The following is a 56,283-nucleotide window of genomic DNA, read 5'->3' as shown; positions in this document are numbered from 1 at the left end:
AACTTCTGACTGACCAGGATGTCGAAACGCTAAAACATCTGGTCAACCAGGGCATGGGCGACAACACGCTGCGGGCGCTGACCTCCGATCTCGCCTATATCGAAGCCTGGGGTCTTGCTGCCACCGGGCAGTCCCTGCCCTGGCCGGCGCCAGAGGCGCTACTGCTCAAATTCGTCGCTCACCACCTGTGGGATCCCGAAAGGCGCGCCAGCGACCCCAACCACGGCATGCCTGCTGAGGTTGACGAGAACCTCAGAGGCCAAGGCTTCCTGAAATCCATCGGCCCGCACGCCCCCGATACGGTGCGGCGCCGGCTTGCGAGCTGGTCGAGCATGACCAAATGGCGCGGCTTATCCGGAGCCTTCTCCTCCCCTGCCCTCAAACAGGCGATCCGGCTCGCGGTCCGCGCCGTTCCACGAAAGCGTCGTCGAAAAAGCGCAAAAGCGGTCACGGGGGACATCCTGCAAATGCTGCTCGCCACGTGCGCAAGTGACAGCTTGCGTGACATCAGGGACCGGGCGATTTTGATGGTCGCCTTTGCTTCAGGTGGTCGCCGGCGCAGCGAGATCGCAGGCCTCCGCATGGAACAACTGACCGAGGAAACACCGATCGAGGTGCCCGACAGCCCTCCCCTTCCCTCTTTGGCAATTCATCTTGGCCGGACCAAAACAACGACCGGAGAGGACGACGACGTCGTCTATCTCACAGGCCGGCCCGTCGAGGCATTGAATGCCTGGCTGACGGCCGCCAGGATCGAAAAGGGAAGCGTGTTTCGGGGGATCGGAAGGTGGGGAACGGTCTCGCGCCGGGCGCTCGATCCGCAGTCGATCAACGCGATCCTCAAACAGCGTGCGGAAATGGCTGGACTGGATCCTGGGGAGTTTTCCGCCCATGGGTTGCGCTCGGGCTATCTGACAGAGGCGGCCAATCGCGGCATACCACTTCCCGAAGCCATGGAGCAGTCCCGCCATCGCTCTGTTCAACAAGCCTCCAGCTATTACAACAGTGCTGCGAGGAGGACCGGCCGGGCAGCACGGCTCCTCTAGGACGGCCACCCCGAGGTAGATGAAGGGCAGTCTCGTTCAGTCATACGACAACGCTTCCGATCATCCGCAGTGCCCCTGCTATCAGAAGGAACGATAAAATCTTTCGCAGCGTTTCGGGCTTCAAATAGAACGCTCCCAACCACGAGCCGACATAGCCTCCGGCCCCCACACACAACAGCCACAGTGGAAGCTCCGCAGGCAGGTCGGGCATGGTAACCCATGCGCCAGCCAACGCCGCCCCGGAATTGAGGAGGTTGAATACTGCCGAGATCGCTGCGACCTGCCGCGCCCCTGCCCATCCCAGCGCCAGCACCAAGGGCGCCAGGAAGATGCCACCCCCTACTCCGGTGACCCCTGACATGATGCCCAGCACCCCACCCGCCACGAGCGAAGGCATAAAGGGCGGGCCTTTCCGGTGTGCTTCGCCATCACGGCCGGACACCGGGCGCAGCATCTGCACGCCCGCAACAAGCAACAGGATCCCGACCACCGGCTGGTACATCCCCGCAGGCAGGTGCAACGCGCCGCCGAGCAATGAGAACGGCAGGCCAAGGATTGCGAACGGGTAACACGTGCGCCAGGTCACCAGACCCGCCCGGTAGAAGCGAACGCAGCCGATGGCCGACACGAGAATGTTGAGGGCAAGGGCTGAAGGCTTGATAACGGCGGGTGCGAACCCGGCCAGCCCCATCAGCGCCACATAGCCCGTACCCCCCGCCTGACCGACGGAGGAATAGAGCAGAGCGACGATCGCCAGTAAGAGGGCAAAGAGGATATGCAGCACCCGGTCAGCCTACCATGCCCTGGCGGCGAAAGCTTCCAAGAAGGACGAACAAGCCCAGGGCAAGCAGGCCAAGGCCGACGATGGCTGCCAGGAACCACGAGACCCCAGCCATTCCATAGCCAGCGCCATCACAAGGGGTGCTGAGGCCGAAAGAGGCAAAACGGTTCGGCCTTATCCGCAACGGAGCACGAACATACAGAGGTCCGTCGTTTCGCACGACCTGTTCGGCGGGGAGCGGTTGCCCGCCGTTGCTAGAAGATCACAGGCGAACAATCTGCCCGCCTCCGAATTCTTTCCAAAACTCAACGAATGCCCGGAGCTTGGGCAGCATCTGTTTCCTGCTCGGAAAGTAGATAAACAAGCCGGGGCTTTCAGGCATGAAGCCTTCCAGGCATGGCTCCAGCAACCCCTGCCGGACGAGAGGCTCGACGACCGACGCAATGTTGTAAGTGAGACCGACGCCGGATACAGCGGCCGATATGCATGTCGCCGGCCCGTTGACTGTCAACGGGCCTTTGACATCCATGGAAAAACTTCGCGGATCCCCTTGTCCGGATCGCTCCTTGAACATCCAGCGGTAGACCGCGCCCCCGAACAGCCGGACGTTGATGCAGGCGTGCTCACTGAGCTGTTCCGGACGTAGCGGTCTACCTCTGCGGGCGAAATACGCCGGAGATCCTACAACAGTCAGTGGCGAGGGTTCAGTGAGCCTTACAGCCACCATGTCCTGCGCGATCATTTCGCCGATGCGGATGCCAGCGTCATATCCCTCAGCGACGATATCGACAAAGCGGTCTTCAAAAACCAGCTCCAGCTCGATACCGGGATACGCGGCGGCAAAGCCTTCCAATATCGGCTCGAGCAGCGTCTGGGCAATGTAAGGAACACTCAGGCGCAGCAGACCTGCGGGGTTGGCCCCCATCCGTTGGGCGGCCTCGATCGCCGCTTCAACGTTGGCCACGCTGGCCAGCGCTTGCTCCAAAAACAGCTCGCCGGCTTCGGTCAAACCCACTGATCGCGTCGTGCGGGTCAGAAGCGTGGTGCCAACACGTGCCTCAAGGCGCTTGATGCTCCAGCTAATTGCGGCCGTCGTAACACCGAGTTCGGCAGCTGCGGCCGTGAAACTGCGTTTCTCCGCAACACGCGTGAAAATTACAATCCCATCAAGCAAATCGGCCTGCATTGTCAAATCCTGTTTCATAGGGTGTGAAATTAATAGCCGATTGTTAAGATCAGCGCCATGACCTACCTTGTGGAGGAACTTAACGAGGATGCTCTTATGACCCCTACATCGATCACACGCCGGATGTTTGGCCTCGCTGTCGGGGCAAGTGCCGTCCTCCTCAATACAGGAACCTATGCCATGGCAGAATCATTGACCGAACGGAGCCAGCCCAAGTCGCAGAAGGTGAGCTTCCCGAGCGGCGACGGCGTAGTCGTGGCCAACCTTTACCTTCCTGAAGGGCATGATCCGTCCAAACGCTACCCCGCCGTGGCTGTGGCCGGCTCGCTGAGCTCGGTCAAGGAACAGATGGGAGGCAACTATGCCGGCGAGCTGGCCCGGCGCGGCATCATCGCCTTGGCGATCGACTACCGGAACTACGGCGAAAGCAGCGGCGCCGAGCGCCAGTACGAGGATCAGGCCTCCAAATCAGAGGATTTGTCGGCCGCGCTCCGCTTCCTGAAGGCGCGACCCGACGTGACCGCGACCGGCCTGCTAGGCATCTGCACCAGCGGCGGCACGGTCCTCTATGCAGCGGCCAAGGATGCCAACGTCGGCGCCATAGCGACCGTCGCCGGGTTCTTTTCCGATCCGGAGTTCGCGGTCAAAATGTTCGGCGGCCAAGAAGGCGTAGACCAGCGAATCGCGGCGAGCCGTGCGGCCCGTAAACGCTTTGAGGAAACTGGCGTCATCGAGACCGTTTTGACCTACAATCCCGGTGACAAAACCGCAGTGAGCGCGAGCCCAAGCGAATACTACTTCGACCAAACACGCGGCGGCGGTGTCCGTTCATGGCGCAATGAGTTTGCGGTGATGGGCTGGGAGCCTTGGATTGCCTTTAATCCGGTTGCACAGGCCTTAAAGGTCACGGCGCCCGCCCTGGTGATCCATTCGGACGGGGCCGCATTCCCCGATCAGGCCCGCAAAGTCTACAATCAGCTTGCGGGTCCGAAGGAGCTGCATTGGGCGGTCGGCAAGCATTTCGACTTCTACGACCAGGGCGACACCGTGCGGCAGGCCGCCGACCGGGTTGCGGCTCACTTCCACAGCAAATTAGTCTGACATCCGACGTGGCGTTCGCGCGCACTCGACCTCGATACGTCGTGCCGCTGCGGGTCCCTTAATCCTACGGCGGCCAGTTGGAGACAGTCCGCTTCAGACCGAAGCAACAGTGCCACTCGACGAGGTTTCACCTTCGGTCGTTCGGGTAAGCCCGGTCTGTAAGCGCCACTGCTGCCAAACCGTTCGAACGCGAGTGTTCAGCCAGTCGCTGAGAGGCTCGAAATCGGAAACGCGCTGCCATGCCCGCCGAAGGCAGAGTCGCGTCATTACTCCGCTAAGTATCACACCGAGGCTTTCTCTAAGGCCCAAAACTCTATCCCAGACTTCCGGCGAAACGTTCTGGCCATTTTTCCCGCTGGAAGACTTCCACGACGAAATCAACGAAGACACGAGTCTTGAGCGGCAGAAGCGTCCGGTTGGCGTAGTAGATCGAGATCGGCCCGGCATCGGCATACCAGTTGGGCAACACCCGGATGAGTTCCCCGCTTTCCAGATAGGGCAGTGCATCGGGCTTGGCGATCATTGTCACGCCCATGCCTATCAGCGCCGCCATGCGCATTGCGGCAGGGTCGTTAACCACCACCGTTTCGCTGAGCCGCGCCGGCTCTTCCCTTCCCGCCGCATCACGCATCTGCCACTGCCGGATGCGGCCCGTCCGCAGCGAACGCATGACGATGCCGTCGAGTTCAAACAGCGCCGATGGATCATGCGGCGGCACCTTGCCTACCACATAGGAAGGCGCGGCCACCGCGATGATATGCGCCGGCGCGAGTGTACGGGAAATCACGCCTGCGGTCAGTTCGAAACCCCCGCCGATCGCCACGTCATAACCCTCGGCGATCAGGTCGATCTGCCGGTTCTCGAACATCCATTCGGGACGCACCTTTGGATAGCGCGAAGAAAACTCCGGCAGGAGTGGCAGAATATAACCGATGCCGAAGGTCGGGCTCATACTGACCTTCAGCGTGCCTGCCGGTTCCTCCTGATCGGCCGAGGCTTCGGCGATCGCGCCTTGCAGGTTTTCCAGACTGCCGCGGATCGAAATCAGGAACCGCTCGCCCGGTTCGGTCAGCGTGAGGCTACGCGTCGAGCGCTGAAAGAGGCGCACGCCGAGATTTCCTTCCAGCGCCGCGACGTTGCGGCTGACCGCGGCGGGCGTTAGTCCCAGGCGCCGCGCCGCTGCTGAGAAACCACCAAGCTCGGCGCTTCGCACGAAGGATTCGAGATTGGCCAGTGTTTCCATAACAACCTTCAAGCATCCTTTGAAACCGACAACAATAGATTACGCCTAATCTAAAGGGGAATTGCAAGCGATATTCACTCCATCGAAACCGACCGGAGTGAACGACCGTGATGCTCTCGACCGACAAAGCAGAAGCCATCCAGAACACGGATATCGGCCGCCGCGCCTTGATCGCCGGCCTGATCGGCACAGCGCTTCCCGTTCCCGCAGTGGCTGCCGTGCAGGACGATCCTGCCGCCAACAAGGCCGTCATAGGCCAGTTACTGGAAGGCGTACAGCGGGACGGCGATTTCGATCTGTTCGAGCGGCTATTCGCAACGGACTACATGGATCACACGCCCTTCGCCGGCTTTCCACCGGATCGCAATGGCACGCGGGAGATCTATCGGACGTTCCGCGCTGCTTTTCCCGACTGGAATGCCGAGGTGCATTTCCAGATTGCCGAAGGCGATCTTGTCTGCACCTACAAGACCTATCACGGCACCCATCTGGGCACTTTCTTGGGCATCGCCGCGACCGGACGTGCCACCCGCTTCAACGTCATGGACGTGATGCGGGTCCGAAACGGCCAGATCACCGACCACTGGACCGTTGCCGATGGCGCCGAGCCGATGGCTCAAATCAAACAACAGGACTGAACTTTTCCAACCGACCGCAGGGATTTCCGGCGGTCATCCCCCTACGACAATTGAAAGGATAAACCCATGTCGAACACTCTCTCCCTGACCGGTAAAACTGCCCTCGTCACCGGCGGTTCGCGCTCCATCGGCGCAGCCATCGCAAAGCGTCTTGCCGCCGATGGCGCGGCTGTCGCCATCACCTATAGCGCCTCGCCGGAAAAGGCGGCCGCTGTGGTCGCCGAAATCGAAGCAGCCGGTGGCCGCGCCATTGCCATTCAGGCCGATGCCGGCGATCCGGCCGCTGTCCGCGCCGCAGTCGCAAAAACCGAAGAAACCTTCGGCTCGCTCGACATTCTCGTCAACAATGCCGGGATCGCGCTTGGCGGCCCGATCGAGGAGATCAAGTTCGAGGATTACGAACGGATGATCGCCGTCAACGTCACCGGCGTCTTCGTCGCCACGCAGGAAGCCGCCCGCCGCATGAAGTCCGGCGGCCGCATCGTCCATATCGGTTCCTCGATGACCCGATATGCCGCCTTCCCGACAGCCTCGCTCTATACGCTGACAAAGGGCGCTGTCGCCGGTTTCAACCGCAGCCTGGTACGCGACCTCGGGCCAAAAGGCATCACCGTCAACACCGTCCATCCCGGCCCGACCGACACCGACATGAATCCCGATGGTGGCCCTGTCTCGAAGATCGTCGGCCCCGGCATGGCAATCGGCCGCTACGGCAAGGACTACGAGATCGCCAGCCTTATCGCCTATCTCGCCAGCCCCGAAGCCGCCTTCGTGACCGGCGCTGACATTCTCGCGGACGGTGGCTTCACCGCCTGACCTGCCTCCGGCGCTTCAATACCAAAGCGCCGGTTTCCCCCTCGTTTCAAATCAGGAGACTCTTCATGTCTATCGGTATCATCGGCGCTGGCAATATTGGCCGCGCCTTCGCCACAGCTCTCGCCAACAATAATATCCGGGCCACGCTTTCCAACAGCCGAGGCCCGGACAGCCTGAAAGAGGTGGTCGCTGCTATCGGTCCGACAATCGAGGCAGGCACGCACGAAGAAGCAGCGTCAAAGGACATCGTGCTTGTCGCCGTCAACTGGTCGAAGCTGCCCAAGGCGCTCGCCAGTCTACCAGACTTCGGCGGCCGCATCGTCATCGACGCCAACAATCCCATCGAAGCGCCGCTGTTCATGCCGGCCGAACTGAACGGCCGTCTTTCCACCGAGGTTTTCGCCGATCTCGTTCCCGGCGCACGTGTCGTCAAGGCATTCAACCACCTGCAACCGCATCTGTTATCCGGCGATCCCAAAGCCGAGGGTGGCTCACGCGTCCTGTTTTATTCCGGTGACGACGCACGGGCCAAGGCGGAAGTCGGTGCGCTGATCTCCAGACTCGGCTTCACCGGCATCGATCTCGGCCCGGTCTCGGTTGGCGGCAAACTGGTGCAGTTCCCCGGCGGTCCGCTACCCGCCCTCAACCTCGTCAAGTTCGGTTGAAACATCGCAGGCGAGCCGGAGAGCAACCCTTCTTCTCCGGTCTGCCCTGCTTTTTTCCAAGGAATCCTCCTATGGACATGCCAGTCTCCCGCAGTATTTCGGCAAGCCACGCGGACAGCAAACCGCTCGCCTCATAGGCCGCAGTCACCAGTATCGGCGTCGGCGCTTTCGCTCTTGTTACCACCGCATTCCTGCTTGTGTCGGGTGTCGCACTGCTTGTCGTGGCGGCGCTCCAGTTTTTGTTGCCGGCGATCCGGGCGCGGAAGGGTTCGGGATTGAAACAGGTTCCGGATGTGTTGCGATTGCAACGAGTCCAGATTGGTCTGACGGCAGCCGTGCTCATCTTCGTCGGGCAGTTCGCGGCCTATACCTACATTACTCCCTTCCTCATCGGCGCAACCGGGATTGATACGGGCACACTCAGCATGGTGCTGCTCGGCTATGGCGCGGCGGGGTTCGCCGGAAACCTGTTCGGAGGCTGGGCTGCTGGCCGCAATTTCGTGTCTGCCCTTGCCGGCACCGCTTTTCTGGTCGCATTGTCTGTCGCAGGATTGTTGCTGGCCGGTGGCAACACGCTTGCCGCAGTCGCCTGGGTTTCACCTGGGGCTTTGGTTTCGGCATGCTGCCGATCGCCATGCAGACCTTCCTGTTCACCTCCGCCCCCGACCGGCTGGAAAGCATCGCCGCGCTCTTCGTGTCAATCGCGCAACTCGCAATCGGGCTTGGCGCACTGGTAGGCGGCCTCGCGGTCGACAATTTTGGCGTGCCGAGCGCGCTCTGGCTCGGTGTGGCAGGCGCACTCCTCACCGCCAGCCTCATTGTATTGACCAGCAGAATTCATTGACCCACGAAAGATCGGACGACCGTCGTCACGAGCTTTCGTTCCCGTCGGCATCGAAGAAAGTGATCTCGGGCTTCCTGCAACCCCACGACAGACCGTCTGAAGCGTCGTGGGCCACGAGGCGGCGCAGGAAGCCCTTGATTTATGAGTGGTACGGGACGGATGGTAGGGTGCCGTCGCGGCTTCGCCGTCCGTTACGAGCCTCCAACTTCCTTCGTCGGTTTAGGGAAACCCGAAGCGCACGCATCAAACGCTTGATACCCGTCATTATAGGGCACTAGGCGTATTTGACCAGATTAATCGCACCTCCGTCGATCTCGGGAGGGAAGCCTGGCGGCGGCGATATGCTAAAGACAGCCGGGGCTCGTTTGACAGCCGTGCAAAACGCCATTTTCCGAATTAAAAACAGAATGTTAGGGAGAATATCGAAGCACGTTCGATGACGCCAATCTGCGTTAAGGTTTTGTTAACTAAAAAGAGTTTGCCCTATGGGTAGAATCGCCGGTATAAATAACGCTTATTGAGCATCGTTTGCGCTAAAAGCGTTATTCTGGAATCGGCTGTATGAACATGGCAATCAACATCGAGGCAACTGATTTCGATCAGGAAATTCTCCAGCAGGGAGAGTTGATTTCTGACAATCTGAACATGCTTCGATTGGAGCAATATTCGCCCAACGGGGAAAAAGGTCTACGCTCTTTTTCGTTGGCCGAAGTCGCTGATTATCTTGGCGTCACGCAAAACCACATTAAAAAGCTTCATTTGGAAGGCAAGGGTCCCGTTCCCGCGACGACCTCATCTGGGCGTAGGACCTATACGGCAGAGCAGATGCTCGAACTCCGTCACTTCCTCGACAAGAATGGCCGCAGCGATTTTAAGCGCTACGTGCCCCACCGAAGGGCAGGGGAGCCGCTGCAGATCGTTTCAGTCGTGAATTTCAAGGGCGGCTCCGGCAAAACCACAACGACGGCCCACCTAGCGCAATATCTCGCCCTGACCGGTCACCGTGTCCTTGCCATCGATCTCGATCCACAGGCATCTCTGACGTCACTCCACGGCATCCAGCCTGAGCTCGACAAAAATCCATCTCTTTTCGAAACGCTGCGCTACGACGACCAGCGCAAGTCAATCAAGGAGATCATCCAACCTACGAACTTTCCAGGCCTCGACATTGTCCCGGCAAATCTCGAGCTTCAGGAATTTGAGTATCAGACGCCGCTTGCCGCATCGAACAAATCTTCCCCAGATGGCCGGCTGTTCTTCACGCGCATTTCTAGCGCGCTCAAGGAAGTCGATGACCGGTACGATGTGATCGTGATCGACTGCCCCCCGCAGCTTGGCTATCTCACATTGACAGCGCTGACGGCGTCGTCGTCGGTTCTCATTACGGTTCATCCGCAAATGCTCGACATTATGTCGATGAGCCAGTTCCTGCTCATGCTCGGTGGAATCCTCGAATCGATCAAGGGTGCAGGCGCGCGCGTCAAGCTAAACTGGTTCAGGTATCTCGTGACGCGCTATGAACCGACGGATGGCCCTCAGGCTCAGATGGTTGGTTTCATGCAGGCGATGTTCTCAAAGCGCATGCTGCAAAACCATATGTTGAAATCCACCGCAATCAGCGATGCCGGCATCACCAAGCAGACACTTTATGAAGTGGAGAAAAACCAGTTCACGCGGTCAACCTACGACCGTGCTCTCGAATGCCTGAATGCGGTTAATAGCGAAATCACCAGCCTCATTCATAAGGCATGGGGGCGCAAATGACGAAGTGGTTTGACAGCCGTGCAGAAACACTGATTTCATCAGGAAATCATCGACTTGAACGCGTTTGGGAGACAAGCAATGGCTAGAAACCATTCTTTGGCGAAATTCGTGCAGCCAACAACCGAAGAGCATCAGCGGACCGCCGATGCCCGCGCGGACTATACCCGCCGTGGCGCTTCGCGCTCGATGATGCAGTCACTCGACGAGCTCGCCGAATCTTCGATCCGCATGCTCGAAGGCGAGACGGTGGTTGCACTCGATCCTGAACTGCTCGAAGGATCGTTCGTTGCTGACCGCATTGGCGACGATCAAGAAGACTATCTCCAGCTTCGCGATGCAATTCGCCAGTCGGGCCAGTCAACGCCAATCCTGGTGCGCCCCCATCCGGATGTCGAGGGACGATATATGATCGTCTTCGGACATCGTCGTGCCCGTGCTGCACGCGACCTCCAGATTCCCGTCAGGGCCGTCATCAAGCCCCTCGAAGACATCGCCCATGTCATCGCCCAAGGTCAAGAAAACACCGCTCGCTCCGACCTAACTTTCATCGAGAAAGCGCTCTTTGCCAAGAAACTCGTCGCCAATGGCATGAGCAAGGACGTCGTCAAGGTCGCGTTAACGATCGACGATACCCTTCTTTCAAGAATGCTCGCCGTTACAGAGACAGTTCCCGAGACCGTACTTGACGCTGTCGGAGCAGCAAAAGGGGTGGGGCGCGATCGGTGGGAAGAGCTGAAAAAGCTTGTCCAAGTCCCAGCCAATGCGGAGCGAGCGTGTGCGTTTATTCTAACGGACGATTTCGGTCACACCGCAGAAGCCGAACGATTCAATAGCCTTCTGAGAGAGCTAAAAGCCGCAAAGAAGACGACAAAAAAGCAGCCCGCATCGCCGTCTGTTCGTCAGTTTGATGTGGCCGCCAAGTCTGTCGCCGTGACAACCAAGTCGTCCGGCAAAACATTTACGATAGCGCTTACTTCGAAAGATGCATCGAAATTTGGCGCGTTTCTATCCGATCAGTTGGAGTCGCTCTATCAGACGTTCCAGCGTGAAGTTCAGACGAAATCAGGAGATTAACCGCAAAAGAAAAAGGCCCCCAAACGTTGCCGTCGTGGAAGCCTCCCTCTGTATGTAGCAATCAGAGAATCGCATTTTCACGAATTCCCGTCAAGAGTCTTGGCACCATTTTGGTGGACGAATTTCTTTTGCCTATGTGAAGGTGGAAGAACATGGATGCCGTATGCCTGACGACGCCCTTTGGGCGGCGGGCGATGACCCTTGCCTTGCTGACAAAGCATAGACAAGCCGAAAAGGCCTTGCCAGACATCAAACGTAACAAGTGGAAGCTCTTTCGGGCCGTCTGCGAGGCTCGCAATGACCTTGATGTCAGCGATCGCTCCCTCACGGTCCTGGACGCATTGTTGTCCTTTTATCCCTCGGACGAACTTTCAGCCTCAAACAGTATGATCGTGTTTCCGTCCAACACTCAGCTTTCTGTCCGGGCGCGCGGTATGACCGCTGCAACCCTCAGACGGCATCTTGCCGCGCTTGTCGACGCAGGCCTCATCCTGCGCAAGGACAGCCCAAACGGAAAGCGTTTCGCGCGCAGGAGCAGCACGGGGGATGTCAGCGAGGCTTTCGGCTTCAGCCTCGCACCCCTCTTGTCTCGTGCGCAGGAGATTGAGGCAATCGCCGGCCGCATCGCCGCCGATCGTGAACTTCTCCGCTCAACTCGTGAGAAAATAAGTCTTTGCCGCCGCGAGATCACCAAGCTCATTTCTTTAGCAAAGGAAGAAACTATCGCAGGCGACTGGGATGCGCTTCACGACGGCTTCCGTTCATTATTGTCAGCCCTCCCTCGGCAGCCGTTACTCGATCAGCTGCAGGTATTGCTGATGCAGTTGACACAACTCCGCGAACGCATCATCAACCAGTTGGAAGAACATAACAATTCGCGAAATATGTGCGCCAATGAATCCCAAAATGAGCGCCACATAGAGGATTCAAAAACAAATAGCTGTTTTGAATCTGAAGGCGATTACGAAACCTCGAGCAGAGCGCCGTCATCTCCGAGAAATGAGGTAGATGATCGCGCAGGACACCAGAAGAAAAGTCACCGGGGGACCCAAAGTATCGTACCTCCGAGCTTGTCGCTGGATGCCGTGTTGCGGGCCTGCCCCGAAATCAAGCATTATAGTCCAGGCGGCTCCATTAAAAGCTGGAGAGATCTTGTAGTGGCAGGCTCGATCCTGGGGTCCATGCTGCAGATCAACCAACTGGGGTTCAAGGCGGCATGCAGGTCGATGGGCCCGGAGAATACAGCCATTGTCATTGCCTATATTTACGAGAGGGGAGGGGACATCAAGTCGGCTGGAGCCTATCTCAAAGATCTGAGCCGGCGGGCATGCGCTGGACAGTTTTCTGTGGCTCCGATGCTCTTGTCACTTCTGAGAGCAAGATCAGGAGCCGAAATCGGCCCACGGTCCATCATGCCGAATTAGTTCAAGCGTAAGTCGCTATCAAATCGAGTGGTTCGATAAATTGTGCCTCCGGTGCCGGCCGGCTTGTCGGGCTTTAAAGTTATTCTCAAGTGACGTGAAGTCGTTGGTTTCAAGTCGATCCGTCGATCGTCGCGGAATGTCGAACAACTCGGGACAACACGCTCGCTCATCTGAAGAGCCAGACAGTGTTGACCCTTCGGACAGATGGCCTAGGATTGCAATTCGATTGTCCGAGGTGTCATTTGAAAACACTTGAACTTGTTTGGTTAATTTGCGGTATTTTGGCTTTGGGAACTTGGCTCTATTCGGATGAATATGGAGCGCATGGTGCTTTCGTAGTGATATGCAGTCTTGCGGGCGCCTCAATTTATCTCCTTTTGAGGTCGAAGGAGAAAGTCTATCGGTTGTTTGCCTGTGTTTCGCTCACCGTCATCTCCGCAGCGCTCGGAGTAGCTTTGCTGCGCATGGTGGGGTTAGCGGGGTAAAATTTCTGCCCAATCAGGGCGCCCCTTAGGACGACCTATTTCTACAGCAATCTCCCCTGCGCGCTGTGAGGCACCATGACAATTCGGGAGGCAAGACGAGCACCTTGCAGCCTCGATCCTGGCTGACGCAATCGCGCATGGCCGAGAATACGCTTACGGCGCTTTCAGGATGACATGCGACAGGCGAAGACCGGAGCGGTGCTGGGGGCGGCGATCCTATGATGTCGCGATAGGCATGTTCGATCAGATTCCAATGAGTTCAAGCAGCCCGCTCCAGGGCAGCCCGTCAAACGGATCCCCATGTGCAAACCCGTTGCGAATGCTAGCCAATGTCGTCAGCCCCGGCCAGACGCGGGCTTTTCGCGCCTGTTTCGCGGCGTCGGTTTCAAAGAGAATCGCTTGAACCGAACCATTGTAAAGTCGTGTGAAGGAAAGCTTGTCGTCAGTAAGCCCCCAGCTCAAGACCGTACTGGACGACTCGCTCATGGTTCGGTTCCGGCTCGTGTTGTTGCAAGACCTAAAGCAGTCGTGTGCTTGCAGCGTCGCAGACGTCCGAATCGCCGGCTCCGAAACATCACGAGATTTAGCACCACTCGTCTCCACGGAGACCGCCCGACGATACTGGCCTGAGGTGCGGTGCGCCAAGCGCGGAGTGTTAAAACAGCGCTCAACCGGGACCTCAGTGCTGCCAAACCACGGCTTCATCAGATAGTCCACATTATCTGCTGACTAAAATCAGCGCTTTCCATCTCCGACAACCATGCGCAGGCTCTCGAACACCCCTGGTGCGAACTGGAACTGTCGCGCCGTTCCGCGGCCCATCGAGTTCTTACCCAGCGTCTCTAGCAGGATGCCTCGTTCGACCAGAAGGTCCATCGTTTCAATAACGCCGCCCCGCGTCATGCCGGTAATTTCTATTATATTTGAGAGCGTTATCTTCTCGTGGGCCTGGTGCATCATGTACAGGATGTTCATCATCCCGATCTGTTTGATACGGGACTGCGCCGATTCACCTTCGATCGGCTTTTCCAGAATTTCACGCACTGCGAAGACAGATAGTGCTTGGCTTTGCCATCGGTCGCTCAAATTGCTTGCCATTGGTTTAACTATCTATTATTTGAATAGTAAGAGGATTGAGGCGAGTCGCTTCTCAGTCTCAGCCGACATTGAAGAACGCGGAGGGTTGGGAACATGCGAAGCCTTTTCTTTCAAATGATCGTAGCAGCGTTAGGGTTCGCCTCACTCTATACTATTTCGGAGCGAAGCGCTCGCGCCGACGAATGGGGTTGCCAGGTTATTCTGTGCTTATCCAATCCGGGCGGCCCGACGCAATATGGCGAATGCAGGCCACCGATCGAGAAGCTCTGGAGCTGGCTTTCAAGAGGGCATTCGTTTCCAACTTGCACCGGCGTCGGCTTTCAAAGCTCCCGCCCACGCTACGAGCCATACTACTGCAATGCCGGCTACCGTCTGTCTGCTGGCTATGGGCCTCGGGGAAGTGAGGCGACGTGCATCTCGACGTCGCTACAGGCGGTAAACAACAGCCTTTGCCAGCGGGATCGAGACGGCGGTGGTTCAAACGATGGCTCAGCGATATCGCCACGCTGGCAGAGGGAAAACGGTCGCTATCGGTGCATGGCCTATACCGTGGCTCGTCCCTTGGTGCGTGAGAAACCCCGTTACGTCGATGTCACGATCGACGGGGTTGGTAAGCAGAGGGTCTGGTTCTGAACATGCCCGTTGCTTTCCTGGATCTAGCGCAGACCTGTGCACCCGTCGTTGCATCCGAGACCCTTGCGGGCGTCGTCAGCCTTGAGAGCCGGTTCGCGCCATTCAACATCCGGATCAACAGCGGCGCTCCGCTCAAGCGTCAGCCTGGCACCAAGGCCGAGGCTATCGAAGTCGCCACATCGTTGGCGGCAAAGCGCACGGATATCCAGCTGGGTCTCGGCGGGATCGGACTGGAAGAACTGCAGAGACTGAACCTCTCGATATCCGATGCCTTCGATCCGTGCCTCAATCTCAAGGCCACAGCGACTTTGCTCGATGGCTACTACCGCCTGGCGGCCAAGGCGGGGGCGAATCCCGCCCGGGCCGAGCAGATCATGCTGCAATCCTATTACGGACGTGACGATCCATCCGTTGGGGCCATGGTCAGCTACGACGATCAGGTGCATCGCGAAATCAAGCGGCTCGGGCCGACGATGGCACGCCTGACGATTAGCGACACGGGGGAGGGGAGGGGGACCGGCGTTCCCACTGAGGTTCCCCAGGCAGATGTCGCCGCCGAAGTGGTGGCGGAGAACTCCGCAGAAAAAGCAGCGCCGATCTCTGACACGCCGACATGGGATGTCTTCAAGTCCCGACGCCGTTCGTCCGTCCTGGTGTTCCAGGGCAATCAACTGGAGCAGAGTGAATGACAATACTTTCTCGAATCCGACCCGTTTTCGCTACGTCCGTGATGGCCGCTGCCATCGTGGTTATGCTTGTCGAACCAGCTTTCGCGCAGGCCGCAGGCATCGAAACGGTGCTGCAGAACATCGTCACAATGCTGACTGGCAATATTGCCAAGCTTCTGGCGGTCATCGCGGTCATCGTCATCTGCATCGCCTGGATGTTTGGTTATATGGACCTGAGGCGCGCAGGCTTCTGGATCATCGGCATCGGCGGCATTTTTGGCGCCACCGAACTCGTCAACACCATCGTCGGTGGCTGAAGATGTCGGGCAAGGGAGCGGTTCTCGAAGAAGACACGCTGTTCATCGCATGCACGCGGCCTGCAATGATCGCCGGCGTGACGATGGAAGCGATGGGCTTCAACATCATGCTCACGACGATCCTCTACATCGTCGCCGGGTCGATCGCCTACTTGGCTGTCGGCGTCGTTTTCCACCTCATCTTCCGCGCCCTGGTGAAGCACGATCACAACATGTTCCGCATCCTGCTCGCCTGGGTCGAGACGCGCGGCCGATCGCGTAACAACGCCTATTGGGGCGGAGCAACATTGTCGCCTCTCAGACTAGCCCGCCGCTTTGATGAAAGGGATATTGGACTTGCCTAGTATCGCTACCCTCAGATCCCGCGAGCTCTCCCCCGAGGCTTTCATTCCCTACGTTCGGCACATCGATGAGACGACCATCGCACTCGATTCCCGGTCAATGATGGTCATGATCGCCCTCGAAGGCGTGTCGTTCGAAACCGCTGATGTCCTTGACCTCAACGCGCTCCATCGGGATCTCAACACGCTTTACCGAAACATCGCCGACGAGCGGCTTGCCCTCTGGACGCACATGATCCGCCCCAGGGACCGCGACTATCCGGATGGGACATTCGCAACGCCATTCTCAGCTGCGCTGAATGATAAATACCGCAAGCGCATGGTTGGTGAAGATCTGTTTCGCAACGATCTTTATCTGACCGTCCTTTGGTCACCAGCCCGCGACCCGGCCGATAAGGCGGCTAAACTGCTCTCACGCCTCCGGCGTGCAAAGCACGGTGGCTTCGAGCTTGACGAAGAAGCCCTCAAACAACTTCAGGACAAGGTCCTCGATGTCACCGCTGGCCTGAAGCGTTTCGAACCGCGCGTGCTTTCCATCTACGAACAGGACAGCATGCTGTTCTCCGAGCCGAGCGAGGTCTTGCATCAGATTGTCGGCGGAAGGCGTGAGCGAGTGCCGCTCACCGAAGGTCGCATCGCATCGGCGATTTACTCCGACCGCGTCATCATCGGACGCGAGACCATCGAAATTCGGCATGAGGCGGCAACCCGCTTCGCTGGCATGCTGAGCTTCAAGGAATACCCGGCCCGCACCAGGACCGGCATGCTGGACGGCGTGCTGACCAGTCCGTTTGAACTGATGCTTTCCCAATCTTTCTCCTTCGTGTCGAAGGCGGACGCTCGTGTCATCATGGGGAGAAAGCAGAACCAGATGGTCAGCAGCGGCGACAAGGCGGCGTCGCAGATCGATGAACTCGACGAAGCCATGGACGACCTGGAGTCCAACCGGTTCGCGATCGGCGAGCATCATCTGACACTCACCGTTTTCGCGTCGACAGTGAAAGAACTGACGGACAATCTCGCAAAGGCTCGCGCGAGCCTGACCAATGGTGGCGCCGTCGTGGCGAGAGAGGATCTTGGTCTCGAGGCTGCCTGGTGGGCGCAGCTGCCGGGCAATTTCCGTTACCGGGCGCGATCTGGCGCCATCACTTCGAAGAACTTCGCGGCGTTGTCGCCGTTTCACTCCTATCCGATCGGACAGAAGGACGGCAATGAATGGGGCCCTGCCGTCGCTCTGCTCAAGACGGCCTCGGGGTCACCCTACTACTTCAATCTTCACTACGGTGATCTCGGCAACACCTTCATGTGCGGCCCATCGGGTGCCGGCAAGACCGTGATCGTGAATTTCATGCTGTCACAGCTCGAGAAGCATGATCCGCATGTGGTGTTCTTCGACAAGGATCGCGGCGCGGACCTCTATGTGCGCGCTGCCGGCGGCACCTACCTCCCCCTGAAGAACGGTGTTCCGACCGGCTGCGCTCCCCTCAAAGCCCTCGATCTCACGCCAGAGAATAAAGTCTTTCTGGCGCGTTGGGTCGGAAAACTGGTGGGATCCGGGACGCGAGAACTGACGGTCACAGAACTGCGTGACATTGCCGGCGCGATCGACGGCCTTGCCGACCTGCCCGTGGACCGCCGCACGATCGGGGCATTGAGGACCTTTCTCAACAACACCGACCCGGAAGGGGTCGCCGCCCGGCTCCGCCGGTGGGAGAGGGGAGGGCCGCTTGGCTGGGTCTTCGACAATGTCATCGAGGATATCGGCTTTGGCGATTTCGGCGGCTCGGCCAAGTTCATTGGCTACGATATGACCGATTTCCTCGACAATGAAGAAATCCGCACGCCATTGATGGCTTATCTGTTCCACCGCGTCGAACAGCTGATTGATGGCCGTCGGATCATCATCGTCATCGACGAATTCTGGAAGGCGCTTCAGGACGAAGGGTTCCGTGATCTTGCACAGAACAAGCTGAAGACCATCCGCAAGCAGAACGGCCTGATGCTGTTTGCGACGCAAAGCCCACGCGACGCGCTGATCTCGCCGATCGCCCACACCATCATCGAGCAATGCCCGACACAGATCTTCCTCCCTAACTCGCGCGGCAGCCATGCCGACTACGTCGACGGTTTCAAGCTCACGGAGCGGGAGTACGAATTGATTGCCCGTGAGCTTTCCGTCGAAAGCCGAAGGTTCGTGTTGAAGCAGGGACATAACAGCGTCGTCGCCGAACTCGACCTCAACGGTTTTGACGAGGAACTCGCCATCCTTTCCGGTCGAACCGCCAATGTCGAACTCCTCGACGCGATCCGCGCGGAGGTGGGGAATGACGTCAAGGATTGGCTTCCCATTTTCCAACAGCGAAGGAGTGCAAGCTGATGGCTTCCTATCGACTAAAGGGCGCGATGCTCGCGACAGTGCTTATCCTTTCTGCCCAAGTTGCGGGGGCCCAAGGGATTCCGGTTAACGACCAGGCCGCTATCGCCAAGCAGATCGAAAGCATCGCGCAGCTCAAGTCACAACTTGATGCGCTGAACACGCAGATCGAGAAGGCACAGCAGCTCTATGGTTCGCTCAACAAGCTGACCGACATGGCGGATGTCGCCAGCGTGCTCAACGATCCGGCGATCCGCAAGGCGCTTCCGTCCGATTTCGCTGCCATCGAGGGCCTCTTCAAAGGCAATGGCACCGGCGTATTTGGTGATTCCGCCTCAAAATTCCTGGACAGTAACTCGACCTACCGCACCAGTGCCGACGATTTTTACGCCAAGGAATTGTCGCGTGTTCAGAGCCAGAATGCGGGTCAGATGAGCCTGGGTCAGCAGATCTACGATGCTGCGACCAAGCGCATCGATGGGATCGATCAACTGCGCGAAAAGATATCGTCGGCGAGCGACTCCAAGGACATCGCAGACTTGCAGGCGCGGCTACAGGCCGAACAGGCGTTCCTTCAGACCGACGTGCTGCGGATGGAAGGGTTGCGGATGGTGCAGCAGGCACAGAGCCAGGTCGATGAACAACGGAAATCAGAGGATTGGCGCCAACGCATGGACGCAATGAAGGCGGCACTGCAGTGAGGAGGGCTGCGATTTTCGTCTCGCTGGCGCTGCTGGCTGGCTGCTCGCAAGAGTCTGAGCGAACTTACACCGTAGACGAGTTCGTAGCCGACGCCGAGCTACTGGCCCGTACGATCTCTCAGTGCCGTGACAATCCGGGCGAGTTGCGCAACACGCCCAACTGCCGGAATGCGGAAGCGGCAGACGGCAGGCTTCGCCTTCAGAATATGCGCAAAGCGCTGGGAGGTTGATCCGATGTACCAGGTGTTCGAATTCATCGATGGACAGTTCAAGCAACCGCTGGAGACATTCGTCTCGGACGGGACCTCAAACATCGCCGAATGGGTGACGGGACCGTTGACGGCCGCCGTCACACTTTACGTCGTGCTCTATGGCTACCTGGTTCTCCGTGGGTCCGTGCAGGAGCCCATCCTCGACTTTGCCTATCGCGCGATAAAGCTCGCAATCATCGTCATGCTGGTCAAGAACGCCGGTGAATATCAGACCTATGTCACCAACATCTTCTTCGATGTACTGCCCCGGGAGATTGCGCAGGCCCTGAATTCGGGGGCGGCGCCGAGCGCCAGCACGTTCGACAGCCTGCTGGACAAGGGACAAGCTTCGGCGACCGATATCTGGTCGCGCGCCTCCTGGCCGGTTGACATCGTCACCGGCGTCGGTGGCATGATGGTCATCGGGGTCAGCTTTCTCGTTGCAGGGATCGGTTACGTCGTTTCTCTCTATGCACGGTTGGCCCTAGCAATCGTGTTGGCGATCGGGCCGATCTTCATAGCACTCGCCATGTTTCAGTCGACACGGCGCTTCACCGAGTCCTGGATCGGGCAGCTTGCGAATTTCGTGATCCTGCAGGTTCTCGTCGTCGCGGTCGGCTCGCTGCTGATTTCCTGCATCGACTCGACCTTTACCGCGATCGATAGCTACAGCGACGTTCTCATGAGACCGATCGCGCTCTGCGCCATCGGCATCGCCGCCGTTTATGTTTTCTACCAGCTTCCAAGCATTGCGTCAGCCTTGGCCTCCGGTGGTGCGTCGCTGGCTTACGGCTATGGCGCTGCCCGAGATGCGCACGAAGGCATGCTGGCTCGGGGAACATCATATACCGGCCGGATGATTGGTCGCGGGGCTCGCGTTGCTGGCCGCGCGTTCGGATCAAGAAATGCCGGCGCATGACATCCGCACAAGACAATAAGAAAAGGCCTGCCTGAATGATGAAGCCTGCCCTGTTGCTCGTTCTCGCTGCCACGCTCGGCGGCTGCGCGACACTGACCTATCCGTTACCGAAGTGCGATGGCTATTCACGCCGCCCCCTGAATCGTTCGATGTGGGAATGGCAGGGAGACAGCAAACGGAAAGACCTACAACCGAACACAAGCTCCTCCGCGTCCGTGACACCTTTTGCTGAGGTGGCGAGGGAGCCCGCGGCCTTCGCGCACCTGGACGTCGACGGTTCTTATCGCCATTGTGAGGGATGAGGCATGGTGACGGCAGATAATCTCAAGAGTTATTTTGACAAGGCACGTCGTTTCGATCAGGACCGACTGACCCAAATCGAACGTTCGAACAGGATCGCCTGGTCGATCGCGATCGCCTCCGGCATTATCGCCAGCGTATCCGTCTTTGCCATTGCGGGTCTCACTCCCCTCAAGACGGTTGAACCGTTTGTGGTGCGCGTCGACAATTCGACGGGCATTGTCGATGTCGTTTCGGCTTTGACGGCGACGGCCGGCACCTATGACGAGGCGGTGACGAAATACTTCGCCGCCAAATATGTGCGCGCCCGCGAGGGTTATGTCTGGAGCGAGGCACAAGAAAACTTCCGCACGATCGCCCTTCTTTCGACCCAACCGGAACAGACGCGCTTTGCAGCCCTGTATCGGGGCAGCAACCCGGAATCGCCTCAAAACATCTACGGCCGAACTGCCACGGCGAGGATCGATATCGCGTCGATCTCCCTCATCAATCAGAATGTCGTCTCCGTGCGCTACATGCGGACCACGACGCGCGGAGACGACGTTCGAACGACCCATTGGGTTGCGACGTTGACCTTCTCGTATGTCAACGCCCCGATGTCATCGACAGACCGGCTCGTGAACCCCCTCGGTTTTGCCGTCAGTGAATATCGAGCAGATCCGGAGGAGGTAAGATGATGCGTAACGTGCCAATCGTCGCTTTCGCCCTATCAGTTTCCATGTCGTCAGTATTTGCGCTCGAGATTCCACGAGGCGCCTCGCAGGACAGTCGTGTCCGGTTCGTGAACTATCAGCCGTACAACATCACGAGGGTCGTCGGCACCCTGCGATCATCCGTACAGGTCGAGTTTGCCTCTGACGAGGAAATCGCCCATGTGGCGCTCGGCAACAGCGTCGCCTGGGAAGTTGCGCCGGCTGGCAACATCCTGTTCCTGAAACCGCGCGAGAACCAGCCGGTGACGAATATTTCCGTGGTGACGACGCGCCGGGATGGCTCGACGCGAAGCTATCAGATGGAATTGACAGTGCGAGACGGTTCTGTCGAAGCCGGGCAAAACACTTACTTCTACGTGAAGTTCAGATACCCCGAAGATGAAGCTGCGTTTCGCCGGCAGCAGGCGGCATCTAGGGCCCTCGCGGCTCAGGCGAAGGACGCCGACAATGTGCTGGCCCTTCACGAAGCGTATGGTCCTCGAAACTGGCGCTATTCTGCCCAAGGCTCTCAGGCGCTGGAGCCGCAAAGCGTCTATGACAATGGCAAGATCACAACGTTCGCCTTCGTCGGCAATCAGGAAATGCCCGCAATCTATATGGAAAACTCGGACGGGTCGGAAAGCCTGGTTCCGAAATCCGTCGACGGCAATCTCGTCATGGTGCACGCGATCAGCCGCAAGTTCATCCTGCGTCGTGGCAAGGACGTGCTTTGCGTGTTCAACGAGGCCTACGACCGTGTCGGCATCAATCCCGATACCAACACGACGTCTCCCTCGGTAGAGCGCGTCGTGAAAAGTGACAACGCGCAATAGGGAGCGACATGCATGGCTCAAGAAGATGAAACGCGCATTCCCGGAGAGCGTGCGGAAACAGTCACCGGCCGGCGGATCGACAACAACCCCCTTTTGAAACGCGGCGCGGTCGCGATTGCGATCGTTGCGTTTGTCGGCTTCGCCCTTTGGTCGACAACGGGGAAGAAGGCAAAGGATGACAATATCCAGCCTGAACGCGTGGTTATTCGCCAGACAAATCCGTTTGAGGCCGCCAAGGAAAAGGCTGAGCCGGTTCAGGTCGTCCCGGAAGTGAAGTTACCGACGCCCCTCGTCGAACCGGTCGTGGAAGAACAGGATAAATTGCTCGATTCCGCCCGCCGCGCCCCTGTGATGGCCTTCAGCAGCGGCCAGAGAAACACCAAAGATCGACGGGAGGCCGACAATTCAAATTCGCCTGACAGCAATTTCGTGCCGCTCGACAACGGTATGATGACACAAAACCAGCAGAACAGCGAACAGCAGCGTTTTGACGGTCTCCTGCGGCCAACCCGGCTCGAGGGGTCGCGCGCGGGCACGCTCGGCAATCGGGACTTCATCGTGGCAATGGGGACTTCGATACCTTGCGTGCTCGAAACGGCGCTGGCGTCCGATCAACCCGGTTTTACCAGTTGTGTTGTTAACCGCGATGTTCTTTCCGACAACGGGCGCGTCGTGCTGATGGAAAAGGGCACGCAGGTCGTCGGGGAATATCGGGGCGGGCTCCAGCGCGGACAAAAACGTCTCTTCGTTCTCTGGAACCGGGCAAAAACACCGAACGGCGTCATCGTCACTCTTGCGTCTCCAGCGACCGATGCCGTTGGACGAGCCGGCGTCGATGGCTACGTCGACACCCATTGGTGGGAGCGCTTCGGCAGTGCTCTTTTGCTTTCGATTGTTGGTGACGCGACCAGCTATGCCAGCAGCCAGTTGCAGGATAGCGATGTCGATGCACAGAACACAACGAGCGCCGGCCAACAGGCGGCCGCTATCGCTGTCGAACAATCCATCAACGTCCCGCCGACGCTGAACAAGCATCAGGGCGAACAGGTTTCGATCTTTGTCGCTCGCGATCTCGACTTTTCCGGAATCTATCGTCTGCGGGTAACCGAACCGAGGAACCGCATATTCGACCGCGCCGTGCTGGGCGATTTTTCGCCGCGCTCGACGGTCGTGACGAAGTAGGATAGGCAATGTCTGAGGGACAGGATTCGGCTGTTGTAAGCGAACTCTTGAAGCCGTTTTCGCCATATCTTCAAGACCCGTCCCTTTATGAAGTGATCGTGAATCGGCCCGGGCAGGTACTGACAGAAGGTTCAGGCGGTTGGCGGACCCATGATAAACCGGAACTGACCTTTGAAAAGCTCATGCGCCTCGCCCGGGCCGTCGCCAGTTTTTCTCATCAGTCAATCGATGAGGCCCGCCCAATCCTGTCGGCAACGCTTCCAGGCGACGAGCGGATCCAGATTGTCATCCCCCCGGCCACACTGAAGGACACGGTCAGCATTACAATTCGAAAGCCTTCATCGGTGGCTTTCAGCCTCGACGACCTGGAGGCAAACGGGTTCTTTGAGAGTACCCGCGCAGCGTCTCGTGCTTCATCCTCACAGGATGCGGAACTCACCAAAATCTACCGTGCCGGCCGGTTCAAGGATTTCCTGCGCCAAGCAGTCATCGCCCGCAAGAACATCATCATCTCCGGCGCAACGGGTTCCGCCAAAACCACCCTTTCGAAGGCGCTCATCAAACATATTCCCGAAGCCGAGAGGATCATCTCGATCGAAGACACGCCTGAGCTGGTGATCCCGCAGCCAAATCATGTGCGGCTATTCTACTCAAAAGGCAGACAAGGACTTTCCCGTATGGGGCCGCGTGAGTTGCTGGAGTCATGTCTTCGTATGCGGCCAGACCGCATCTTGCTACAGGAGCTTCGCGACGGAACCGCGTTCTATTACATCCGCAATGTCAATTCCGGCCATCCCGGTTCGATAACGACTGTTCATGCCAATTCAGCGGAACTTGCCTTCGAGCAGTTAGCGCTCCTAGTAAAGGAGTCAGACGGCGGAGCCGGCATTGATCGCGCTGACATTCTCACGATGCTAAAGTCGGGCATTGATGTTGTGGCGCAGTGCAAGCGAGAGAATGGTACATTCCGGTTAGCGGAAGTGCTGTTCACAGGGGCATCGGAAGATTGAGCTCCGCCCGATTTTTCTAAGGCGCGCGCTGGTGTCGAATTCTCCAAAAGAAGCGTCATACCCGACTACTCGACCCCATGCTCCGCCTTCGGGCCAAACTTCTCGATGATCTCACACCGCGCGACCACGCCTCCGGGGCCATGATTTAGCAAAGCCAGGACAGCCGCCCGATCCAAAGGAACCGTCTCCATCCTCTCGAGAACCGTCGTCGCCCATTCCATCTCAGGGTCAGCCACAACGTCCTCGCGCAGAGCGCTCACCGCACTGCGGGCTTCCTCAAGACTGTCAAAAAAGACATCCGCAATGCCCGTCGGCTTCCATCGTTCCTCTGGAGGGATTCCGGCAACCGAGTAGGTGTAGAAAGTGAAAGAGCGCGGGTTTTCCAACGATTTCTCCTTGAGCATTGCTGGCGGTACGCCCCCGCCGTTCAATACTCATTGACCCCCGGCCGCGGGGAGTTCGAAACCGTGTATCCACAGCCCTGTAGCCTTTAGTTCGAGAACCTGGACATACGCCACAGGCTCCCCGACGCTGAAGGTCAAGGAGGGGGTCTTTTGGGTAGACCCAACCATTGGATACAGGGGTTTCGACGCCCCAGAGCAGCGCGTACCGCTCCAAGGTCAGACTACGACATCCCATTGAATTTGTCCTCAATTTTCTGTCGCACCATGGTGCCGACAGAAGCATTTGCCCTTGAGCGGGGCGGATAGCGGCGGAGGAAAAGGGGTTAGCCGCTGGCGACACGGTACATGCGGCCGGGAGCGGTGAGGGCGGTGGGTGTGGTTGGAGGAAAAGGGGGAAGGAGGGTTTGTGGCGGATTGAGGTTGTCGGAGAGAGGCTCCGGCCGGCCCGCCACGGAGAAACGACATGGCACAGGCCATCCAGAAAATTACGCTCAACGCCGGGCGCGACATTCCCTTTAACGAGCTGGTTCTCAGCCAGCAGAACGTTCGTAAAACCAAGGCGGGGATCTCGATCGAGGAGCTTGCCGAGGATATCGCTCATCGCGGACTGCTGACCAGCCTCAATGTCCGGGCTGAAGTCGATGGCGACGGCAACGAGACGGGTATCTACCGGATCCCGGCGGGTGGTCGCCGTTACCGCGCTCTGGAGCTGCTGGTGAACCAGAAAAAACTGTCGAAGACGGCGGCGATCCCCTGCATCGTCAGCAAGGGCGACACCCTCGAAGTCGAGGATTCGCTTGCCGAAAACGTCAGCCGCGTCGATCTGCACCCGCTGGACGAGTTCCGCGCCATCATGACCCTTCGCGAGCGGGGCCTGGACGAGGAAGAGATTGCCGCCCGCTTCCATATGTCGGTCGCCACGGTTAAGCAGCGTTTGCGCCTGGCCTCAGTCTCGCCGCGTCTCCTCGAGGTCTACGCCAATGACGAGATGAAGCTCGGCCAGGTGATGGCGTTCTCCATCACCAATGATCACGTTCGCCAGGAACAGGTTTGGGACACGATCTCGCGGTCGCATAACCAGGACGCCTATTATATCCGGCGGATGTTGACGGAAACCGCTGTCCGAGCCTCCGATCGTCGCGCCGTTTATGTCGGCATCGACGTCTATGAAGCGGCCGGCGGTGTCGTTATGCGTGACCTGTTCGAGCAGGACAATGGCGGGTGGCTACAGGATCCGGCGCTGCTCGAGCAGCTCGTCCTCGAAAAGCTGACCGCCGAGGCCGAAGCGCTGAAGGCCGAAGAGGGCTGGAAATGGGTCGAAGCCGCCTTCGATTTCCCCTACGGTCACACCTCGGGTCTTCGCCGCTTCTACGGCGAGCGGGTCGAATACAGCGAGGAAGAGCTTGCGCGGCATGATGCGCTGAAGGCGGAATACGACAAGCTCGATGCGGAGTATGCCGAGGCGGAGAGCTATTCCGAGGAGACCGAGGCGCGACTTGAGGAACTCGGCAACGCACTGGATACACTGAACGACCGGCCCTATGTCTTCGACAGCCAGGACGTCGCCCGCGGCGGCGCCTTCATCTCGCTTGGTGCCAATGGCGAGCCGAAGATCGAACGCGGTTTCGTCCGGCCTGAAGACGAACCTGTCGCAGCGCCACAAACCGGTGATGCCGATTATGGCGACGGTGATGGTCAAGGCGAGACTCTCACTGCTACGACTTCCGCGAATGGCGGCATCTCGGTCAACGGCAAGGCTGTCGGCATCGAGGAACCGGAGGAGGACGACGGCAAGGTTCGACCGCTTTCCGATCGCGTCATCGAGGATCTAACGGCCGCCCGCACCGTTGCGCTGCGCAATGCTTTAGCCAATGACCCGGTGATCGCCTTCGTCGCCGCCCTGCATGTCGCGGTGCTCAAAATCTTCTACCGATACGGAGCGGGCTCGTGCCTGGAGATCACGCTCCAGCACACCGCGTTCAGCCAGACGCAGGGGCTCGGCGATACGATCTGGGCAAAGGAGATCGAACAACGGCAGGAATCCTGGGGCTATGACCTTCCCGGCAACGCCGACGAGGTCTGGAACTACCTGATCGCGCTCGACCAGGATAGCCGCATGGCTCTCTTTGCCCATTGCGTCTCGCTTTCAGTGAACACAACCGTCCAGGCGTGGAACCGGCGGACAAAGGAAACGGCTCACGCCATGCAGCTTGCCCATTCGCTCGGATTTGGCATGGTCGCGGCCGGTTGGACGCCGACAGTCGACAACTATCTCGGCCGCGTCACCAAGGTTCATATCCTGCAGGCGGTCCGCGAAGCGAAGGGCGAGCAGTCGGCGCAACTTATCGATCATCTCAAAAAGCCCGACATGGCGCGTGAGGCCGCCCGGCTGCTCGAAGGCAGTGGATGGCTCCCTGAAGTGCTGCGGCTCCCGGTCGATCAGATCGCCGTGGAGGCAGAGGCCGATGCGGTGCTCGTCGACGCGGGTGTCGAAGGCGATAGCACTCAGGCCGCCGACTTCGATCTTCCGGCCTTCCTGACGGTTGATGAGGAAACCGAGGGAGCGGCTACCGGCTCGACCGAGGGTGAGCGCCTCGAAGCCGCCGAATAAGGCCCCCAGATATTCACTCACAAAAGCCCGGCCCCTGCGCCGGGCTTCTCTGTTTCAGGAGCACCGTCATGCCCGCCTACACGATTGAAACAACATACACCTTGCCCATATTTCGGCACGCGACCTATATCGCCGACTCGCCTGAGGCTGCCTGCAAGGCGGCCCTTGACGACGACAACTGGGAGTCCCTGAAGAAAGACTACGATTCCTCAGGCGAGATCCATGTGACCGGCATTTGGGATGGTGAGAACACCGCCTATGCCGGATCGCCGATCACAATACCCTCGCAGTTTGATGAAGCGGTCCAGCGCCGGGCTCACCACTTCGAAATCCTGCTCGGTCTGCTGAAGATGCTGTTCCATGACGTCCAAGCGGCGCGATCCCCATCGGGCGAATGGCTTGCGAAATCGTCCTGGGCGATAGCGCGGGGGGAGGCTATCCTCGCTTACGCGCCCGATCCCACCGAGCCTGCCGATGCGCCGAAGCCTTGTCATATCCTCGCACGTTTAGAGGAAGAGCGCGTGCGCAGCGCGATCGTTGCCGTCCTTGGGGTCGACCGAGACTTCGATGGCCTTTCACCGGCATCGGTGAGCGATGCGGAGATCCAATCGGCTTGTGCGTCCGTCGCAACCGCGATGGACCTCTCCGATGCTGTGAGCAACGCCGAGTTTCATGCGGCAATGGCAGCAATCCGGGCGGCCTACCGTCGCCTCCATCCAGATTAAGTCGTGTCGGACCACTCCGAGTTTCAAACCCAACCGACCGTCCTTGCGCGCACCGGAAGGACGGGGCGGCTGCGGTCAGCCAAAAGGGAAGAGTAGGGCCGGGGAGAGGGGCGACTCGGGCGGTGGAGAGAGGGTGCCCGGTCAGAATCCTGTTTCCTCTCTGGAGAAAGATCGATGTCGATATCCGAACTCACACCCCAAACCGCCTCCATCGTCTCCGACGATCGCCGCCTGGAATTTCTGCCCACGCTGTTCGGGCGCTCGCTACGGATCATCGGCGAGAACGCTGTTTACAGCCTCATGGAGCAACTGAGCCCTCTCGACTACCGCGGCGGGTTCTGGAATTTCTACGAGCATGAGGGCAAGCCGCTGTTTCTTGCTCCGAGAACCAAAACGCGGTTCCGGATTACCGGCGAAATCACCGGGTTCGTGGGAGAAGTCTCGGCGGAGGCTGCCGGGATTATCGCCACGCTTTTTGCGTTCTCGCATCTGTCCTTCCAGTATCAATCCGCGCAGCTCTCGGAAGGCTACGCCCGCCTCTACGCCTATTCGGCCGACCACACTGAAGCCGCGGAGATCTTTCAGGCGATCGATTGATCACGAGCTTCTCGTCGCCCTCGGGCGGCGCGGTTGCCTTTCCAGACCGCGTTGTCCTGTCAGGTCTTGCCGCCGCCCTTCATCCTCCATCCCACCAGCCCGGTTGCCGCAAGAGCGCTCAACCGGGCTTTTTCGTTTCAGGAGACTTCATCATGAACACCATGATTTCCAGCCCGCGACCGACATCGGTCGGATTCAAAGTCGACATATCCCGCGGTGAACGCATCGGCCGCGTTTCATCGGAATGGTTTTCGCGTCCAGACGACGAGCGTTATCTTTCACTTTCGGATTTGCATCATGCCGTCAGCGCCAGGACGGAACGCGCCCGCGTTCGCACAGTCGAGACTTCCGAGATCCGCGTCGAGGCCACCCGCGAGAACGCCGAACGCCTGTCCCTGATCGTTCCCGGCGGGCGCGAGCCGGTCGCGCCAACACACTGGAGCTACGGTCAGCTCTGCAGCCTCGTTGGTGCACCTGCGAGCTACATGCGCCAGCTGCCAGCACCGCTGGCGGCGATCAATCTGCAGCACGGGCTCCTCAGTCACACCGCCGAACTGGTCAAAACGCTTGAGATGGACGACGGTCGCGTCGAATTGCGTGCGGTCACCGGTCCGGAATACGGGCGCATCTGGGACAGGGATTTGATCGCGGCCATCATGAACATTGCCGGCAATGGCACAGGCGATACGATCTGGAAGGTTCCCGGTCTGCTCGACTGGTCTACGATGACCCACAATCCTTTCGTCGACGTCACAAAGGATACGACGACGCTATACGCCAGCGATCGCGATGTTTTCGTCTTTCTCTGCGATGACACGCATCCAATCGAAGCCGGGCGACTGCCGAATGGCGAGCCTGATTTATATTTCCGTGGCTTCTATGCCTGGAACAGCGAGGTTGGCTCGAAAACGCTTGGGATCGCGAGCTTCTACCTGCGAGCAGTGTGCGCCAACAGGAATCTCTGGGGGACCGAGAATTTCGAGGAGATTACCATTCGCCACTCGAAGTTCGCTGCCCAGCGCTTCGCCCACGAAGCCGCCCCGGCGCTGACGACCTTCGCGAACTCCTCGCCCGCACCGTTCATCGCCGGCATACGTGCCGCCCGTGAACGCATCGTTGCCCGAAACGAGGAGGATCGCTCCGAGTTCCTGCGCAAGCGCGGCTTCTCGAAGGCCGAAACCGGCAAGATCAGCGAAACCGTTCTTTCCGAGGAGGGCAGACCACCGGAGTCGATCTTTGACTTTGTGCAGGGCATCACCGCCCTTGCGCGGGGAAAGTCCCATCAGGACGGCCGGCTCGAACTTGAAGGCAAGGCGAAGAGACTGCTCGAAAGCGCGGCCTGACCACGTCCCTACCAGCCATCCTCGTCCATCGACTTCATCGCCCGGCCGCCACGCCGGGTTCTTCCCGTTCCCGGAATGGAAACATCATGACTATGCTTGAGACCAGGATCTACAGCCATCCGCCCCTTCCGCTGGCAGACATCAGCCCACTCGAAATGCTGATCCTCACCAATGTGCTCGAGTGCAGCGAAACCGAAGAGGGTCTTGTCCTGTTTACGGATGTCGGACCGACCAATCCGATCCGTGTGAGGCGCGGCGAGCTGGTCGCCGCGTTTGGTGCCTCAGCGCGGAACGCCGGGGATCCGGTCAACCTCTTCATCGCCGACCGTATCCTCGCCCTTCAGCCAGCACGGGGCAACACGGTCGAAGACGATGTAATGATCGAGATCGACCTTAGCGGTTTCCCGTGGCAGTTTGTGGTGCAGGGCATCGTCGCGCGATCACCGGATCTGCACGAGGTCGCGGTGATTCAATGGACGAACCACCCCTCGCAACGTCCGGAGAGTTTTGGCGCCGGCGTTTCGCTGATCACCGCCAAGGCCGTCCATCACGCCACAAGCGAAGATATTCTTGGCCGGTTCAGACTTAAGGACAAGGCCATCCCAGTTGCCACATCGGTGGTTCCTTCTTGTCGGGACAACAACGCTCCGGCCGGTAGCGCTGCAAGCGATGTATTCACGGTAAAGGAGATCGAGACGGCTCTCTGCCTCTGGGAGGCGATGCTTTATTTCCGCGGCCTGCATCAGGATGGACGGCCGGTCCCGGAGACAATCGCCCGCATGTCGGAATTGTGGGATGCCGTTGGTTGGCAGGCGATGCGATCCCATGTCCGCGAGATCGTGCCCTTCGCACTTGCCGTCTATAGCGACGTCTGCGAAGAGCTTGAGGAAGAGGGTTTCACCTTCGATTTCGATTTCGCGCCGGCATTTGTCGAGACCCTGTGCTGGTCCGAGGACGCGGCTTTTCGCGAAGGCGAACCGGGTGAGCTCCGTGAAAACGTGATGGCGGCCGTCAGGCGGCATCGGCAGGATGTCGTCGCGCGACATAGGCCGAGCTACGACCCGGCTTCGTGTCACGTCGACCGTTGAGGAAAGGCGTTGGCGGCCGAGCCGCGGCGTTCGCGGATCAGGGAAGCCGCGGGATTTCACCCTCCGCGACCCGCCAGACCCAGGGTGTGATCTCCGGCCTCGTCTCGATCATCTCCGCAAGCGCCTGTTCGTAATCCTCTCCGGCGCTCGGCGGAACGATGAACATGGCGACAGGCGCCGGTTTCTGCTCCGGCAGTGTCACCGACACGATCGGCGCATCGCGTGGCAGGTTGAACCGCAAGCCTTTGACGCTCTTTCGCTTGACGTGACCGAGCTTTTCCAGAAGCCGTAGCTCGTGGATATCCTCGAACGGCAGCCAGTGCTCGTTGACCACCATCAGCGATACCTCTTCGACCGCCGCAATGCCGGCGGCCGAGACGCCGAAGGTGGCGATGACGATCAGATGGAATGCCTCGTTCGAGCGCCACAGATCAAGCTCGACTTCATGGCGCGCGGCGAGCCGCCGCCACGCGCCTTCCTCGATCATCAGCGGAAAAGGCATGTGCCGTACGCCGATCCTCTGCCCCTCACGCGCGGCGGAAAACTCCTTCACTTCCGCCACGATCATCATCAGCTTGCGTGGACCCGAACCGGCCGCCTGCACGCCCTTGAGCACCGCGGCGCGCCGGGCGGCGATCCCATCCTTGTCGTCGGGATGAAACACTTCCGGCACGAAGAGCATGTCGGCCAAAGTCGTGCCTCTGGCCGTCATTTGCCCGGCGGCGTTCAGAAGGCTTGTTCGCACCCGGCCCCAGCCGCGTCTGCCGGCCCAGGTCGAACGCCACTCGGTGAGTTCGCCCGCCTCCCAGAGATAATGCAGCATTGCCCGCAACGACAATTTCTTCGGCTCGCTGCGAATGCCGTGTTCGGAGGCTTCGCTTACCGCACCGGGCGCAGCCCGAGGCCCGCGCTTCGTCAGCGAGAAATCCAGTTTCAGGGCGGCCTTGCCGTTCGCATCGATCTGTATAGCGTTTCCGATGAGCGGCCCCAGGCCCGACAGCTCGTAAGGAGGCTCATAGGAGGGGCATGCGGGATCATGATCGCGTCCCGATAGCGGCATTCGCTTGATGACATACAGGTCGTCCACCCTGGCGATGTACATCGGCACGGGCGGTTCCTTGCACATGCACATCGGCCGAAGCCTTTGCTCGTAGGCCTGCGGAAGGAGTGCTCGCAATTCAGGCGACGACTCTTCCATCACCCGACCATCGATTGTGAATGTTCGCACTCTGCTCTCCCGTTCGGATCTCGAACCTACGCGACTCCGACGCATTTTACTATCTAAAAATAGGCAGTAAAGCGCTGCGATCTCAGCGACTTCAGCCTGAATCCGGCCTTCGCCGTTGAGCGGCATGTGCGAGCGCCATGTCGCCCGATGCGAGATCTCCCGCACCTTCCGATGGTGAAATCGACAGTCACCGGCATTGAGAAACCCTTCGCCCGGCGCATGCCGGGCCTATTCCGCCAGGAGATAAAATGACAATACCCAACCATGCCAGGACCAATTTCCAAACCCTCTTGCGCGCAGCCGCAGACGGTAACCTCGTCTTGATGGAATGCCTGGATTCCCGGACGAGCGAACCTCGTTATGTCCTGTGCGCTGTTGGACAGGATGGGACGGACCGGGTGTTCACACCGTTTGGACATCTTTCCGACGGCAACCCCTACGACGCTTATTTGCCGCCCGATCCTGATAACCCTCGAGGCTTTCTGACGCCGGGTCAGGCTCGATCCGAAAGCCGCTCGCCAGCCGCCGATGACAGGGGAGAGAGCAATGCGGATCAGGCGTAAACCCCGGCCAGGAGAACAGCCGAACTATCTCGCTCACTCCCTCTACGCGGCAGAACTCGGGGCGCCCCACCTCGGCCATTATCGTTCGACACCTCCTGGTGCGCCGGATGTGGCTGCACTCGTCCATCCCGGCATGATGATCCGCACGTCGTACGGTACGGGCGGAACGGTGATCGGGGTTAAGGGCCCCTATGTGCATCTTGCATCCGATGGCAGAGAGCATCCGCATTTCACGATCGTCTACGTGCCGTCCGAACGGTTCGGTCGGCACAGCAAGCTCGATCACAACTGGATCAACGAATGCGTTGCTGTCGACGGCCGGATCCTGAAGCTTCTCGAAGTCAACCTCGATGAGGTCTTTATCGAAGGGGGGGCCTCCGGCCGGCGCTGACGCTCCGGGGAGACCCCCCACCAATCTTCCTTCCAACCAGGCCCGGTGCTCCGAAGAGTGCCGGGCCTTTTCGCGTTTTCAGGAGAGTATCATGACCAGGCCTGCACTCGCCCGGTTTCTGCGCCAGTCGCACCGGTGTTTCTCAATTACCGTTCTCATATCGTTCGGCCCGTCTGTTTCGCCATCGTCTATTGGGACGGCCCGGGCGATACCCTCTACGCCTTCGAGGATCGCGACGTCTTCGAGCGCCACCGCGGCACGGTTGAGAGACATTTCGTGCATGTCCATTAGCTGTCGGCCGAGGAAGCGGCCGAATGGATCGCAGCCGGCGGAAATGCCGTCCTGCATACCGTGTCGGCCGGGGGTGTTGCGGCATTCGAAAATCTGAAGCTCGCGCCCGGCTGAAGGCCGGGCGCCCGCCGCGTTGATCGCCTGGAGGGAGAGAGGGGCCGGAAAAGGGCGGTCTGCCGGGGCTTGGAGAGCGTCCGGGTGGGCCAGTCCTTTCCCGCTCTCGACAGGGTTCCCATGAACATCGTTCCCTCCCGCGCCACAAGCTCGACCGGCGCCTCATTCGCAACCGCCCATCCCACCAGCCGAGCATGCAAACTCGTTCAGGCTGGCCACGCGCTTCTGCCATCTCTCGAGGGTGGCCGGTCCATCGGTGCAGCCGATCTTCGGACTATTTTGACGGACATTTTCGGCGGCTCGGACGCAGACGGCCTCTGGTCATGGAAAGACGCCTACGAGGCGACCGAAGTGGCGCAGGTCCTGTTTCTGCGCAAGTTCGGCGCGGCGATCACCGCCCGCGCAAATGCACCGCAGGCAACGCTGGCAATGCTGACCAAGGTGGCGGGTTTGGTCCCGACCCACACGCGGCGCTCCGAGGAAAGCCAGCAACTCCAGCAATTTTCGACGCCGGTACCATTGGCCTATATCGCGGCCCGTGCCGCGGACATCGTGGCGGATGATACCGTGCTCGAACCCTCCGCCGGGACCGGGCTGATGGCGATCTTCGCCGAACTCGCGCATGCGCGCCTGTCTCTCAACGAATATGCGCCCCTCCGCCACGGTCTTCTGCAACTGCTCTTTCCCGGGTCGGCCGTGGCGCAGCATGATGCCGCCCATATCGACGATTATCTCGATCGTTCTATCCGCCCGACCGTCGTCTTGATGAACCCGCCGTTTTCCGCCGGCGTTCATGTCGAAGGCCGTATCGCAGACGCCGCATGGCGTCATCTCGCCTCCGCCTTCGCACGGCTTGCCCCCGGCGGACGACTGGTTGCGATCTCCGGCTCAAGTCTCTCTCCCGACAACCTCACATGGCGCGACGCTTTCGTCCGTCTGCAGGAGCGTGGCACGGTCCTGTTCAGCGGCGCGATCGATGGCTCCGTTTATGGCCGGCACGGCACGACGATGGAGACCCGCCTGACCGTGATCGACAAGATCGCCTCCGCCGATCCGACGCGCCTCATCGCCTCGCATGGCATCGCCCCTGATCTCGAGACCTTGCTGTCGTGGACGTCGAGCCTGCCGCCTCGCTCGCCGACGTCCGCGTCACAATCGACCGGCGCTCCTTTCAACGAAACCGCCTGCGCTAGCGCGGCGAAGATGGCCGCCCGAAACACATCTACACTGCGGCACGCTACAGTATCAGCACCAATCGTGCGTCCTCTCTCCGCTACTCGCGCACCGCGCCCTGTTTCCTCACTACCCCCACGCGTCGATGATGTCGTGGTCGAACTCTCCTACGAACTCTGCGATGCGGCAGCGACGACCCGCTGCGACGTCACTGAGGGCATCTACGAGCCTTACCGGCTGCAGGCGATCCGCATTCCCGACGCAAAACCGCATCCGGACAAGCTCGTCGAATCCGTCGCCATGGCATCGGTCGCACCGCCCAAGCCGAGCTATCGGCCGCATCTGCCGAAGTGCGTCATCACCAGCGGCGACCTTTCAGACGCGCAGCTTGAAAGCGTGATCTATGCCGGCGAGGCCCATTCGGGTTACCTCGCCGGTCACTGGTCCGTTGACGCCAGTTACGACAACCTCAAAGCCGTCAAACCGGAGGATGAGGGCTCTGTCCAATTTCGCCGGGGCTGGTTTTTGGGGGATGGCACAGGTGCAGGCAAAGGTCGGCAGGCTGCCGGTATCATCCTCGACAATTGGCTCAAGGGTCGCCGCCGCCATTTGTGGATTTCCAAATCCGAGACACTGATCGAGGATGCCCAGCGTGATTGGAGTGCGCTCGGCCAGGAGAAGCTGCTCGTGACGCCGCTGTCACGCTTCCGCCAGGGCAAGCCGATCAAGCTCGATGAAGGAATCCTGTTCGTCACGTTTGCGACGTTGCGCACGGATGAACGCGAGGGGAAGCGATCGCGTGTCCAGCAAATCGTTGACTGGCTCGGTCAAGAGGCGGGCAGCGGCGAAGCCGCCACAGGGAACGCAAGAGGTTTCGATGGCGTCATTGTCTTTGACGAGGGGCATTCGATGGCCAATGCCGCCGGCGGAAAGTCCGAGCGTGGCGAAAAGGCAGCCTCGCAGCAGGGCCGTGCTGGTCTGCGCCTGCAGCGTGCTCTCCCGGACGCCCGTGTCGTCTATGTTTCGGCGACCGGCGCGTCCGAGGTCGAGTCGCTGGCCTATGCCGAACGCCTTGGACTTTGGGGCAGTACTGATTTCCCCTTCTCGACGCGATCGGAATTCATCGCCGCGATCGAGGACGGCGGCGTTGCAACCATGGAAGTGCTCGCCCGTGATCTCAAGGCAATGGGCCTCTACGCTTCCCGGTCCCTGTCCTTCGAGGGTGTGGAATATGACATCCTCGAACACGAGCTGACCGAGGAACAGGTTCGCATCTACGATTCCTATGCCGAAGCGTTCCGGGTCATTCATAACAATCTGAACGCCGCCCTCGAAGCCTCCGGTATCAGCAGCAGCAAGGGAACGCTCAACAAAAATGCCAAAGCCGCCGCCCGCTCCGCCTTCGAAAGCTCGAAGCAGCGCTTCTTCAATCACCTGTTGACGTCCATGAAGACGCCGGCGTTGATCGACGCCACGACCGGGGACGTGGCGGACGGGCATGCAGCGATCGTCCAGATCATATCGACCGGCCAGTCCCTGACCGAACGCCGGCTCGCGGAAAGACCGACAGAGGAGTGGGGCGATATCCAGGTCGACGTCACGCCGCGCGAGATCGTTGCGGAATATCTCAACCATTCCTTCCCGACCCAGCTCTTCGAGGAATATTCCGACACCGAAGGCAATCTCCTGTCGCGGCCAGTCTATGACGCCGCCGGCAACCCCGTCATGTGCCGGGAAGCCGTCGCTCGCCGGGACGCGTTGCTCGAACGGCTCGGCAGCCTGTCGGCGATCCCGACCGCGCTCGACCAGATCGTTCAGCACTTCGGCACAGATCGCGTTGCTGAGATCACCGGTCGCACGCGCCGGATCGTACGCCGCGATGACGGCGGCACCATCGACCGCTTCACTGTTGAAAGCCGGCCGGGCAGCGCCAATCTCGATGAGACCCGGGCCTTTATGGACGATGAGAAGCCGATCCTGATCTTCTCCGAAGCCGGTGGCACGGGCCGGTCCTACCATGCCGATCTCGGTGCGAAGAACCAGCGCCTGCGCCTGCACAATCTTCTCGAAGCCGGCTGGCGCGCCGACGTTGCGATCCAGGGTCTCGGGCGAAGCCATCGCACCAACCAGGCACAGCCTCCGCGCTTCCGGATGATCGCCACCAACGTCAAGGCCGAGCGTCGCTTCCTGTCGACCATCGCCCGACGTCTCGATACGCTCGGCGCCATCACCCGCGGCCAGCGCCAGACAGGCGGACAAGGGATGTTCCGCTCGGAGGATAATCTTGAATCCCAATATACCCGCGATGCGCTGCGGCAGTTCTACAAGCTGATCCATGGTGGCGGCGTCGTGGGATGCTCGCTCGAAAAATTCGAGGCGATCACCGGGCTTTCGCTCAGCGCGGAAGAGGGTGGTCTGAAAGACGAGCTGCCGCCGATCCATACCTTCCTCAACCGCATGCTGGCGCTCACGATCGAAATGCAGAACCTGTTGTTTGATGCTTTTGAGCAACTGCTGGCCGCCCGCATCGAGGGCGCAATCGCCTCGGGTGTCTATGACAGGGGCCTCGAGACACTGGTCGCCGATCGCATGACGGTGAAAGAAAGGCGACTGGTTTACACCCATCCCGTTACCGGCGCCCAGTCGCATCTGTTGACCATCGAACGCATGGATCGCAATCAGCCGATGCAGATTGCCGACGCTCTTGGGCTCCATCAGCGCGACCCACGGGCAAAGCTGATGATCAACGGCAAGTCCGGCCGCCCTGCCGTGCAGGTGCCGACGCGTTCGATCATGCTTGAGGACGGTTCGGTCCAGCCGCGCGTGGCGCTCATCCGGCCGATGGACGAAATCCGTTTCGAGCTGCGCCAGCTCGATGAAACGAACTGGGAAGAAGTGGACGAGCAGCGATTTTCCGCTGCCTGGAGCGCAGAAGTCGCCGATCTCCCCGAGTTCTCGGTTTCGACCATGCACGTCGTCTCAGGCCTCCTGCTGCCGATCTGGAAACTGCTGCCGCAGGATTATTGCCGGGTCTATCGGCTTGAGACCGACGAGGGTGAGCGGATCGTCGGCCGCCTGATCTCTTCAGAACGGCTTTCCCGGCTTTGCCGGAATTTCGGGCTCGATCAGACAGAAGTCGTCAGCGCCGAAGAGGTGTGGGAATCGCTGCTCGGTGGGTCCGCGGTCGTCGCACTCGCAGGCAATATGACGCTGCGGCGCGTTCGGGTGATGAACGATTATCGCATCGAGCTTGCCGGCTTCACCGACGGGATGCGCGACAGGTTGAGATCGATCGGCCTTTTTTCCGAGATGATCGCCTGGAAGGTTCGGTTCTTCATCCCGATCTCGGATGACGGACAGGCGGTGTTGTCGCGCCTCATCGAGCGGCATCGCGTCGTCGATGTCGCCGGACGGGGCTGACGCCATGTTGTCAGCCTCCGAACTTGCGGACCGTCTGGCGCTTGATGCCGAGGCGGTCTGCCGCCATTACCTCTCCGCCGGCCGCAGGGCCGGCAATTACTGGATCGTCGGCGACACCGCCAACAGCAAGGGAAAGTCCCTCTACGTTCATCTCACCGGCCCGCGAGTGGGGCGGTGGGCAGATGCGGCGACTGCGGAGTATGGCGACCTGCTCGACCTCGTGCGGGAGACCTGCGGGTTGATCGACTTCCGCGATGTTCTAGACGAGGCCCGGCGTTTCCTCAACGAACCACGGGTCAGCCCGGTCTCTTCTTCCGGCAGGGACCATAGGCTCGAAAGCCAACCGGTTGAAAGACCGGCTGCGGAACGTGCACGACGCCTGTTCCAAATGACGCAGCCGCTCGCTGGCACTTTGGCTGACAGCTATCTGCGTCGGCGCGGCATCTTGCGCGCCTCTCTGCATTCCTCGCTCCGCTTCCACCCGTCCTGCTACTATCGCGATCTCGTCAGCGGCGGAAACTGCAGTTATCCCGCGCTGATCGCAGCGGTGACCGACCAAACGGGCACGGTCACGGGCGTGCATCGCACCTGGCTCGATCCTGGCGGCGACGGCAAAGCTCGGGTTGAGGATCCTCGCCGTGCGCTGGGCGGGCTGCTCGGCAACGCCGTGCGGTTCCGCTTTCCCGTTGATGGCCCTGTACCCGTCATGGCGGCAGGCGAGGGGCTCGAAAGCATGTTGTCGCTCTCGCATGTGATGCCTGGCATGCCTGTGGTCTCGGCGCTGACGGCCAATCACCTTGCCGCCTTCCGGCCACCGGTCGGGTGTCTGCGTCTCTATGTTGCCGCCGATGCGGATGCCGCCGGCAGGCATGGGATAGAAGGACTGAGCCACCGGGTGCAGGCGCTCGGCGTCCTGCCGCTTGTGCTTACCCCGGATCTCGGCGACTTCAACGAGGATCTGCGCCGGCTTGGACCGGACCGACTCATCGCAAATCTCCGGGGTCAACTCGCACCGGAAGACGCCAGGCTCCTTCTTCCCTCGTAGTGCGGCCGAGAAGGGGACGCCGGACGGGGCGTGGGCGTGGCTGGCAGGGCCGGTCCTGTCAGTCCCCCTCCCGGCGGGGTGCGCCTGCGGGCCTGCCGAGAGGCGACCCATACCAGTCGGCTGTCTTGCCTTCAGCGGGTCGGTCAGGTTTCTTCCCCGCGCCGGCTTTTTAGTCCGCATCGGCTATCCCGAAAACCGGTTGCCGGTTTCGGACCGTTGCGGCAGCCGGCGCTCCTCGCGGGCCAAGAAACCCTCCCTTAACCGCCCGGCGCTGCGCTGGGCCGCTTCACTTCGCTTGCGGTTCCGGCCTGCCCGCCGCCTGGACAGGGATCGCCGTCAGGCCGCGAGAGGCGCGGCCCAAACCGACGGAGACCATCATGAACCTCATCCTTCCCATCGACGACACCTTCGAACCCGACCACGCGTCCTCCCCGACCGACCGCGTCATCTACGAGATGCAAGTCTATGGCTACCGCCCTTACCAGGACGAGCCGGACCCGCGCCCACTGCCGGAGGAGCCGGTCGTCCAGTCAGTGCTGACCGCGATGTTCTCCGCAATGTTCGAGATGCTCGGCGACACGCGGCTGGAGCCTGATCTCGAAGACCTGCTCTGGTCAACGGTCAATCTCTTCCACCGCGCCGGCGAGCGTATCCAGCGCGAACTTCAGCGCAACGAGGACGCCCAGCGGACCGGCCAGCGCGAGCAGGACGGCTCGGAGGTGAAAAGCGTCGAGCTTGAGCGCCATGTCGTCGAGGGCATCACGCTTCTCGAACGCCGTAATGCCTTCGAGTTCATGCGCGATTACGCCGCCGATCTCTTCGAGGCCCAGACCGGCTCTGCATGGCGGCCGCGCACCGGTTCCAAGGTCAACCACACCAACATGACCGCGGCGATTATCGACAGCAGGGATTTCTTGTCTGCCCGCCGGCACGCCGAAACCACTGTGCTGGTCCCGGCCGGGACCAAGATCGCCTTCGGCGGCGGCATGGACTACAATGATCACGACCGGATCTGGGCTGCGCTCGACAAGGCCCGTGCCAAGCACGCGGACATGATCCTGCTGCACGGCGGCTCGCCGAAAGGCGCTGAACGTATCGCCGCCTGCTGGGCCGAGGCCCGGAAGGTCACCCAGATCGCCTTCAAGCCCGACTGGAATAAGCACGCCAAGGCCGCCCCGTTTCGCCGCAACGACGACATGCTCTCAGTCATGCCATCGGGCGTCATCGTCTTTCCCGGTTCCGGCATTACCGACAACCTTCGCGACAAGGCCCGCCGGCTCGGTATCAATGTCTGGGAACTCAAAGGAGATGGCGCGTGAGCGCCATCTCCTTCGCAGTACACCATCTCGCGCTCGTGTTGCGCCCGAGACTACTTGTTCAGCGCATCCTTGAGTGCCTTCGCCGGAGTGAAGGCAAGCTTTTTCTGTGCGGCGACCTTGATCGTCGCCCCGGTTGCGGGATTGCGCGCGTCGCGCTCCGGCGTGTCCTTCACTTTAAACTTGCCAAAGCCGGGGATGGACGTTTCCGCACCGGACGTTGCAGCGGCCGTGATGGCGGCAAATACGGCTTCGACGACAGCCTTGCTTTGGACCTTGGTCAGGTTGTGTTCGGCGGCGATCTTGTCTGCGATTTCATTGGTGGTGGTCATAGGCAATCCCTCTCCTGTCGGAACCAAAGCCTTCCCACCGGGAGAACCTGCTGTCACGTGGTTCATGCCTCACTCGCAGCTGCCTTAGCCACCTTTCCACAAGTTCTGGTGATTAGATGGCCGCCGGTGGGTGCAGACGGGTATCAAGGGCGAAGGTCTCCTGGAACTTCAGCGAATAGCTGCCGGCCGCCTGGCTCGCGACAAAGATCAGGTTCCAGCTGTGAGTGGAGACCGCGCTTGGGATTGCAACAAAGCGATGCTGCCGCAGCAGGTCGTCGCCGAACGCTTGCTGACCGGCGCTCGGAATACCGGGCCGAAGCCAGTTCGGATTGGGAACGGTGGCCGGATCGACGACATGCACCGCGTCGGTGTCGGCGATGACAGCGGCCGTCAGGATATGCGGGATTGTATCGAGCGCGCGAAAACCCTTGTGGACCGCGACCTCAAGGATCGCCGTGGCCGGGTCGATGGAGCAGTAGATCGCCCGTACGCCCTTGCTGTTCCAGCGACCGCCGACACGAAAAGCGCCTTCACCGCTATCCCATGTTGGGTCATAAGCGGCTTGGTCGAGCCGCCATGCGATCAGCTCGGAACCGCCAAGCGCAATCGGCAAAGGCGTCATGCATAGACGCCATATTCAAGCCGTTCCAGATAGTCCTCGACCAGTTCGACGCCGGCAGGCGTCCCGAGCAGGTCGATCGGGCGGCGCTGATCGAGCCCGATGGCCGGACGCTCCAGCCATTGCTCGGCTTCCGCCTGCGTTCCCAGCACATCCGTTGCCTTCGACAGGATTTCGGCGAATTTCCATGCTCGACCGCTTTGCTCCTGGCTCAGCGGCTTGGACGGCGCGTCCTTTCGGCGTTGCCATGTCCTGAGGCTCATACCGACGGCCTTTTCGAGGGACTCGGTTTTTCCGATAAAGACCAGGCTTCCGACGAGATGATCGACCGCGGAGGCCGGTAATCCGATCAGCAGCAATTCATGGGCGTCGAGCGCTGTTGTCAGCCGGCGCGACAGCACGCGAGTGCCACCGAGTAGGGCCTCGATCTTTTGCAGTTCCCCGCTGGGTGTTATTGAAGAAGGTGCTTTTGCTGCGACCGCCATCACTGTCTCCTGCGTCATCTGTCGCTCATAATATGACATCTGTCGCCGATCGTTTCAAGTGCCAGTGAATGCGGCGACTTCTCTCATCGGCGGGCCTCTGGCTAAGCGCCTTCGCAATTACTCTGAATTTCGCGAGAAAACCGTCGGCGCTGAAAAGCAATAGAAATTTCTGTCGCAACCTCAGGAGCGAAACCCCTTGCATTTTTGAGGAATTGTGTACACATTTCCCCCAGAACGGAGCCTCCAAATGCCTCAGTCCCGGCCACAGACACCATCTCCCCGCCGTGTCGGCGTGCGGGAGTTTCGCGGCAATCTGACGTCCTTTCTCAAGCAGGTCGAGGACGGCCAGCGGTTTGTCCTCACCTCCCATCATAAAGTCGTTGCGGAAATCGGGCCACCATCAAAGGACATTGTGGCTCGCAAACCCGGCGCGTTGCGCGGCAAGATCAAAGTTGCCGAAGACTTCGACAGCTTGCCGGCGGACGTCCTGACTTCGATGGAAGACGAGGCGTGAGGCTTCTGCTCGATACGCATGCCTTGTTGTGGTGGTTGAACGACGACGCGAAGCTGGGCACCCGTGCGCGCGACCTTATCGGCGACTCTGAGAACGACGTTCTTGTCAGCGTTGTCTCCCTTTGGGAAATCACCGTGAAGCTGCGGATTGGCAAACTCGATGCCGATATAGAAGAGATTCTTGCGATCTTGCCGGATCAAGGTTTCGATCGGCTGGATATCACGGACGCGCATCTTGTCGCTCTCGCTGCTCTTCCGTTTCATCACCGTGATCCCTTCGATCATCTCCTTATGGCGCAGGCCATAGGGGAGGGCGCACATTTCGTTTCGCAGGATCGGAATGTGGCGCTTTACGGTATTCCGTTCGTGACTTGCTCGGATCCCGTCGCCTTGTGATTTTCGCGGGTTTTCATCTGACGATGAAGCCGGCCCCGATCACGGAGGGCGCGCTTACCGACGCGTTGTGACCGGCGGATACGAACCGCTCAGACGGCCGGGCGAATTGGCGAAAGCCCGGAGCCGATGCCCCACGCGAGCCGCGTCATCCGATATTGCATACTGTCTGCGGGCTGCGGTGCGGTCACCGCGCCGACCGCGCGGACACGCAACGTGTGATGTTGGCAGCAGGCGCGCTCATCCGCATGTCGCAGTTGAGACCAGGCGAGGGCACGGCACTAGTCCGGATGGCAGCGAAGCGCTCATGAGGCGTGAGGCCAAAATCCCGCAGCGCTGGGCGGGGCAGTCAGGTTATCGCGCCCTTCAGTTGCCCCGGACCATTCCCGTTTTTATGTCGCTCGTATAGACGACCGCCTGCTTTTGCGGCCAACCCCTGAAGGGGTAAGACTCGGGCAAAATTTTTGCGAAATTCGATTTTGGTTGTTTTCCTCTGGCGGAAAATAGAATTTCGCAAAAATTTTGCCCGAGCTGACCGCAGCAGGTCGGCCGTCTCTTCGTGCGTCATCGGGAAATGGTCCCGAGCAACCGAAGGAGACACAACCATGGCCACCACGATCGCAACCCTGACGCAGAAGACCGACGGCATCCTCGAGGGCATCTTCGCCACCATCCGGGTTAACGCCCCGATCGCCATCATCCCAAACGCCACCAAGGCTAGCGAGGAAGCCCCCGACTACCGCGTCATCCACCGCAAGACCGGCTTCGAGATCGGCGCAGGCTGGAACCGCATCGCCCGCCAGACCGGCGAGGAATACCTCTCGGTGAAGCTGGAAGCCCCCGAGATCGGCGTGATCTTCGGCAACCTCGCCCAAGCCCCCGGCGGCGACCCGAGCAAGAAGGTGATCCTCTGGAACAACCCGAACTGAACGGCGAGCACCGGCCCCGAGCGATCGGGGCCGGCTCTAGCGTGTGCGGCCAGCGCCGGAACAATTGGCTGAAATGATCGCGGGCATCGAGCCCGCGATCATTCCTCCTGGTGCCACACGAGACCAAACCCTGTCTGCTCAGAACGCCAAGTCTGCCCGTGAGCATCGCGCCGCCTCAAGGACATCGCGGCCCCTCCAATTTTCAGCCGACGCCCTCAAGGGCGCCGTCAGAAAATCGGTTCCTCCACTCGCCGCCTCCGGCGGTCGCGTGCCGCGATCCTTGACCCGGCCCGATCCTCACGCCCCCGGGACGTCATCTTTCACAAACCTCAAGGAGATGAAGATGACGCTGGAACATCACATTGAAGAATTGCGCGCCGAACTCAGGAACTGCTGGGACCGGGAGGAGCGTCGCGAAATAGAGGCGGAGCTGGAAGCGGCGGTTGCCGAACTCAATATCTTGATCGACGAACTGACGCAGGATCTGCGGGATCAGAAGCCTCCCTTCTGAGGGAGGCGCTTACCGCACCGCTAAGCCGGCCTCGCCGGATCGACCGGCGAAGCCGGCTCCAATTCCGTTGCGCGTATAAATGGACAACTCCACCTTTCCTCGTATCCGGCCTGCAGGGGCAGCGCCAACCGTAGCGTTCGTTATACGATGCGTTGATGCCTGATCGTCTTCAGGCTGTAGCCGCGGGCCCGTTTCCGGCATAGGAGATCGAGAAACATAGCGACGGCTTCCATTTCCCCGTCGAAGTGATGTTCGATTGACTGTCCGCTGGAGCCGATGCGGCCCCATCGCCGGGTCAGGCAGAAGGTGCCGAACAAGGTCGATTCGATCGAGAGCGCATAATAACGCGCCATGTTTCTGGCTGGATCCGTGCGTTCGATATAGAGCTGGTAAGGTTGAGCGAGCATGGCCCAAGAATCGCCGATCGCGGAGGCCCGGTCCAACGACAGTTTTGAATCGAAACGCCTGCATCGATTCATTTTCGTGATCTTTGCTTGTCATGTCATGGCTGTTGGCGCGGACAGTGTTCGGGCGAGCCGGCCGCTGGCCGACCGTGCTCTGCTCGCGCCGTTCCGTCGCTCCCCGAGCCGGCGTTGCCGTCTCGGCCTTTGGTGACGATCACTCTCGCGGGCAAACCGTATCGACCCGCCGTCACGCCTCAACGGTCGCTTCCTCGCGCGTTGCAACGACTGCGCCGGCCATGCTCCCTCAAGCATTTTATGAATCGGCACCATTGTCATAGTCGCCGATATCCTCCGGTACCACTCCGACAACCTCGTTCTTGCCCTTAGCCGCAGCTTCGGTCTAGAATCCCAGCGATCGGAATTCCGCTAAAGATGGAGCCAGCAATGTCGACAAAACCGCTGGCCGCCGAAATCGGGTCCGAGGCGACGGAGCCCCGCAGCACCCGGCGAGTGTTTCCTGCCATCGCGCGACTTCTCCTCCTGATCGTCCGTGCGCTGACGAAGGCGACGCTCCACACCGCGTGGTGTCTCGCCTTCTACATTCTCAGCATGTTTCGCCCGTTCACCGGGATGGCGATGCTGGCGGCAATCGTCATGTTGCCGCTCTCGATTGCAGCCTTCGTCAAGCCCGAGGCAGCGAACGGTATGCCGTTCTGGGCTTTCATTCTGATGACCTTCGGTTTCGCCGGCTTCTCCATCGGATACACAATCTTTCTCGACTCGATCACGCCACCGGGCCTGCAAGATACGTCCCGCACGGTTCCGCCGCGGTGACCGCGGCTAATCAATCAGCGAGGGGTTCGGCTCGCTTTCACTGGCCGGTCGGGCTATGTTCGAGAGATCGTACTATCTCCAACGAGGAAAATCAGATGGCATCCATTGAAGAAGCGGCCGCCGCGACAAACTCCATCCAGGAGCACGTGTCATCCGCGCTGGAAAGGTTGCAAGGTGGTTTTAACGGTCGCATCGTCAATGGCTTCGGGGTTTATGCCGATCCGTCAAACCGACGCTACGACCTGATCGAGGCGCGCAAGGCAATCGACGCGGCTCTGACCGTCATGAAGGAAACGAAATGGCCGACAGAAGCCGAATACGACGCACACGAAAACGCTTGAGCCGTTAAGGTCTCAGCTTGGCGAACCTGTTGGGTTTGGCCTGCGTGGCCATGTCCTTTCGTCTGAAATAGATCGCCCGACCGCAACGGATCGGACTGTGGCCCTGGACGACGATGATCTGCTCGTCCTTCCTCATCGACTGTGTGATCTCATGCGGCATGATCAGCGGTCGGCGCTGGAAATTGACGCTCTCTGATTTTCGCGATGCGCTGTTTTTCGTGTCCCAGCCGATGTTGCGGGAACTGCCCTTCACCTCGACGGTCATCTCCCCGCATTGCGCCGAGACGTTGCGCGCTGTCTCCAATGCTTTGATCGCGGCATAGCTCGCGAACGCGCAGCCGTCAATCCACGAGACCGCACCGTCTTTTCCAAAATGCCGCTCAAGCTGACCGACGGACTGGTAGAGGAGCATCATGCTGACGCCGTACTTGCGACCACGGTCGCGCGCCTCTTCGAGCACGCGCATGTAGCCGAGCAGGTCCACCTCATCCAGCATGAACAGCGCCCGGCGCTCGAACGCGCCGTCAGCTTCAATCATGCCATTGATCAGCGAGCCGACGATGACACGCCCGATCCCCGGATAGGAGCGCAGGATCGATGCGGGGATATTGAGGAACACGTCTTTTTTACCGCCGATGAGATCGCTGGCTCTGAACGTGTTGCCACAAACGAGGGCTGCGTAATTGTCGAGCGACAGCCATTGCGTATCCTTCGACGCGGTCGAATACACGCCCGAGAACGTCTGCTCGGTCATGTTGACAAACACGCCCAACGTTTCGCTGATGAACTTCGACGCTGAATTCTGCTGGACGTCACGGAGCATCGCGAGCACGGAGGTTTCCGGCTCGGAGACGATCTGACGAAGACTGCGCAGGTTTCGCCGTCCTGCATATTCCGGCGAGAGCATTACATGCGCCAGAAGGCCGGTCAGAAGATTGTGTGCCTGCGATTGGAAATAGGACCCGGTCGACGATTCGAAGCGCACGCTTTCCGACAACAGCATGTGGGCGATGCCGACAATGTCCTGTTCTTTCTGCTTGGAGGTCTCGATGCCATCAAGCACGTTGAAGCCCATGATCGGGTTTGTCGGGTCTAGCACCATCACCTGACGCCCGAGTTTCTCCCGCCGATGCTCGACGACTATGGGCGCGACCTCGGTGGACGGGTCGAGGCAGATCAGCGGTCCGGAATATCGAAGTGCTGTCGGGATCACGTTGCTGGTGGTTTTGTACCCACCGGACCCCGCGAAAAACAGCATGTGAGTGGAATCGAAATCTTGCCGGTAGGTGAGCAACGGCGCCTTGCCGCCTTGTCCCCAGGTCGCCGGATCGTTTGGATCGAAGGGCAGCTCATGAACGATTTCCCTGTCGACACGGTAACGCTCCCCAACGACAACCTCCCCGTCGTCGGGAAAGAGCCGGCCCGCCGCGGACATGGAGAGCCAGTCCGCGTCTCCGAAAGTACCGCGCTTGGCGCGCTTCACCGGTTCGGAGACGACCGTCGAGATGCGCGCGGACGCCGCCGTCGCCATGAAACCGACGACGGCCCCGACAACCGCGACGATATCGATGAACGACAGCGCCTGGTTCCATGTCACCGCACCGCTCTCGACGGACGGTGAAAGCCGGCTGAATTCCCGCAAAGCATAAAAGCCAGCAACGAATAGGAAGCAGATGAGCGTCGCCATCGCGATCGGCTTTCGGCGATGCAACGGCAAAGCCCAGACGGTCAGAAGTCCCGTCAGTGGTCCGAACAAGAGAACCGGCACGGGAGAGGCTCGAAGAAACCAGTATTGTGTTTTTCCGCTCATGCCGGCGGCAAGTTCCGGCCAACGCCAGCCGACGACATAGGCGGCAAAAGCTGTGACTGTGATCGGCACGAGTATGAGCAACAGGCTCAGGTGGGGATTTGCTCTGATTGTCATTCTGCGGCCTCGACCATGAGCGGCGTGCCGCCATCCAGCACCGGGGCTTTGAAAGCCTCCTCTCCGATCCCCCGGAGCCGCCGATGCTCCGGTGAACTCGGTGCAATCCTCGCAAGATCGAGCAACCCGCCGAGCAGGAAGGCGCGATCCGCTTTCGACAGCCCGGCTCGGACGACGATGCCGCCAAGCAGAAATTTCTCACGGGCTTCCTTTTTCCGGTCAGCTGTCATGAGGAACCTCCGTCTCCGCACCAGCCCCACCATTTGCCTGTCCACGCGGCGCAGCAGATGCCCCACCAGACCCCCTCTTTTCAGCTTTGTGAAATCGCGCTGCGATCTCTTCGAAGATGCGGTCGACCTCCTCATCAGCGATCTCCATTTCCGCCAGCCCCGACTTTGTCGCAGCGCGCGCGAAACGATCGGCAGATTTTACTATCAAAGTTTTTTTACGCTCTCGCAGCTTCTCGATCTGAGCGTCAATATCTAGAATCGCCAATTTGGTCGCCACTATTAGTATCCTTCCAGGGTTCGAAAAAATCGCAGATGAGTATTTAACTTACTAGAAAATGGTAGTCAAATATGCCACTATGCACAAGTCCCCAAAACGTCGATGCCGGAATTCCGGCTTGGGCCGTCTTCCGGAAAAGCGGTATCGGCCCTGCGGTCCGATCGGTTTGAGGGCGCAATATACGTCGCTGTCGCGACGTACTTGAGAGGTTCGGAGGCCAGTCGTGGCGATCATGTTCGTCAGAGCGCAGGTGATCGGAAGGGGAGCGGGGCGCAGCATCGTCTCGGCCGCTGCCTATCGTCATCGCGCCCGGATGATAGACGAGCAGGCCGGTACGTCCTTCAGCTATCGGGGAGGGGCGTCTGAACTCGTACATGAGGAATTGGCGCTGCCGGACCAGATACCTGCCTGGCTGAAGACGGCCATCGAAGGCAAAAGCGTGGCCGCCGCCAGCGAGGCGTTGTGGAATGCGGTTGACGCCTTCGAGACGCGGGCGGATGCACAGCTCGCTCGGGAACTCATCATCGCCCTGCCGGAGGAACTGACACGGGCGGAGAACATCGCCCTGGTGCGCGAGTTCGTGCAGGACAATTTTACGTCGAAGGGCATGATTGCCGACTGGGTGTTCCACGACAAGGAGGGCAATCCGCATATCCATCTGGTGACGACGCTGCGTCCCCTGACGGAGGAGGGATTCGGGCCGAAGAAGGTTGCTGTGCTTGGCGAAGATGGCGAGCCGCTGCGCGTCGTCACGCCGGACCGTCCGAACGGCAAGATCGTCTACAAGCTCTGGGCCGGCGATAAGGAAACCATGAAGGCGTGGAAGATCGCCTGGGCGGACACGGCAAACCGGCATCTGGCGCTTGCCGGCCATGAGATCCGTCTCGATGGGCGCTCCTATGCTGAACAGGGCCTTGACGGGATTTCGCAAAAGCATCTCGGCCCGGAAAAGGCAGCGCTCGCCCGCAAGGGCGTCGAGATGTATTTTGCGCCGGCCGATCTTGCCCGCCGGCAGGACATGGCGGATCGATTGCTCGCGGAACCGGAGCTTCTGTTGAAGCAGCTCAGTGGCGAGCGCTCGACGTTCGACGAAAAGGAGATCGCCAGGGCGCTGCACCGCTATGTCGACGATCCCGTCGATTTCGCCAACATCCGGGCGCGCCTGATGGCGTCGGACGATCTCGTGACCCTGAAGCCGCAGGTGTTCGATTCTGAGACCGGAAAGGCGGCGGAGCCGGCCGTCTTCACCACGCGCGATATGCTGCGCATCGAATATGACATGGCGCAGTCGGCGCGCGTTCTTTCCGAGCGCAAGGGTTTCGCGGTTTCCCCTCAGGCAGTCGCTGCCGCCGTCGAGACTGTTGAGACTGCTGATCCTGAAAAGCGGTTCCGGCTCGACGCGGAGCAGGTCGACGCTGTCCGTCATGTCACGGGCGAGAGCGGTATCGTGACGGTGGTCGGTCTTGCCGGCGCGGGCAAGTCGACGCTGCTTGCGGCGGCGCGTGTTGCCTGGGAAAGCGACGGTCGCCGTGTCGTCGGAGCAGCACTTGCCGGCAAGGCGGCGGAAGGACTGGAAGACAGTTCGGGCATCAAGTCGCGCACGCTGGCGTCATGGGAACTGGCCTGGGCGAGCGGGTGCGATCTGCTCGAGCGCGGCAATGTGCTCGTCATCGACGAGGCCGGCATGGTGTCCTCGCAGCAGATGGCGCGCGTGCTGAAAGCCGTCGAGGAGGCTGAGGCAAAAGTCGTCCTCGTCGGTGATGCCATGCAGTTGCAGCCGATCCAGGCCGGTGCTGCGTTCCGGGCCATATCGGAGCGGATCGGCTTTGCCGAACTCACTGGCGTCCGCCGTCAGCACGAACAATGGGCGCGCGATGCTTCCCGGCTCTTTGCGCGCGGCGAGGTCGAGAAAGGCCTCGACGCCTATGCCCAACATGGCCATCTGGTCGAGGCGGACACGCGTGATGAGATCGTCGGTCGGATCGTTGTCGACTGGACGGAGGCGCGCAATCGGGCGATCGAGGCTTCCGTCTCGGAGGGCAGGGAAGGCCACCTGCGCGGCGACGAGCTGCTCGTGCTCGCCCACACCAACGAGGACGTTAAGCGGCTGAACGAGGCATTGCGATCGGTGATGATCGACGCCGGCGCACTCAGCGATCATCGCTCGTTCCGGACAGAGCGCGGTGAGCGGGAGTTCGCTGCCGGTGACCGGATCATCTTTCTTGAAAATGCCCGTTTCGTGGAGCCGCGCGCCAAAAACCTCGGTCCGCAATATGTGAAGAACGGCATGCTTGGCACGGTCGTTTCCACGGGCAACAAACGTAGCGATGCCCTGTTGTCCGTCCGTCTCGACAATGGCCGCGATGCTGTGATCAGCGAAAACAGCTATCGCAATGTCGATCATGGTTATGCCGCCACTATTCATAAATCTCAAGGGTCGACCGTCAATCGGACCTTGGTGCTCGCCACCGGCATGATGGACCAGCACCTAACCTATGTGTCGATGACGCGTCATCGCGACGGCGCCGACCTCTATGCCGCGAAAGAGGATTTCGAGGCGAGACCGGAATGGGGATGGAAACCGAGCGCCGATCATGCGGCCGGCGTGACCGGCGAGCTCGTGGAAACGGGCGAAGCAAAGTTCCGGCCCGATGACGAGGATGCCGACGAGAGTCCCTATGCCGACGTCAGGACTGATGACGGGACCGTTCATCGCCTCTGGGGCGTGAGCCTGCCGAAAGCGCTGGAGGAGGCGGGCGTCTCGGAGGGCGACACCGTGACGCTGCGCAAGGATGGTGTCGAAAAGGTCAAGGTCGAGATTACGGTCGTTGACGAGAAGACCGGCGAGAAGCGCACCGAGGAACGCGAGGTCGACCGCAATGTCTGGACGGCCAAGCAGATCGAATCCGCGGAAGTGCGCCAGGAGCGCATCGAGAAGGAGAGCCACCGGCCGGAATTGTTCGGGCGTCTGGTCGAGCGCCTGTCGCGCTCCGGTGCGAAAACCACGACGCTTGATTTCGAGAGCGAGGAGGGCTACCGGGCGCATGCGCAGGATTTCGCGCGGCGGCGCGGGCTCGACACGCTCTCCCAGGCCGCGGCCGGAATGGAGGAGGGCGCTTCCCGGCGGCTGGCGTGGGTTGCGGAAAAGCGAGAGCTGGTGGCGAAACTCTGGGAGCGCGCGAGTGTGGCCCTCGGCTTCTCGATCGAGCGGGAGCGTCGTGCCGCCTACCATGAGGACCGGGCGCAAACTGTCGCTGAAAGAATTCCGGTCAGCGGGCATTATCTGATTCCGCCGACCACTCAATTCGCTCGCAGTGTCGATGAGGATGCGCGGCTGGCGCAGCTTTCATCGCATGCCTGGAAGGATCGGGAAGCGATCCTGCGGCCGTTGCTGGAGAAAATCTACCGCGATCCGGTGGCCGCCCTCTCGACCCTCAATGCCCTGGCGTCTGACGGTGACGTTGAACCTCTGACGCTTGCCGAGGATATTGCCGCAGCACCGGATCAGCTCGGCCGACTGCGCGGTTCTGATCTGGTGGTCGACGGACGCATAGCCCGCAACGAGCGCGCGGACGCAATGGCCACTCTGAGGGAATTGCTGCCCTTGGCGCGCGCCCATGCCACGGAATTCCGCCGGCAGGCCGAGCGCTTCGGTATCCGCGAACAGCAACGACGCGCCCATATGTCCCTGTCGATCCCGATGCTGTCGAAGCCGGCAATGGCACGCCTCGTCGAAATCGAGAGAATCCGCGAACGGGGCGGGGACGATGCCTACAAGACCGCTTTCGTCTATGCCGTCGAGGACCGCCAAGTGGTTCAGGAGGTCAAGGCCGTCAACGACGCCTTGACCGCACGCTTCGGCTGGAGCGCCTTCACCGCGAAGGCCGATGTGGTTGCCCAGCCTAACATCGCCGAGCGTATGCCGGAGGATCTTGCTCCCGAGCGTTGCGAAAAGCTGACGAGCCTGTTCACCGTTGTCAGGCGTTTTTCAGAGGAACAGCATTTGGCCGAAAAACAGGACCGTTCGAAGATCGTCGCCGGCGCGAGCGTCGAGGTTGGACAGGAAGCGATACCCATGCTGCCGATGCTGGCCGCCGTGACCGAGTTCAAGACGTCGGTGCAAGAAGAAGCGCGCATCCGTGCCAGCGCTGTCGCGCACTATCGTCACCATCACGCAGCCCTTGCCGAGACCGCGACGCTCATCTGGCGCGATCCTGCAGGCGCGGTTGAAAAGATCGAGCAGCTTATCCGACAAGGTTTCGCCGGCGAGCGGATCGCCGCGGCGGTCAGCAACGATCCCTCTGCCTATGGTGCGTTGCGTGGTTCTGACCGCCTGATGGACAGGTTGCTCGCCGTCGGTCGCGAACGAAAGGAAGCGCGCCAGGCCGTGCCGGAAGTTGCCAGCCGCGTGCGTTCGCTCGGTGTGTCGTGGGCGACAGCCCTTGATGCGGAGACTCGAGCCGTCACCGAGGAGCGTCGGCGCATGGCGGTTGCCATCCCAAGGCTATCGCAGGCGGCCGAGGATGCACTCCGGAAACTGGTGGCAGATGTGAACAGGCAGAACAAGGACAAGCAAAAGAACACCAGGCGCGGTGTTGCTGCGGGTTCACTCGAGCCACGTGTCGTCCGGGAGTTTGCAGAGGTCAGCCGGGCGCTCGACGAGCGTTTCGGGCGGAATGCGATCCTGAGGGGTGAGAAGGATGCCGGCAATCTCGTCTCACCGGCGCAACGCCGCGCTTTCGAGGCGATGCGAGAGCGCCTGCAGGTGCTGCAGCAGGCGGTGCGGGCAAAAAGCACTCAGAACATTATTGTCGAGCGCCAGCGTCGCACGATCGAACGAGGCCGTGTTTTCACTCGATAGGAATCGGCAGAACGGGACCGAAACGTTTGGTGGAAGATCACAAACGTTGCTGAGAGGATTGATTGCGTCAAATCGAGGCAGCCGGCAGCCGCTCGCGACGAGGCCTGCGCCAGGCACAATATTACATGACGCTGGTCCACTTGGTGGTTCGACAGCTACGCCCTGCAAATCTTCTGTATTGATCGGAGAGAGCCAATGGACTTCATTCTCTCATGTCCGTTGCCGCCGTTCTCGGGAATTGCCCGGACCGGGCCCCTGGTGCTGGCAGCCATGTCACTGATCTTGCGGCGCCGGGCGCGAGTTCCCACAAGCGACCCTCGATCAACGTTTGAATGCCGTAGAACGTGAGCAGGTCGCCGGCGGAGACCCGTACGATGAGACCATCGTTAGCGACTCTGATGATCGCAAACCCGTTCTCGAAGTTGAGTTGCCTGCCGCTGTCCCTGTTGATGATCGACAGGCAGATATCTGTGCTCTGCATGCAGATTTTCTTTGCTATCGCCGGCGCAGCCTCCAGCTCAATGAAGGCCTCCGAGACGTTTTGATACCTCATTCATCCTCCGTCAGAAGTGTCTCCCTTCGGCAATATGTCCAATACTCGACATGCGGGACGACCAGCGGGGGATGGAGAACAGCATGCAGTTGGTCCTGAGGACGGGAAATACCCACAACGGCACTCCCTCATATGAGCGATCGCCATGCGGTTGACATTCCCGGGCGATGCCGCACAGCAGGCGGCATGGGATCTATCAGGATCGCTGAGAACAGGAGGGCCCGCCGACTCTTCGGGGCGGGTTCTGCCAATCGGCTTCGATGCTTCGCAGGCCTATGTCCCAGAGATGGCCCGGGCAATGACCGGAGGGAGGGCTACAGCCCAGTGGGTTCTTATATCGCTGCCAGGTGTTCGCGCGGGACCTGACGGTCGCCACCTGCGTCACGGGCTCGTTCGAAGTTGCTGGTCTGAAGGTCACCGAACTCCGCAATATCGCGCAATGAGGTGACGACGACAGACTTGCTGCTTGGTTGTCGCACAGAATAAGGGGCGCATGTGCCAAGGCGTTCACGATTGTCCCGCACACGGGAAACCCGGGGACCCGCCGTTATGCTGTTTCAAGACGTTCAATTGCGGTACTGTTTACGAGCGGGTGCTTTCGCAATAGTGGATGCGAGTTGGCGGCCGATCTCGATGATGTCATCACGATTGGCGGTCGGGTCCTGTTTGCTCCAGGCCAGTCCAAGGCCGATGCGCAGATCGATCTCTTCCACCGCCTTTAAACGAAAGTTCCTGTTCGGCAGATTTGCCGCCCATTCCGGAACGAAGCCGACCCCGACACCTGCGGAAACGAGAGCTATCAGTGAAAGTGTGTCGTCGCAGGTGTAGGCGATCCGGTCGGAAAGATCATGCTCACGGTATGTATTTAGAAAGTACCGCTCCGTGTAGGACAGGTTCGAACGCGAAAAGGAAATGATCTTCTGACGGCGCAAGTCCTCAAGCGTGACGGTCTGGGCTTCAGCGAGAGCATTGTCTTTGGAGACGGCGAGTAAATACCGCTCCTCTGTTATCGCCTGCCATCGCAATGCGCCGTTGTTGTCCAGCGGCCGGACGAAACCGATATTGACCTGTCCGCGCTCAATGTCCCGTACGATGGATTCGGTTGTGCCGTTGCGGATGTGAATGCGGATTTCCGGATAGCGTCGGCCAATTCGGGCAAGAAAATCAGGCAGAACACCGAAGGTTGCCGGGTGGATTGTGCCGATGGTGATCTTGCTGGCAGCCTTGCCCGCGACCGCCTGTGTGATCGCGCAGCTTTCGTCGACATCGCGAAGCAATTGAACGCACCGCTCGTAAAAAACAGAGCCGGCCGGGGTAAGTTGTACGCGGCGTGTGGAACGAATGAGAAGGGGAACGCCCAGTTCCTTCTCGATCGCCTGGACTTGGGCAGTGACTGCAGGCTGGGCGAGGTTGAGCCGGATGGAGGCGCGCCCGAAATGCAGTTCTTCCGCGACGGCAACGAATGTGCTCATTTGGCGCAGATCCATTTCAGTTCCTTCCGCCGGACGCGCGATCAAGGTCGAGGCAGGCCTCTAATTCCAAGAGGATAGAGTGGTCCGTTGCCTTGGTCGAGATGCAACATTGATAGGACGCCGCGATTAATGGTTGCTGAGGGCGGTTTAGCCCCGCATAATGTTGCAGCAGGTGGATTGGGACTACAACAATGTGGAGTAGCAATAGCCTGCCGATAACGGCTAGGATACCCGTTCAGAAGAATCGATGGTGAGGCCATGAAAACGGATATCGGACATCTTCCGCAGGCAAAGCGGCGCGAACTGGAAAGGGTCGTCCGGATCATCCACGAAGAGTTCGCCGGCATTGTCGAGCGTTCGAAGTCCGAGGCCAAAAAGGACGGGCGGATCTACAAAATCATCCTGTTCGGTTCCTACGCCCGTGGCACATGGGTGGATGAACCACATACGTCGAAAGGCTATCGATCGGATTTCGATATCCTCGTCATCGTCAGCAACAAGGAACTGGCCGACCCCAAATACTGGGACAAGGCGACCGACCGGCTGATGTGGGACAAGGAGATTGAAACACCAGTGGGTCTCATCGTGCATGGCGCCCGCGAGATCAGCAACTTCCTTCATGACGGGCAATACTTCTTTGTCGATCTCGCCCGCGAAGGCATCATCCTCTACGAATTCGACGACCGGCCGCTCGCAGAACCGAAACCGCTCAGTCCCGCCGATGCCCTCAGGGTGGCGCGAGAGCATTTTGAAAAGCAATTCAAAAACGTAGCCGACTTTTTGAAAGGTTCGAAATTCTTTGTGCAGGAAGAGAACATCAACCTTGCAACATTCAATCTCCACCAGTCAGTCGAGACCGCATATTCCTGCTATCTCCTGACGCTGACCAACTACTCCCCGCCCTCGCACA

Annotated in this window: 57 protein-coding genes (2 of these 57 only partly in view); 41 read left to right on the top strand and 16 right to left on the bottom strand. The window is 60.0% G+C overall.

Translation table 11 applies throughout. The features are described from left to right. A protein-coding gene (locus EM858_RS17520) for a site-specific integrase (protein WP_164865466.1) crosses the window boundary here: on the top strand, window positions 1–1,046 show its 3' portion. It extends 109 nt beyond the left edge of the window; 1,046 of the gene's 1,155 nt are visible here — the last part of the coding sequence; its start codon lies beyond the left edge, outside the window; it ends in the stop codon at window positions 1,044–1,046. Between the two features lie 40 nt (window positions 1,047–1,086). Here EM858_RS17520 and EM858_RS17515 read toward each other — a convergent pair whose 3' ends face one another. Then, window positions 1,087–1,830, bottom strand: coding sequence for a sulfite exporter TauE/SafE family protein (locus EM858_RS17515; protein WP_127757439.1), 744 nt, complete (start codon window positions 1,828–1,830; stop codon window positions 1,087–1,089). A 259-nt stretch (window positions 1,831–2,089) separates the two neighbouring features. Next, window positions 2,090–3,013: a LysR family transcriptional regulator gene (locus EM858_RS17510; RefSeq protein WP_127757438.1), complete on the bottom strand. Its 924-nt coding sequence runs from the start codon at window positions 3,011–3,013 to the stop codon at window positions 2,090–2,092. Between the two features lie 180 nt (window positions 3,014–3,193). On the opposite strand from EM858_RS17510, the gene EM858_RS17505 reads away from it, so the two are divergent. Then, the gene (locus tag EM858_RS17505; RefSeq protein WP_245483016.1) at window positions 3,194–4,114 is read left to right on the top strand and encodes an alpha/beta hydrolase; all 921 of its coding nucleotides are present in this window, start codon (window positions 3,194–3,196) and stop codon (window positions 4,112–4,114) included. 313 nt (window positions 4,115–4,427) lie between these two features. Here the strand turns inward: EM858_RS17505 and EM858_RS17500 are convergent, their stop codons facing one another. Continuing rightward, on the bottom strand, window positions 4,428–5,357 hold the full coding sequence (locus tag EM858_RS17500) for a LysR family transcriptional regulator (RefSeq protein ID WP_127757437.1): 930 nt from the start codon (window positions 5,355–5,357) through the stop codon (window positions 4,428–4,430). A 110-nt stretch (window positions 5,358–5,467) separates the two neighbouring features. On the opposite strand from EM858_RS17500, the gene EM858_RS17495 reads away from it, so the two are divergent. The 7 genes from EM858_RS17495 to repC all read left to right on the top strand — a co-directional run bounded on the left by EM858_RS17495 (window position 5,468) and on the right by repC (window position 12,582). Continuing rightward, on the top strand, window positions 5,468–5,995 hold the full coding sequence (locus EM858_RS17495) for an ester cyclase (protein WP_127757469.1): 528 nt from the start codon (window positions 5,468–5,470) through the stop codon (window positions 5,993–5,995). Between the two features lie 66 nt (window positions 5,996–6,061). Beyond that, a complete protein-coding gene (locus EM858_RS17490; protein WP_127757436.1) occupies window positions 6,062–6,811 on the top strand; it encodes a 3-oxoacyl-ACP reductase family protein in 750 nt (249 codons plus the stop codon). 65 nt (window positions 6,812–6,876) lie between these two features. Continuing rightward, a complete protein-coding gene (locus EM858_RS17485; RefSeq protein WP_127757435.1) occupies window positions 6,877–7,476 on the top strand; it encodes an NAD(P)-binding domain-containing protein in 600 nt (199 codons plus the stop codon). A gap of 619 nt (window positions 7,477–8,095) precedes the next feature. Then, window positions 8,096–8,320: an MFS transporter gene (locus EM858_RS27175; RefSeq protein WP_164865465.1), complete on the top strand. Its 225-nt coding sequence runs from the start codon at window positions 8,096–8,098 to the stop codon at window positions 8,318–8,320. Between the two features lie 561 nt (window positions 8,321–8,881). After that, the gene (repA, locus tag EM858_RS17475) at window positions 8,882–10,084 is read left to right on the top strand and encodes a plasmid partitioning protein RepA (protein ID WP_127757434.1); all 1,203 of its coding nucleotides are present in this window, start codon (window positions 8,882–8,884) and stop codon (window positions 10,082–10,084) included. A gap of 78 nt (window positions 10,085–10,162) precedes the next feature. After that, window positions 10,163–11,158 carry a plasmid partitioning protein RepB gene (gene repB / locus EM858_RS17470; RefSeq protein ID WP_127757433.1) on the top strand — a complete coding sequence of 332 codons (996 nt, stop codon included), beginning with the start codon at window positions 10,163–10,165 and terminating at the stop codon, window positions 11,156–11,158. A 152-nt stretch (window positions 11,159–11,310) separates the two neighbouring features. Then, entirely contained in the window at window positions 11,311–12,582 is a 1,272-nt protein-coding gene (gene repC / locus EM858_RS17465; protein ID WP_127757432.1) for a plasmid replication protein RepC, read from the top strand. A gap of 728 nt (window positions 12,583–13,310) precedes the next feature. Here repC and EM858_RS17460 read toward each other — a convergent pair. Both EM858_RS17460 and EM858_RS17455 read right to left on the bottom strand, forming a co-directional pair. Then, window positions 13,311–13,553, bottom strand: a complete 243-nt coding sequence (locus tag EM858_RS17460; RefSeq protein WP_127757431.1) for a hypothetical protein — start codon at window positions 13,551–13,553, stop codon at window positions 13,311–13,313. 249 nt (window positions 13,554–13,802) lie between these two features. After that, entirely contained in the window at window positions 13,803–14,165 is a 363-nt protein-coding gene (locus tag EM858_RS17455) for a transcriptional regulator (protein WP_127757430.1), read from the bottom strand. 93 nt (window positions 14,166–14,258) lie between these two features. On the opposite strand from EM858_RS17455, the gene EM858_RS27445 reads away from it, so the two are divergent. The 13 genes from EM858_RS27445 to virB11 are packed head-to-tail and all read left to right on the top strand — an operon-like array spanning window position 14,259 to window position 24,386. Further along, a complete protein-coding gene (locus tag EM858_RS27445) occupies window positions 14,259–14,798 on the top strand; it encodes a hypothetical protein (RefSeq protein ID WP_127757429.1) in 540 nt (179 codons plus the stop codon). Between the two features lie 2 nt (window positions 14,799–14,800). Continuing rightward, window positions 14,801–15,487 (top strand): lytic transglycosylase domain-containing protein, encoded by a 687-nt coding sequence (locus EM858_RS17445; RefSeq protein ID WP_127757428.1) that lies wholly within the window; start codon window positions 14,801–14,803, stop codon window positions 15,485–15,487. Beyond that, window positions 15,484–15,783, top strand: a complete 300-nt coding sequence (locus EM858_RS17440) for a TrbC/VirB2 family protein (RefSeq protein WP_127757427.1) — start codon at window positions 15,484–15,486, stop codon at window positions 15,781–15,783. The genes EM858_RS17445 and EM858_RS17440 overlap by 4 nt, the downstream gene beginning before the upstream one ends. Window positions 15,784–15,785: 2 nt before the next feature. Further along, window positions 15,786–16,127 (top strand): type IV secretion system protein VirB3, encoded by a 342-nt coding sequence (locus EM858_RS17435; protein ID WP_127757426.1) that lies wholly within the window; start codon window positions 15,786–15,788, stop codon window positions 16,125–16,127. Further along, window positions 16,102–18,501: a VirB4 family type IV secretion system protein gene (locus EM858_RS17430; protein WP_205649554.1), complete on the top strand. Its 2,400-nt coding sequence runs from the start codon at window positions 16,102–16,104 to the stop codon at window positions 18,499–18,501. Before EM858_RS17435 ends, EM858_RS17430 begins: the two co-directional genes overlap by 26 nt. Continuing rightward, a complete protein-coding gene (gene virB5 / locus EM858_RS17425; protein WP_127757424.1) occupies window positions 18,501–19,199 on the top strand; it encodes a P-type DNA transfer protein VirB5 in 699 nt (232 codons plus the stop codon). Before EM858_RS17430 ends, virB5 begins: the two co-directional genes overlap by 1 nt. Then, the gene (locus EM858_RS17420) at window positions 19,196–19,429 is read left to right on the top strand and encodes an EexN family lipoprotein (protein ID WP_127757468.1); all 234 of its coding nucleotides are present in this window, start codon (window positions 19,196–19,198) and stop codon (window positions 19,427–19,429) included. The genes virB5 and EM858_RS17420 overlap by 4 nt, the downstream gene beginning before the upstream one ends. Window positions 19,430–19,433: 4 nt before the next feature. Then, window positions 19,434–20,369, top strand: coding sequence for a type IV secretion system protein (locus tag EM858_RS17415; RefSeq protein WP_127757423.1), 936 nt, complete (start codon window positions 19,434–19,436; stop codon window positions 20,367–20,369). A 35-nt stretch (window positions 20,370–20,404) separates the two neighbouring features. After that, window positions 20,405–20,671, top strand: a complete 267-nt coding sequence (locus EM858_RS27440) for a hypothetical protein (RefSeq protein WP_127757422.1) — start codon at window positions 20,405–20,407, stop codon at window positions 20,669–20,671. A 3-nt stretch (window positions 20,672–20,674) separates the two neighbouring features. Next, window positions 20,675–21,346, top strand: a complete 672-nt coding sequence (locus EM858_RS17405; RefSeq protein WP_127757421.1) for a virB8 family protein — start codon at window positions 20,675–20,677, stop codon at window positions 21,344–21,346. After that, window positions 21,346–22,194, top strand: a complete 849-nt coding sequence (virB9, locus tag EM858_RS17400; protein WP_127757467.1) for a P-type conjugative transfer protein VirB9 — start codon at window positions 21,346–21,348, stop codon at window positions 22,192–22,194. Before EM858_RS17405 ends, virB9 begins: the two co-directional genes overlap by 1 nt. Before the next feature lie 12 nt (window positions 22,195–22,206). Next, window positions 22,207–23,376 carry a type IV secretion system protein VirB10 gene (virB10, locus tag EM858_RS17395; protein ID WP_127757420.1) on the top strand — a complete coding sequence of 390 codons (1,170 nt, stop codon included), beginning with the start codon at window positions 22,207–22,209 and terminating at the stop codon, window positions 23,374–23,376. A gap of 8 nt (window positions 23,377–23,384) precedes the next feature. Beyond that, a complete protein-coding gene (gene virB11 / locus EM858_RS17390) occupies window positions 23,385–24,386 on the top strand; it encodes a P-type DNA transfer ATPase VirB11 (RefSeq protein ID WP_127757419.1) in 1,002 nt (333 codons plus the stop codon). A 65-nt stretch (window positions 24,387–24,451) separates the two neighbouring features. Here virB11 and EM858_RS17385 read toward each other — a convergent pair whose 3' ends face one another. Beyond that, entirely contained in the window at window positions 24,452–24,772 is a 321-nt protein-coding gene (locus EM858_RS17385) for a hypothetical protein (protein ID WP_245483015.1), read from the bottom strand. A gap of 481 nt (window positions 24,773–25,253) precedes the next feature. Here EM858_RS17385 and EM858_RS17380 point away from each other — a divergent pair, with 481 nt between their 5' ends. From EM858_RS17380 to EM858_RS17360, 5 genes are all read left to right on the top strand, one after another. Next, window positions 25,254–27,401, top strand: coding sequence for a ParB/RepB/Spo0J family partition protein (locus EM858_RS17380; RefSeq protein ID WP_127757417.1), 2,148 nt, complete (start codon window positions 25,254–25,256; stop codon window positions 27,399–27,401). A 68-nt stretch (window positions 27,402–27,469) separates the two neighbouring features. Beyond that, a complete protein-coding gene (locus EM858_RS17375; RefSeq protein WP_127757416.1) occupies window positions 27,470–28,126 on the top strand; it encodes a hypothetical protein in 657 nt (218 codons plus the stop codon). Window positions 28,127–28,300: 174 nt separating this feature from the next. After that, window positions 28,301–28,723: an antirestriction protein gene (locus EM858_RS17370; RefSeq protein ID WP_127757415.1), complete on the top strand. Its 423-nt coding sequence runs from the start codon at window positions 28,301–28,303 to the stop codon at window positions 28,721–28,723. A gap of 152 nt (window positions 28,724–28,875) precedes the next feature. Next, window positions 28,876–30,066: a DUF932 domain-containing protein gene (locus EM858_RS17365; RefSeq protein ID WP_127757414.1), complete on the top strand. Its 1,191-nt coding sequence runs from the start codon at window positions 28,876–28,878 to the stop codon at window positions 30,064–30,066. 155 nt (window positions 30,067–30,221) lie between these two features. Further along, window positions 30,222–31,154 carry a hypothetical protein gene (locus EM858_RS17360; protein ID WP_245483014.1) on the top strand — a complete coding sequence of 311 codons (933 nt, stop codon included), beginning with the start codon at window positions 30,222–30,224 and terminating at the stop codon, window positions 31,152–31,154. Window positions 31,155–31,191: 37 nt separating this feature from the next. Here EM858_RS17360 and EM858_RS17355 read toward each other — a convergent pair whose 3' ends face one another. Further along, entirely contained in the window at window positions 31,192–32,382 is a 1,191-nt protein-coding gene (locus EM858_RS17355) for a DUF1173 domain-containing protein (protein ID WP_164865464.1), read from the bottom strand. A 248-nt stretch (window positions 32,383–32,630) separates the two neighbouring features. Between EM858_RS17355 and EM858_RS17350 the strand changes: the two genes are divergently transcribed. The 6 genes from EM858_RS17350 (at window position 32,631) to EM858_RS17320 (ending at window position 40,698) form a co-directional block, all read left to right on the top strand. After that, window positions 32,631–32,945 carry a DUF6117 family protein gene (locus EM858_RS17350; protein WP_245483013.1) on the top strand — a complete coding sequence of 105 codons (315 nt, stop codon included), beginning with the start codon at window positions 32,631–32,633 and terminating at the stop codon, window positions 32,943–32,945. Next, a complete protein-coding gene (locus EM858_RS17345) occupies window positions 32,929–33,336 on the top strand; it encodes a hypothetical protein (RefSeq protein WP_127757412.1) in 408 nt (135 codons plus the stop codon). The genes EM858_RS17350 and EM858_RS17345 overlap by 17 nt, the downstream gene beginning before the upstream one ends. Window positions 33,337–33,471: 135 nt before the next feature. After that, a complete protein-coding gene (locus tag EM858_RS27170) occupies window positions 33,472–33,627 on the top strand; it encodes a hypothetical protein (protein WP_164865463.1) in 156 nt (51 codons plus the stop codon). Between the two features lie 234 nt (window positions 33,628–33,861). Next, a complete protein-coding gene (locus EM858_RS17335; RefSeq protein WP_127757411.1) occupies window positions 33,862–38,334 on the top strand; it encodes a bifunctional class I SAM-dependent methyltransferase/DEAD/DEAH box helicase in 4,473 nt (1,490 codons plus the stop codon). Window positions 38,335–38,338: 4 nt separating this feature from the next. Next, window positions 38,339–39,379, top strand: a complete 1,041-nt coding sequence (locus EM858_RS17330; protein WP_127757410.1) for a toprim domain-containing protein — start codon at window positions 38,339–38,341, stop codon at window positions 39,377–39,379. Between the two features lie 377 nt (window positions 39,380–39,756). Next, on the top strand, window positions 39,757–40,698 hold the full coding sequence (locus tag EM858_RS17320) for a DUF2493 domain-containing protein (RefSeq protein WP_127757409.1): 942 nt from the start codon (window positions 39,757–39,759) through the stop codon (window positions 40,696–40,698). A gap of 50 nt (window positions 40,699–40,748) precedes the next feature. On the opposite strand, the gene EM858_RS17315 is transcribed toward EM858_RS17320, so the two are convergent. The 3 genes from EM858_RS17315 to EM858_RS17305 all read right to left on the bottom strand — a co-directional run bounded on the left by EM858_RS17315 (window position 40,749) and on the right by EM858_RS17305 (window position 42,131). Further along, the gene (locus tag EM858_RS17315) at window positions 40,749–41,027 is read right to left on the bottom strand and encodes an HU family DNA-binding protein (protein ID WP_127757464.1); all 279 of its coding nucleotides are present in this window, start codon (window positions 41,025–41,027) and stop codon (window positions 40,749–40,751) included. 112 nt (window positions 41,028–41,139) lie between these two features. Further along, on the bottom strand, window positions 41,140–41,649 hold the full coding sequence (locus tag EM858_RS17310; RefSeq protein ID WP_127757408.1) for an RES domain-containing protein: 510 nt from the start codon (window positions 41,647–41,649) through the stop codon (window positions 41,140–41,142). Further along, window positions 41,646–42,131 (bottom strand): DUF2384 domain-containing protein, encoded by a 486-nt coding sequence (locus tag EM858_RS17305; protein WP_127757407.1) that lies wholly within the window; start codon window positions 42,129–42,131, stop codon window positions 41,646–41,648. The genes EM858_RS17310 and EM858_RS17305 overlap by 4 nt, the downstream gene beginning before the upstream one ends. Window positions 42,132–42,378: 247 nt before the next feature. On the opposite strand from EM858_RS17305, the gene EM858_RS17300 reads away from it, so the two are divergent. The 4 genes from EM858_RS17300 (at window position 42,379) to EM858_RS27165 (ending at window position 44,477) form a co-directional block, all read left to right on the top strand. Next, window positions 42,379–42,645: an antitoxin of toxin-antitoxin stability system gene (locus EM858_RS17300; RefSeq protein WP_127757406.1), complete on the top strand. Its 267-nt coding sequence runs from the start codon at window positions 42,379–42,381 to the stop codon at window positions 42,643–42,645. Next, window positions 42,642–43,040 carry a type II toxin-antitoxin system VapC family toxin gene (locus EM858_RS17295; RefSeq protein WP_127757405.1) on the top strand — a complete coding sequence of 133 codons (399 nt, stop codon included), beginning with the start codon at window positions 42,642–42,644 and terminating at the stop codon, window positions 43,038–43,040. The genes EM858_RS17300 and EM858_RS17295 overlap by 4 nt, the downstream gene beginning before the upstream one ends. A gap of 602 nt (window positions 43,041–43,642) precedes the next feature. Continuing rightward, a complete protein-coding gene (locus EM858_RS17285; RefSeq protein WP_127757404.1) occupies window positions 43,643–43,966 on the top strand; it encodes a DUF736 family protein in 324 nt (107 codons plus the stop codon). Between the two features lie 343 nt (window positions 43,967–44,309). After that, window positions 44,310–44,477 carry a hypothetical protein gene (locus tag EM858_RS27165; protein ID WP_164865462.1) on the top strand — a complete coding sequence of 56 codons (168 nt, stop codon included), beginning with the start codon at window positions 44,310–44,312 and terminating at the stop codon, window positions 44,475–44,477. 140 nt (window positions 44,478–44,617) lie between these two features. Here EM858_RS27165 and EM858_RS17280 read toward each other — a convergent pair whose 3' ends face one another. After that, window positions 44,618–44,956: a WGR domain-containing protein gene (locus EM858_RS17280; protein ID WP_127757403.1), complete on the bottom strand. Its 339-nt coding sequence runs from the start codon at window positions 44,954–44,956 to the stop codon at window positions 44,618–44,620. Window positions 44,957–45,325: 369 nt separating this feature from the next. Between EM858_RS17280 and EM858_RS27435 the strand changes: the two genes are divergently transcribed. Together EM858_RS27435 and EM858_RS17270 are read left to right on the top strand one after the other, a co-directional pair. Continuing rightward, a complete protein-coding gene (locus EM858_RS27435; protein WP_245483012.1) occupies window positions 45,326–45,715 on the top strand; it encodes a hypothetical protein in 390 nt (129 codons plus the stop codon). Window positions 45,716–45,810: 95 nt separating this feature from the next. Then, the gene (locus EM858_RS17270; RefSeq protein ID WP_127757402.1) at window positions 45,811–46,056 is read left to right on the top strand and encodes a hypothetical protein; all 246 of its coding nucleotides are present in this window, start codon (window positions 45,811–45,813) and stop codon (window positions 46,054–46,056) included. A gap of 4 nt (window positions 46,057–46,060) precedes the next feature. Here the strand turns inward: EM858_RS17270 and traG are convergent, their stop codons facing one another. Genes traG through EM858_RS17255 form a run of 3 tightly spaced genes read right to left on the bottom strand, consistent with a single transcriptional unit; the run spans window position 46,061 to window position 48,487 of the window. Further along, the gene (gene traG / locus EM858_RS17265; RefSeq protein ID WP_127757401.1) at window positions 46,061–47,980 is read right to left on the bottom strand and encodes a Ti-type conjugative transfer system protein TraG; all 1,920 of its coding nucleotides are present in this window, start codon (window positions 47,978–47,980) and stop codon (window positions 46,061–46,063) included. Beyond that, a complete protein-coding gene (locus tag EM858_RS17260; protein ID WP_127757400.1) occupies window positions 47,977–48,210 on the bottom strand; it encodes a conjugal transfer protein TraD in 234 nt (77 codons plus the stop codon). Before EM858_RS17260 ends, traG begins: the two co-directional genes overlap by 4 nt. After that, a complete protein-coding gene (locus EM858_RS17255) occupies window positions 48,200–48,487 on the bottom strand; it encodes a TraC family protein (RefSeq protein WP_127757399.1) in 288 nt (95 codons plus the stop codon). Before EM858_RS17255 ends, EM858_RS17260 begins: the two co-directional genes overlap by 11 nt. A 223-nt stretch (window positions 48,488–48,710) precedes the next feature. On the opposite strand from EM858_RS17255, the gene traA reads away from it, so the two are divergent. Next, the gene (traA, locus tag EM858_RS17250; RefSeq protein WP_127757398.1) at window positions 48,711–53,348 is read left to right on the top strand and encodes a Ti-type conjugative transfer relaxase TraA; all 4,638 of its coding nucleotides are present in this window, start codon (window positions 48,711–48,713) and stop codon (window positions 53,346–53,348) included. A gap of 202 nt (window positions 53,349–53,550) precedes the next feature. Here the strand turns inward: traA and EM858_RS17245 are convergent, their stop codons facing one another. Then, complete coding sequence (locus EM858_RS17245; protein ID WP_127757397.1) at window positions 53,551–53,901, bottom strand: hypothetical protein; 351 nt, start codon at window positions 53,899–53,901, stop codon at window positions 53,551–53,553. A 566-nt stretch (window positions 53,902–54,467) separates the two neighbouring features. Next, window positions 54,468–55,388: a LysR family transcriptional regulator gene (locus tag EM858_RS17240; protein WP_127757396.1), complete on the bottom strand. Its 921-nt coding sequence runs from the start codon at window positions 55,386–55,388 to the stop codon at window positions 54,468–54,470. 243 nt (window positions 55,389–55,631) lie between these two features. Here EM858_RS17240 and EM858_RS17235 point away from each other — a divergent pair, with 243 nt between their 5' ends. After that, on the top strand, window positions 55,632–56,283 hold the 5' portion of the coding sequence (locus tag EM858_RS17235) for a nucleotidyltransferase and HEPN domain-containing protein (protein ID WP_127757395.1). It continues 263 nt past the right edge of the window; only the first 652 of its 915 coding nucleotides appear in the window; it begins with the start codon at window positions 55,632–55,634; its stop codon lies beyond the right edge, outside the window.

Source organism: Agrobacterium sp. CNPSo 2736, from assembly GCF_004005385.1.
Classification (GTDB): Bacteria; Pseudomonadota; Alphaproteobacteria; order Rhizobiales; family Rhizobiaceae; genus Agrobacterium; species Agrobacterium leguminum.
The sequence above is the reverse complement of the archived record's forward strand: the minus strand, read 5'-3'. Positions and strand labels throughout refer to the sequence as shown.

Excerpts from the sequence above, each read along its gene's own strand:
- EM858_RS17320 (WP_127757409.1), top strand. The coding sequence starts at position 39,757 with ATGAACCTCATCCTTCCCATCGACGACACCTTCGAACCCGACCACGCG.
- EM858_RS17360 (WP_245483014.1), top strand. The coding sequence starts at position 30,222 with ATGCTGATCCTCACCAATGTGCTCGAGTGCAGCGAAACCGAAGAGGGT.
- EM858_RS17280 (WP_127757403.1), bottom strand. The coding sequence starts at position 44,956 with ATGAATCGATGCAGGCGTTTCGATTCAAAACTGTCGTTGGACCGGGCC.
- EM858_RS17345 (WP_127757412.1), top strand. The coding sequence starts at position 32,929 with ATGCGGATCAGGCGTAAACCCCGGCCAGGAGAACAGCCGAACTATCTC.
- repB (WP_127757433.1), top strand. The coding sequence starts at position 10,163 with ATGGCTAGAAACCATTCTTTGGCGAAATTCGTGCAGCCAACAACCGAA.
- EM858_RS17460 (WP_127757431.1), bottom strand. The coding sequence starts at position 13,553 with ATGAGCGAGTCGTCCAGTACGGTCTTGAGCTGGGGGCTTACTGACGAC.
- EM858_RS27165 (WP_164865462.1), top strand. The coding sequence starts at position 44,310 with ATGACGCTGGAACATCACATTGAAGAATTGCGCGCCGAACTCAGGAAC.
- EM858_RS17455 (WP_127757430.1), bottom strand. The coding sequence starts at position 14,165 with ATGGCAAGCAATTTGAGCGACCGATGGCAAAGCCAAGCACTATCTGTC.
- EM858_RS17240 (WP_127757396.1), bottom strand. The coding sequence starts at position 55,388 with ATGGATCTGCGCCAAATGAGCACATTCGTTGCCGTCGCGGAAGAACTG.
- EM858_RS17335 (WP_127757411.1), top strand. The coding sequence starts at position 33,862 with ATGAACATCGTTCCCTCCCGCGCCACAAGCTCGACCGGCGCCTCATTC.
- EM858_RS17370 (WP_127757415.1), top strand. The coding sequence starts at position 28,301 with ATGTCGATATCCGAACTCACACCCCAAACCGCCTCCATCGTCTCCGAC.
- virB5 (WP_127757424.1), top strand. The coding sequence starts at position 18,501 with ATGGCTTCCTATCGACTAAAGGGCGCGATGCTCGCGACAGTGCTTATC.
- EM858_RS17495 (WP_127757469.1), top strand. The coding sequence starts at position 5,468 with ATGCTCTCGACCGACAAAGCAGAAGCCATCCAGAACACGGATATCGGC.
- EM858_RS17440 (WP_127757427.1), top strand. The coding sequence starts at position 15,484 with ATGACAATACTTTCTCGAATCCGACCCGTTTTCGCTACGTCCGTGATG.
- virB9 (WP_127757467.1), top strand. The coding sequence starts at position 21,346 with ATGCGTAACGTGCCAATCGTCGCTTTCGCCCTATCAGTTTCCATGTCG.
- virB10 (WP_127757420.1), top strand. The coding sequence starts at position 22,207 with ATGGCTCAAGAAGATGAAACGCGCATTCCCGGAGAGCGTGCGGAAACA.
- EM858_RS17445 (WP_127757428.1), top strand. The coding sequence starts at position 14,801 with ATGCCCGTTGCTTTCCTGGATCTAGCGCAGACCTGTGCACCCGTCGTT.
- EM858_RS17430 (WP_205649554.1), top strand. The coding sequence starts at position 16,102 with ATGAAAGGGATATTGGACTTGCCTAGTATCGCTACCCTCAGATCCCGC.
- traG (WP_127757401.1), bottom strand. The coding sequence starts at position 47,980 with ATGACAATCAGAGCAAATCCCCACCTGAGCCTGTTGCTCATACTCGTG.
- EM858_RS17500 (WP_127757437.1), bottom strand. The coding sequence starts at position 5,357 with ATGGAAACACTGGCCAATCTCGAATCCTTCGTGCGAAGCGCCGAGCTT.
- EM858_RS17375 (WP_127757416.1), top strand. The coding sequence starts at position 27,470 with ATGCCCGCCTACACGATTGAAACAACATACACCTTGCCCATATTTCGG.
- EM858_RS17415 (WP_127757423.1), top strand. The coding sequence starts at position 19,434 with ATGTACCAGGTGTTCGAATTCATCGATGGACAGTTCAAGCAACCGCTG.
- EM858_RS17350 (WP_245483013.1), top strand. The coding sequence starts at position 32,631 with ATGACAATACCCAACCATGCCAGGACCAATTTCCAAACCCTCTTGCGC.
- EM858_RS17310 (WP_127757408.1), bottom strand. The coding sequence starts at position 41,649 with ATGACGCCTTTGCCGATTGCGCTTGGCGGTTCCGAGCTGATCGCATGG.
- EM858_RS17510 (WP_127757438.1), bottom strand. The coding sequence starts at position 3,013 with ATGCAGGCCGATTTGCTTGATGGGATTGTAATTTTCACGCGTGTTGCG.
- EM858_RS17305 (WP_127757407.1), bottom strand. The coding sequence starts at position 42,131 with ATGGCGGTCGCAGCAAAAGCACCTTCTTCAATAACACCCAGCGGGGAA.
- EM858_RS17435 (WP_127757426.1), top strand. The coding sequence starts at position 15,786 with ATGTCGGGCAAGGGAGCGGTTCTCGAAGAAGACACGCTGTTCATCGCA.
- EM858_RS17405 (WP_127757421.1), top strand. The coding sequence starts at position 20,675 with ATGGTGACGGCAGATAATCTCAAGAGTTATTTTGACAAGGCACGTCGT.
- EM858_RS27175 (WP_164865465.1), top strand. The coding sequence starts at position 8,096 with ATGCTGCCGATCGCCATGCAGACCTTCCTGTTCACCTCCGCCCCCGAC.
- EM858_RS17490 (WP_127757436.1), top strand. The coding sequence starts at position 6,062 with ATGTCGAACACTCTCTCCCTGACCGGTAAAACTGCCCTCGTCACCGGC.
- EM858_RS17330 (WP_127757410.1), top strand. The coding sequence starts at position 38,339 with ATGTTGTCAGCCTCCGAACTTGCGGACCGTCTGGCGCTTGATGCCGAG.
- EM858_RS17270 (WP_127757402.1), top strand. The coding sequence starts at position 45,811 with ATGGCATCCATTGAAGAAGCGGCCGCCGCGACAAACTCCATCCAGGAG.
- EM858_RS17485 (WP_127757435.1), top strand. The coding sequence starts at position 6,877 with ATGTCTATCGGTATCATCGGCGCTGGCAATATTGGCCGCGCCTTCGCC.
- EM858_RS27445 (WP_127757429.1), top strand. The coding sequence starts at position 14,259 with ATGCGAAGCCTTTTCTTTCAAATGATCGTAGCAGCGTTAGGGTTCGCC.
- EM858_RS27435 (WP_245483012.1), top strand. The coding sequence starts at position 45,326 with ATGTCGACAAAACCGCTGGCCGCCGAAATCGGGTCCGAGGCGACGGAG.
- virB11 (WP_127757419.1), top strand. The coding sequence starts at position 23,385 with ATGTCTGAGGGACAGGATTCGGCTGTTGTAAGCGAACTCTTGAAGCCG.
- EM858_RS17380 (WP_127757417.1), top strand. The coding sequence starts at position 25,254 with ATGGCACAGGCCATCCAGAAAATTACGCTCAACGCCGGGCGCGACATT.
- EM858_RS17315 (WP_127757464.1), bottom strand. The coding sequence starts at position 41,027 with ATGACCACCACCAATGAAATCGCAGACAAGATCGCCGCCGAACACAAC.
- EM858_RS17505 (WP_245483016.1), top strand. The coding sequence starts at position 3,194 with ATGGCAGAATCATTGACCGAACGGAGCCAGCCCAAGTCGCAGAAGGTG.
- EM858_RS27440 (WP_127757422.1), top strand. The coding sequence starts at position 20,405 with ATGATGAAGCCTGCCCTGTTGCTCGTTCTCGCTGCCACGCTCGGCGGC.
- EM858_RS17245 (WP_127757397.1), bottom strand. The coding sequence starts at position 53,901 with ATGAGGTATCAAAACGTCTCGGAGGCCTTCATTGAGCTGGAGGCTGCG.
- EM858_RS17365 (WP_127757414.1), top strand. The coding sequence starts at position 28,876 with ATGAACACCATGATTTCCAGCCCGCGACCGACATCGGTCGGATTCAAA.
- repC (WP_127757432.1), top strand. The coding sequence starts at position 11,311 with ATGGATGCCGTATGCCTGACGACGCCCTTTGGGCGGCGGGCGATGACC.
- EM858_RS17285 (WP_127757404.1), top strand. The coding sequence starts at position 43,643 with ATGGCCACCACGATCGCAACCCTGACGCAGAAGACCGACGGCATCCTC.
- repA (WP_127757434.1), top strand. The coding sequence starts at position 8,882 with ATGAACATGGCAATCAACATCGAGGCAACTGATTTCGATCAGGAAATT.
- EM858_RS17260 (WP_127757400.1), bottom strand. The coding sequence starts at position 48,210 with ATGACAGCTGACCGGAAAAAGGAAGCCCGTGAGAAATTTCTGCTTGGC.
- EM858_RS17300 (WP_127757406.1), top strand. The coding sequence starts at position 42,379 with ATGCCTCAGTCCCGGCCACAGACACCATCTCCCCGCCGTGTCGGCGTG.